The organism is Flavobacterium sp. LMO6, from assembly GCF_009495795.1.
In the GTDB taxonomy this organism is placed as follows: Bacteria; Bacteroidota; Bacteroidia; order Flavobacteriales; family Flavobacteriaceae; genus Flavobacterium.
Genome location: NZ_WIBH01000003.1, coordinates 205,308 through 262,978 on the forward strand (window position 1 = coordinate 205,308; position 57,671 = coordinate 262,978).

The following is a 57,671-nucleotide window of genomic DNA, read 5'->3' on the forward strand; positions in this document are numbered from 1 at the left end:
TAAATGATTCATTATATGCCTTTTGATATTCTTTATCTCTCGAGTCGCCTTCTTTACTTGTTAAAAGTAAATTATTCTGGCAATCTTTAATTTCAAAAGTAATTGTTGTAGTTAGCATATTACTTTTCTCTAAAACATTAGTATATAAAGCTGAGCAACGGTTTTCTGCTAAATCGTTTGGAAATTTATCGGTATCATAAATTACTTGAAATCCTTCCTTTTCAAAAAAAGACTTTGTTAATTCATTAAGTCCATACTTGTTAGCCTCTTTAAAAAAAGAAAATTGAGATGGAATAATAATGTATTTATAACTTTCTTGAGCAAAAGAAATACTACTTAAAAACAATGTAATTATTAAAATTATTTTCTTCATAACTATAATATATTTTTTAATTCTAATAAATGAGTTACTTGAAATACAGGTTGTTCTACTTGAATATTTTGTTCATTGAAAAATACAGCATCAATTCCTGCTTCAATTGCTCCTAAAACATCGGCTTCATAACTATCCCCAATCATTATACTATCATCTTTTGAAGCATTTGCCAAAGATAAAGCAAAATCAAATATATCTCGATGTGGTTTTTTTACACCAGCCATTTCTGAATTGGTGATGGTTTCGAAATAATGATCAATATTGGAATTTTTAAGCTTTTTGGTTTGAACAGAAGCAAATCCGTTTGTAATTATGTGCAATTGATATTTAGGTTTTAAATAATCTAACAGCTCGATAGCTCCATCAAACAAATGGTTGTATTCTGGCAAATATTTAATGTATTCGTCTGATAAATGATAAATTATTGCATCTGAAACTTCAAATTCTAACGCATCAAAAACATCTTTTAAACGATAATAGCGTAAATCCTCGTGGGAGATTTGATTTACTTGATATAATTTCCAATAATGCTGATTGCGGGGAATATATATATTAAGAAAATCAGATAAATTAATATCCAAACCTTGCTGTTTAAAAATGGTATCAAAGGCAAAAGCAGAATTTTTATCAAAATCCCAAAGGGTATGATCTAAATCGAAAAAGAGATGTTTTTTATGTTGAAATGTTTGCAATGCTAACGTATTGAATGATTAAAAAAAGCCCAAACGATGGGCTTCCAATTATTTGCTTTGAGAAACAATTACAGCGTCTTCAATATGGTAAATCCAATCTTCCACATCGGTTTCGTTGTATCTAAAAGTTCCTTTTAAAGTTACGTAGGTATCGGTTTTTAACTTTGGAAAAGCACCTCCTTTAAATTTGATACCCGCAATCGTTTCTGGCCCTGATTTTCCACAGAAGAAACAAGCTGCAAAAACATTTTTACTTAACGCATAGTTTTTGTTGTCAATAGGTACAATGAATCCGCTCATGAAAATCGTTTTCTTTTGCATCATTTTCAATTTCATGTTCACTTGTGGAAATTCTACTTCTCCATACGTTGCATGTTTTTTACGAATATATTTTATATCTCCTAACAACTTCCATGTAAGAGTATCGTTTGCAACAGTTGTGCTCTTGCTATTAGTATTCATTGGTAAAGTTGTACTATCAGTAAAACTCATCATTGAAATAAATACTAATAAGGCTAAAATTAATTTTATATAATTACGCATTGGCTAATGTTTTTGAAATGTTTAAATTATAAGCTTTTATAGCTGGAATTAGTGCCGCAATAAAACCTACTAATAGCGTTAGTAAAAATAGAGCTCCTTCTTTTTCCCAAATAAATTCGTACGGATTAAAACTCATTTTGAAATCTTCTTCAGCTGAGTTCGACAACATAGATATGGCTACTCTTCCCAAAACCGTACCAAAGATAAATCCAACAATGCATAAAAGCAAACTTTCTATCATAACAACTTTTAAAAGCTGTAGTCTTTTGGCTCCGTTGACACGCATTAAGGCAAATTCGTTTTCACGTTCTTTTAATGTGTTGTACAAAGCAATGAAAATTGAAATTCCTGAAATCAACATAATTCCGTAGGCTAAATATTGCAAGGCTGAAATTCCAATTCCGAATAACGAAAACAAACGATTTACCTCGATTGCTGGAGAAGCGACTTGCATTTTTGTGTTTTGCGCTATAATTCTTGGCCAAGTTACAATTCCCATTTTGTTGCGGAATTTTAGCAAAACAGCTGTAATTTCCATACCTGGCATATCTAAAGTCATGTCGGCTTCTTCGTGATGTTCTTCTCCTTCAACATGAACGTGACCTTCTTCGCCATGTGCTGGATTTTCAGCTTCATCATGTCCGCCATGCATTTGCCAAACACTTGGAATTGTACATAAAATCAAATTGTCTACTACTTTTCCTGTTGGTTTTGCAATTCCGACTACTTTATAACCATAATGTTCATGAACTTCACCTTCAACAGCATCGCCATGAGATCCAAAAAACTCATCTCCAACTTTTAAACTTAATTTTTGAGCAATATCATTTCCAATTACGACTTCAAAATTCTTTTCAAATAATTTCCCTTCAGCAATTTTTGCTCCGTATTTATCTAAATAATCAGGTGTTGTTCCTAAGATTTTATATCCTCTATAATTGTCTCCAAAAGCTAAAGGAATTGCTTTTTGAACAAATGGATGTTGCATCCAAACTTTTGCAGAATCATAACTAATATTTCCAGTTGGAGCATCTACTTGGTAAACCGAAGATAAAATTAATTGTAATGGACTTCCTTGAGCGCCCATTACTAAATCGACACCATCAATATTACTAGAAAACTTTTCTTCAAATTGTTTTTCAACCAAAACTAAAGTCGTAATAATTGCCACACTTGAGGTTAACAAAACAACACTCAAAATCGTATTTAATGGTTTAAACCATATATTTTTCCATGCTAATTTTGCTATCATATCAAAGTAATTTTATTGATAAACCTTTCTTTAATTCGGCTATCGTGTGTTACAATTAACAAAGCGGCTTTGTATTCTTTAGATAAAGATGTAAGTAAATCAATTACTTTTTCAGCATTTTTATCATCTAAACTTGATGTTGGTTCGTCTGCCAAAAGCACTTTTGGCTCGTTCATAAGCGCACGTGCGATAGAAACCCTTTGTTGTTGTCCAATACTCAATTGAGAAGGTAATTTTGAAGCTTGATTTTCGATTCCTAATTGCACTAATATTTTTTTAGCACGTTTTGTATGTTTTTTTCCAGTAGCTAACCAACTTGCCATTTCTAAATTTTCCAAAACAGTTAGAGCAGCAATAAAATATGATTTTTGAAAAACCACTCCAATGTGCTTCCCTCTAAATTTATCTGTAGCTTTTTCTGAAAGTGAAGCAATATCAGTTTTATCAATTTCAATTTCGCCTTTAGATGGTTTTAACAATCCCGCTAAAATATGCAAATAGGTAGTTTTTCCTTTACCAGAATCACCTGTAATTAATAATGTACTTCCAGCTTCGCAATATAAATCTGGGAATATAAATTCTTGTTCTTTATTGTAAGAAAATCGAATGTTTTTAGTGCTTATCATTATTTTTCAGCATTAATTTAGCATTGCAAGATAAGAAATTGAATAGAAAAATTTCTTAAATAAATTTTAATAATCAAATGTCAAAAAAGAAGCTGAAATCGAAGATTCAATGGAATTAAACGAGTTCAGCTTGATAATTTTTATTTGATTGTTTAACTATTCTTCATCATGTGTACACAATCCTACAATAGTATGAAAAGTGTCATGTAAACCATTTAGAGCTTTAGTGATTTTTGCATCAGATGCTTTAGATTTTACTAATTTATCTAACATTTTAGTGTCTTTAGCTAATTTATTAACCGAAGCTACAATTTCTTTTTTATTGAATTGAGCAGGAATTTTAGACATTTTTAAAGCATTTGCTTTTTCTGCCATTTCAGCGCTTCTTTCTTTGATAGGTTGTAAATTTCCTTCTTCACTTGGATGAAATGTTTGTGACATTACTTTGTGAAAAGCTTTAATTTCTGGCCAAGTTGCAAATGTATCTGGTTTTGGCATTGCTGCTTTATACCTTTTACTCACTTCTGTCCAGTTTACTACATTCCATAACGCTGATAAATAATCTGCTCTTTTGTTCTGATATTTTAAGTAATAAGCATGTTCCCAAACGTCGATTCCGAAAATTGGAGTTCCTTTTACTTCTGCGTTATCCATTAGTGGATTGTCTTGATTTGCAGTTGAAGAAATAACTAATTTCCCTTCTTTAGTAACCACTAACCATGCCCAACCTGAACCAAAACGAGTTGCTCCAGCAGCGTTTAGTTTTTCTTTTAAAACCTCAAAGCTTCCAAAAGTTTCAATTACTGCTTTTTCTAATTCAGCCGACATTTTTGTGTTTTTCTCAGGCGTTAATACCGACCAAAATAATTCGTGATTGTAATGTCCTCCAGCGTTATTTCTAACAGCGGTAGACAAAGTAGAAACTTTAGCTAAGATTTCATTTAAACTTAATTTTTCATCCGCAGTACCTTCTAAAGCTTTATTTAAATTTTTCACATAACCTGCATGATGTTTGCTGTAATGAATTTCCATTGTTTGTGCATCAACAAATGGCTCTAAATCACTGTATCCATAAGGCAAAGCTTTTTGAGAAAACTGAGCAGATGCTGAAATTGTAACTAAAAGTGTAGCTAAAAAGAATTTTATATTTTTCATTATTTTAAAATTTTTATAAAAATACGGCTTATCGATTAGATAAAAAATTAAGAATTCTTAAAATTTCCATAATTGTTGGTTTAAACGCAAAGAGCGCAAAGTTTTTTCGCAAAGTTCGCAAAGGAATCCGTTTAAGTATTTCTTCAATGTGTTTCAAAAGCAAAGCGTCTCTGTGAATCTCTCTCAAAATAAAGTTATTCAAAAAAACTCCATGAATCTCTGTGTAAATTCTTATCAATAAAAAACTATGTGACTATGGGTTTAAAAAATCAAAAAATCCCTTCATCCTGAAAACTCAAATAACCATTTTCGGTGATGATAAGATGGTCTAAAACCTGGATTTCAAGAGTTTGCCCTGCTTCTTTGATACGTTTTGTGATTTTTAAATCGGCTTCACTAGCGATTAATTTTCCTGATGGATGATTGTGGGAAAGAATTAAACCCGTTGCATTTTGTTCGAATGCCATTTTGAAAATTATACGAATATCAACAACGGTTCCTGTGATGCCACCTTTTGAGAGTTGGGCTTTGTAGATGACTTTATTGGAGTTATTGAGATACAATACCCAAAATTCTTCGTGAGGCAATTCGCCAATAATGGGTTGCATGATATCGAAAACAGCTTTACTAGAAGTAATTTTTTTGAGTTCGATAGCATCTTCAGCTCTGCGTCTTCTTCCTAATTCTAAAGCTGCGGCGATAGAAATGGCTTTGGCTTCTCCTATTCCTTTGAATTGCATGAGTTGGGAAACCGACATTTTTCCTAACGTATTCAGATTGTTTTCGGAAGAAGCTAAAATGCGTTGGCACAATTGTACCGCGCTCTCATTTCGAGAACCGGAACCAATTAAAATAGCAAGTAATTCGGAATCAGATAAGGTGGATTTACCTTTTAGAAGAAATTTTTCACGTGGGCGATCGTCTTCGGCCCATTGATTGATTGGCGTGTACATAAGAATTTATTTTGGCGTTTATGAGAACAAAAATAATTAAAAAAAATGGAATGTCAAAATTATTGATGGGTGAAGGAAGTTGGAAGTTGGAAGTTGAAGGATTTTTTTCAATTTTAGAAGGATTGATAATAAATTCAGTTGAAAATACGTTTTTATAAAAAATTAGCACATGAAATTTACTGGAATCATTTTATTGTCTTTTTTATTTCTGAATTGTAAAAAAGAAACCTTTAAAACGGAAATAGCGCAACAGATTGAATCAAAAACAGAAATCGAAGCAATTAAAAACCCAATCGATTTTTATGAAAAACTATCCAATGCAGCGATTTCTATAATTGATCCTGAAGTGGTTTACACGCCGGCTTATGTTGGGATAAAATATCCAAATGGTGATGTTCCTGCAAAAACGGGTGTTTGTACAGATGTGGTGATTCGTGCTTATCGAAAATTAGGAATTGATTTGCAGAAAGATGTTCATGAAGAAATGAAAGCGAATTTTTCTTTGTATCCGAATTTAAAAAAATGGGGTTTAAAGACTACCGATAAAAATATCGACCACAGAAGAGTTCCTAATTTAGAAGTTTTCTTTGCTCGAAAAGGAAAAACCTTACCGATTACTCAAAACCCAAAAGATTACAAAACGGGCGATTTAGTTACTTGGATGATTGGTGATAAATTGCCACACATTGGTATTGTAACACACATAAAATCAGAAAATGGCAACCCAATGATTGTGCATAACGTAGGAAGCGGACAAGTTTTAGAAGATTGTCTGTTCAGTTGGAAAATTGTTGGGCATTTTAGGTATGGAAATTAATATTTGTTGTAATTAATTACAGGGATTTTATTTGATTCTAACTTTCCACTAAAAATTTCAATGTTATTTCTTTTTAAATCTTCAATTTGATTTTTTGTCAATTCTTTAATGAGTAATTTTTCATCGATTTGATATTCGATTGAAAAAAAGTATTGCTTGTTTTTATTAAAATTAATAACTGTTGGCCATTCTATAATCTTTGTATCCAACTCTCTAATAAAAGGTAAACTCAAAAGAGAAACAAACTCTCTTTCTTCATTAGGGAATAAAACTACAGATTGACTAACATAAGAATTCATTAAATCAAAGTTTGATTTAGCTCCGATTTTTTTTAATTTTTTATTTTTTAGCTTTTCTAAGTTAAACTTATGCTCTAATGCATGAAAATAGTAATCTCTAATTGAATCATTTAAAACTGGATCAGTCAAAATATTTCCTGTTTTTATTAAACTGTCACCTTCATAAAAATTCAATTTTAAACCATAAATTTGATTTAAATCAATATCTCTTGATAAAAAAAGTAGCTTTTTATCTGTAAAATTTTTAATTCTAAAAACAACAACATTACAAGAACTATCTTGTTGTTGTTCTGAAAAAAAACGTCTACTATAGATAGAATCTAAATTAAAAGTATAATTCAAATTGGTGTTTTGAAGTTCTAACACTACTTCATCTTCTTTCTTTTTATCACATGAATAAAACAAAAAAGAAATAAAAAATAAAGTTAGAATCCTTAACATAAAATATAAATTAGTTGATCAACCCTTTCACCTCATCAAAATTCAAACCACCGTAATTTCCTGAACTCATTAATAGTAAAGCAGAATTTTCTAAATTTTGACTGAATAAAAAATCTTTGAATTCAGCTGGATTGGTATAAATAATTAAATCTTCTCTTTGGAACGATTGTGCAATTTGGTCATACGTTACTTCTTCCAAACGTTTAATTTTTACTGCATCGGGCGAATAGAAAACAACGGCAACATCGGCTGCATCTAAAGCGCCTTGGTATTCTTTTAAGAATTCGGCATTCAAACTACTATAGGTGTGCAATTCTAAACAAGCAATTAATTTTCTATCTGGATATTGAGCTTTTACGGCTTTTGTAGTAGCAGCAACTTTACTTGGCGAATGTGCAAAATCTTTATACGCAACTTTAGTAGCGCTCTCGGCAATTTTTTCTAATCGTTTTGAAGCACCTTTAAAACTGGCAATGGCTTCGTAAAATTCGGCTTCATCCACGCCCATACATTGGCAAATCCATTTGGCACCTGCTAAATTGCTTAGATTGTGTGCACCGAAAACCTCGATTGGCATTGGACCTTCTGGTGTATCTAATAAAGTAGTTCCGTTTTCAACGGTGTAACTTGGGGTTTGATAAGCAATTTTTCGGATTGGATTTTCAGTTTCTTCAGCTACTGCCTTTACGGCTTCATCTTCTTCGTTATAGACTAAAATTCCGCCACGCGTGATTTGGTTAGCGAAAATTCTGAATTGTTCTACATAATTATCAAACGTAGGAAACACATTGATATGATCCCAAGCAATTCCGGATAACAAGGCAATATTCGGTTGGTACAAATGGAATTTTGGTCGCAAATCAATCGGAGAAGTCAAATATTCATCGCCTTCTAATACGATAAAATCATTGTCTTCAGTTAAATGTACCATCGTGTCGAAACCTTCCAACTGTGCTCCCACCATATAATCCACTTCGATATTGTGATAATGCATCACGTGTAAAATCATCGAAGTAATCGTCGTTTTTCCGTGTGAACCACCAATAACTACTCGGGTTTTATTTTTCGATTGTTCGTATAAAAATTCAGGATACGAATATATTTTCAGACCTAATTCTTGTGCTTTCAATAATTCTGGATTATCCGCTTTTGCGTGCATTCCTAAAATAATCGCTTCAATATCAGTTGTGATTTTTTCGGGAAACCAACCTTCTTCTTTTGGTAACAATCCTTTTTTCTCCAATCGTGATTTTGAAGGTTCAAAAATAGCGTCATCGCTACCTGTTACGTGATATCCTTTGTTGTGTAAGGCTAATGCTAAATTGTGCATGGCTGCTCCGCCAATAGCTATGAAATGTGTTCTCATCTTTATCGTTTATGAGTTGAAAAGTTCATCAGTTTAAGAGTTTAGGCACATTGCCATTTAAACTATTAAACCCATAACCTTTTAATCTATTTTTCAAATTGTTCTTTTAACTTATTTGCTTTCGCTTTATCTTTAAGTTTGTTCAAATATAAGTCATATAATTTTTCGAAGGTAGTTTTTGAATTGCCAATTTCGTGTGCTTTTTTATAATGGTTTTCCGCTTTTGCATAACGTTTAAAATACACATCAATATATCCTTTAGCTAAATACCCATCGACTTTTGAAAGCAGTATTAACTCATCGGCATATTTTTGTGCTTTTTTTTCACTACCACCAATAATTGCTGGCAATTCGATGTATAACATTACTAATGCCCAACGTGTTTCAATATGTTTTGCATCTAATTTAGCTGCTGTAAGAAACGATTGTTCAACTTCATCTATCATTCCTAAAGCTTTGAATTTATTGGATTCTTTGGCTTTCATTCCTAATGCGCCACCATATTTGTACCAATAATTGGCAATTTTTGGATAAGTAACTTTTAGTTTTTTATAATTTGTAATCGCGGCATCCCAATCTTTTTGATGACCCGCAATATCACCAAGATATTCAATTGTTTTAGCATGATTAGGTTGCAGTTTTAAAAATTCAGAAAACAATATTTCTGCTTCGTTATATCTTTTTTGTGCATACAATTTTTCGGCCTTTTCAAACGTTGTTTGTGAAAAGACTGACAATGATAGTAATAGAAAAAAGATTTGGATAATTTTCATTTTTCAAAAATAGTGAAATGATTTTAGTTAATTTTACTTACAAATAATTTATTTTAATTACGTCCCAACCTTTTTATATTTTTTACACTCTTTATATAAAAACCAACTATTATGCGCAAAATATTATTATTAATCTTATTAGTTAATTCGTTCAATTTATTTAGTCAGTATGATGATAAGTGGAAAGAAGTTTATAAATATGAATTGGAAGGAAAAGTTAAATCTGCTCAAGAAAAAGTTCAAGAAATTTACAAAAAAGCAAAACGTAAAAATGATGAAGTGCAAATCATCAAATGTTTTTTCTATTTATCAAAATTCGAACAAGTCTTTGATGAAAAAGCTCAAAGTACAATTATAAAAAATCTGCAACAAGAAATTAATGAAGCCAAACCTGTTTCAAAAGCGGTTTTACAATATGTTTACATAAATATTTTAGAACAATATTACCTAAGAAATAATTACAACATTAACAAAAGAACCAATTTAGAAAATCAAAAAAACAAAGATTTTTTGACGTGGACAGAAGCTGATTTTAATGCTCAAATAGAAAAAAACTATGATAATCTCTTGTCAAATGAGAATGAATTAAGAAATACAAGTATTGAAAAAATTAAAGAAATTTTTGATATTTCATCAAGTGTAGATATAAAAAACTTTAGCGTTTATGATTTTCTAGCTCAAAAAAAAGGCGACCATCTTAAATCTACAATTAGTTCGTGGAAACAAAAAAAATCAATTGATTTTAAATCGGAGATTGAAATTTTTTATAAAAATCCTGAATCTTTTATAAAATACAATGCAAAAAAATTAGAGGATGATAACCTGGTAAAATTAATTACGCTTTTACAAAACAATGAAAAATATTATCTGAATCAGAAGAATTATGAAAAATTAGATTTTGCTTATTACGAAAGATTAAAATACATAAAAGAGACTTTTTGGGATGAAGAATTTTATCTAAATAAAGTTTCCTATTTAGAAAAAACAACAACTAATCTATTTTTAAAACAATTTTTAAGAGTGGATAGAGCTAGGCATTATTATAATAAAACGCATAAAAATGGCGAAATCAATTTGTATACTAATGCATTAAAACTTGTAGATACTATTTTAAATAATAAAGTTAACGTAAATGCATTAGCAGAGGCTGAAAAAATAAAAATTGAAATCAACAATAAACATTTAGAAATTACATTACCTAAAATAAGCTATCCTAAACAAAACAATAGAGCTTTTGTAAATTTTAAAAATATTGATTCGCTTACTATTTCTTATTATGAATTACCACAAAAACTAAATTATCTATTTAATAATAATTTCTATTATAACAATACTGAAAAACTTAATAAAGATTCAATAATCAATGCTTTTTTAACGAAAAATAAAGCGTTTAAAACACAAAAAGTAGTACTACCAAACAAACGTGATTATTTTGAATATTCTACCGAAGTTTTATTAGAAAAATTAGATGTTGGCAATTATTTAATTTACATCGAAACACCAAACGACACCATTTCTAACAAAAAAGTATTTGATTACACTATTCTTCAAGTTACCAATCTGTATGTAATTGAAGATAACGAAGAAAACAAAGATGCCTTTTACATTTATGATAGGAAGCTAGGAAAACCGTTAGAAGATGTAAAAATTGCTAGTGAGGAGGAAAACATAAAAACGAATGCAAATGGAAATGCCTATTTTAAACATAAATGGAGAATAAAAGATAAAAAATACAGCAATGCTATTTTAATCACTTCGAAAAATGATTCTTTATCTATAAATTACAATAGAAACTTTTTATCTACAAATGAATTTAATAATAAATCGGTAGATGATTATGAAAATTGGGAAGCAAAAGCAATGATATACTTTGATCGTGCTATATACAGACCCGGACAAAAAATGTTTTATAAAGGTGTTATCATCCAGAAAAAAGACGCTGTTAAAAATGTGGTGCCATTTGTTACTGTTCATGTTACAATTTCTGACGTTAACAATACCAAATTAAAAGAATATGATGTTCAAACAAATGAATTTGGAAGTTTTTCTGGCGAATTTGACATTCCAAAAAACACCTTAACTGGAGAATTCAGCATAGAAATTGAAGAACCTGACAACTATGAACAAGATTCAAAATACTATAATAAAAAAGAAGAGGAACATGAATTTTGGGACAACGTTGATTTTGAAAGTCACACCGAATTTAATTTCAAAGTAGAAGAATACAAGCGTCCAACATTTGAAGTTAACTTTGATGAAATTAAAGAAAATTACACTATTGGCGACAGCATTACTATCAAAGGAAATGCAAAAGCACTAGCTGGAAATAATCTTACTAATGCAAAAATCGCTTATACGGTTTCAAAAAACTGTTACAGCAAAACAAAAAGCATTCCTTATCAACAAAACTTTATTAATTCAGAAACTACTACTGATGAAAATGGAAATTTTACGATACAATTTATAGCCAATGAACCAACTATTTTAAATGAAGAAATTGAAACCTTAAATTTCTCAATCAATGTTACGGTTACAGATATTCAAGGAGAAACAAGAAGTGCATCCAAAAGTATTGTTGTGGGTAAAGAAATGTTAAAACTTAACTTAAAAGTCAATTGGGAATTAATTTCAGAAGACAATAACAAACTAAATATAAGTGCAACTACATTAAACAACTACCCTATTGATACAAAAGGGAAAATAAAGATTTATGAACTTAAAAAGAAAAGTTTCTTAAAAAAACGCCAAAATGAAATTCCTGAAATACAAACACTTACAAAAAATGAATTTCAGAATTTATTTCCACATGAACCATTTGATGAAACCGATGAAGAAGTTCAAGAAGTTCTTGTAAAAACTATTTCTTTTGACACAAAAATAACCAAAGAAATAACATTAGACTTTTTAAAAAACTATAGAAATTCTAAATTTAAAATCGTTGCTGAAGCTTATGATTTAAAAAACAATTTAATTACAAACCAAAGAGAAATTAGTGTTAAATCAAAACAATTTCCTTATTCTGAAAAAGAACTTTTTACGTTTAAAGATATTTCTGAATCAAAATCTAAAGATTACACTATTGAAATACAATCCATTATACCTGATTTATATATAACTTCTCGTTTTTATGTTGACGAAAACATGACGAATGATGTTAAAACGATTCAATTGATTAATGGTAAAGCTGTTTTTAAATTCAATAAAGACTTAAAATTTACAGATAATATAACTTTCCATTTTTCTACTATATGGGAAAATGAAGGCTATGAAAAATTGCATCAAATTAAAAATAACACAACCGAAAATAAATTACAAATTGAAATTGAGAGTTTACGAAACAAAATAGAACCTGGAAGCATAGAAAATTGGTCTTTTAAAATTACTAATCCAAAACTTCAGGCTGAAATTTTAGCCAGCATGTATGACAGTTCTTTAGATCAATTTGCCAAAAGCTATTGGGATGAATTTATTTTTCAAGTGAATAATTCGTATCCGAATACTCCACAAATAGTAAGCTATCAGCAAAACAACTATTTAAACTTAAACAAATTTAGCACACAAAGAAATTACTTTGCCATTTATAAAAGAAATCCCGAATTATATTGGTTTGGATTTGATTTTAATGACCCTAAAAACAATTATACTCTTAAAAATTATCAGAGAAGAATTAGCAACACGATTGAAATTCCTAAAAATTCTAAATTAATTTCTGGAATTGTTCATGATGAACTTGGTCCTATTGCAGGAGCAAATGTATACATCAAAGGAACCAACAGAGGCACTACAACCGATTTTGATGGCGAGTTCTCTATTGAGGCCGCTAAAGGAGAAATTATTGTTGTTACCTATTCAGGTAAAAAATCAGAGGAAATATCGGTAGAGCAAACAAAAAATTTAGAAATAAATTTAAATGATGATGTCGTAGAAGGAGTTGATGTTGTTGTTGTAGGATATGGCGGCACAACAAAAGTAGCATTCACTGGAACAGCTACTAGTATTTATATGGACAAGGAAGAATCTTATGATGGCTATTTATCAAAAGCTCTTAGAGGAGAAGTTGCTGGCGTCTATGTTAATAAAGGCTCAGGAGCACCTGGTAGTAATGATACTATTCGTATTCGCGGTTTTGGTTCTGTAAACGGAAATAAAAATCCACTTTATATTATTGATGGCGTTCCTGTTTCTGGAGATGCTTTGAATATAGACCCAAATAATATTGAATCATTAAATGTTTTAAAAGATGCGGCAGCTACTTCAATCTATGGTTCTAGAGGTGCAAATGGCGTTATTTTAATCACAACTAAAAATGGATTAAAAGAATTAGCGCAAGTTAAAACGAGAAGTAATTTTAACGAAACGGCTTTCTTTTATCCTCATATTAAAACGGATAATAACGGTAAATTTTCTTTCCAATTTACTACACCTGAATCTTTAACTAAATGGAAATTACGCTTATTTGGTCACAATAAAAATTTAGAATCGGGCTATTTTGAATCGAGTATAATTTCACAAAAAGATGTTATGATTCAAACCAATATGCCGCGTTTTGTTCGTGAAAAAGATGAAATTACGTTAACAGCAAAAGTGGTTAATTTAACTAATGAAATAAAATCAGGCAACGCCATGTTATTGCTTTTTGATGCTACCACTATGCAACCTATAGATGCAATTGCGAATAATAGTTCTAATGTAAAAGCTTTCAATTGTAAATCAAAAGAAAGTGTTCCTGTTTCTTGGACAGTTACAATTCCAGAAGGTGTTCAAGGATTACAATATAAAATAGTAGCTAAATCAGGTAATTTCTCAGACGGAGAGGAAAACATATTACCCGTAATGAGTAATAAAGTCTTACTTACCGAAAGTATCCCGATTTGGGTTAAAGGGAATTCAAAAAAAGAATATGTATTTGATAACCTTACAAACAATGATTCTAAAACTTTAAAAAACCATTTATTTACTTTAGAATATACTTCTAATCCAACATGGCTCGCACTTCAATCATTACCGTATTTAATGGAATATCAACATGAATGTGCAGAGCAGACTTTCTCAAGATATTATGGAAACTTTATCGCTACTGAAATTATTTCAAGTAATCCAAAAATAGCTACTTTGTTTGAATCTTGGAAAAACAATCCAAAAGCAGTTTCAAAACTTACACAAAACGAAGAATTGAAGTCTATTGTTTTAAATGAAACTCCATGGTTATTAGATGCCGAAAGCGAAGAACTTAAAAACAAACGTTTGGCGTTATTAATGGATTTGAACACCATGAAAGAATCGCAAGACAAAACCATCAAAAAAATAGAAGAAAAACAATTAGCTTCTGGTGGATTTGCATGGTTTGATGGCGGAGATGAGAATATTTTTATCACCCAACATATTATTTCTGGATTTGGGCATTTAAGTAAAATGTTCCCTGAAAAAAAATCGGAATTTAAAAATATAACTTCAAAAGCAATTCCTTATTTAGACAGTAAATACATAAATCAAAGTACGCTTAAAAATGAACGTATTAATTATTACGCTTATTCCAACTTACATTATTTATATGCTAGAAGTTTTTATTTAGAAGAATATCCAATTTCTAAAAAAATAGATTCAATTGTTAACATTCAAAAAGTGGAGTTTAAATCCAATTGGTTAAACTATTCTTTATACCAAAAAGGATTATTAGCTTTAACGATGAACCGATTAGGCGATAAAAAATTCGCGGAGAAAATTATTTCAAATTTAAAAGAAACAGTAGCTCGAAATGATGATTTTGGCATGTATTGGATTGAAAATAAAAATGGATATTATTGGTACCAATCGGCAATAGAAACTCAAGCTTTGCTAATAGAAGCCTTTTCCGAAATAGAAAAAGACAAAAAGTTTGTAGATGAGATGAAGGTTTGGTTGTTAAAACAAAAACAATTGAAACAGTGGCCAACCACAAAAGCCACAACAGAAGCCGTTTACGCCTTATTATTACAAGGAACTGACTGGACAAGTATTAAAGATAATACCAAGTTTAAAATTGGAAACGAAAAAGTACTAACCAAAAAACTATCTGAAAACGATAAGGATGCTGCCACAGGTTATATTAAAATGAATTGGAATTCTGATGAAATTTCAAAAGAAATGGGACAAATATCCGTTGAAAACAAATCGGATGTTGCTGGTTTTGGTGGATTGTATTGGCAATATTTTGAAGATTTAGATGCTGTAAAATCGGATAGCACCGCAACGCTTTCGATTACAAAAAACCTTTATAAAAAAATCAAAACTTCTGATGGAAATAAGCTTGTAGATATTAATTCTGAAAATGTAAAAGTTGGCGACTTAATTACCATTCGACTAATAATTAAAACGGATAATGATTTAGAATTTGTGCATCTAAAAGATTTAAGAGCATCTTGCTTTGAACCCGTAGATGTAATTTCGAAGTATGAATGGAAAGAAGGAATTAGTTATTACAGAAGTACAAAAGATGTGGCCACTCATTTCTTCTTTGACAAAGTTAAAACCGGAACTTATGTTTTTGAATATGATGTTAGAGTAAATAATTCTGGTGTTTTTAATGACGGAATTGCAACGTTGCAAAGCATGTATGCTCCTGAATTCTCAAGCCATTCCATAAATACGAAACTAAATATTCAAAAGTAAACCATAAAAAAACGTCCCGAATAATCGGGACGTTTCTATTTATATTGTAATTAAAAATTACTTCACAATAGTCATTTCGTCTACAATGTGTTTAGCTCCTGAGAAATTCTCAATTACCCACAATACGTAACGAATATCTACGTTGATTGTTCTTTGTAATTTTTTGTCAAAGATTACGTCACCTGCCATAGCTTCAATGTTTCCGTCGAATGCTAAACCAATTAATTCTCCTTTTCCATTTAAAACTGGAGAACCTGAATTTCCACCTGTAATATCATTATCAGTTAAAAAACAAACGTGTAATGAACCGTCTTTATCAGCAAATCTACCATATTCTTTTTTAGCATTTAAATCTAAAACTCTTGTTGGTAAATCAAATTCTAAATCACCTTTTTTGTATTTCTTAACCTGACCTTCTAAAGTAGTGTAGTTATTAATTGTAGCATCATTTCGTTTGTCAGCTGGTAAAGAACGAACTTTTCCATAAGTTAAACGTAAAGTTGAATTTGCATCTGGATATTTGATTTCACCAATTTTAGATTCTCTTAAACCTTCTACTAATAAACGGAAAGAAGCTCCAAAATCGTTTTGCGCTTGTGTTAACTCGTCGCTTTTTTCAAAATAATGAGCAAACAAATCAGTTGTTAATGCTTGTAATGGGTCATTTTTCAATAGTTCCTCAGAAGGTAATGCTAAAAATGCTTTTACTTTATCAACAGAAGTAAAAATACTTAAATCGAAAGCAGCGTTTACATATTTGGTAAAATCGCCATTATTTTCAGCAGCTAATTTCTCAACCATTGGAGCTAATTTATATCCTGCTTTTTTAGCATATAAACTTAATTGAGCCGCTAAAATATCTTTTTCAGCCGGAATGTATAGTTCTTTATGCATTTCCTCAGTCATTTCAATAATAGCTGGCGCCATTTGTTCTCTTTTAGCTGCGTCTGCTTTTACATAAGCGTCTAATTGTCTTCCTAAACCTCGACTTACTGTTCCAAAAGCTGATGTTCTGAATAATTGCATCATATAGTTATCATGACGCGATTTTTCGTTAGTTAAAGCATAATATTTATTAATAGTAGAAACTACATTTCCATATTTAGCTTTGTTTTCTGGTTTATTTGCCCATTTATTAAATTTAGCTTCTTGAGCTGCTTTTGTTTTTGCAGTACCAAATTTTGATAACGCATCAATCATTCCTTGACGGTTTTTCCAATAGTTAGCAACACCCGCAAATTTTGAAGCATAAACTAGATTTAAAGCATCACTTTGAACCATGTATTTTTTCATGTTGTCCATTCCGGCTTTAGAACCTTCAACCCAAGCAGGATAAGCAAATTTTACGTTTTGCTCAATTCCACCTGCAGGCATCCAACGGTTTGTTCTACCAGGATATCCTAAAATCATAGCGAAGTCGTTTTCTTGAACTCCACCTAAATTAACAGGTAAATGATGTTTTGGTTGTAATGGAACATTACTTGGAGAATAATCTGCTGGATTTCCATTTGCATCTGCATATACTCTAAACATAGAGAAATCTGCTGTATGACGAGGCCATTCCCAGTTATCTGTATCACCACCAAATTTTCCTAAGCTTTCTGGAGGCGTTCCTACTAAACGAACATCTTTGTAATCTTGATAAACGAAATAGTAATACTCATTTCCTTGAAAAAACGGACGAACAGAAACGGTATATTTTCCACCTTCGTTGTTTTCTTTTTCAATTTTAGCAATTTCAGCATTGATAGCTTTTTCTCTATCTGCTTCGCTCATACCTGAATTTACAACCGCTAAAATTCTTTTTGTACAATCGTCCATACGAACAAAGAAACGTACATATAAACTAGAAGGTTTTAACTCATCTGATTTTGTTTTTGCCCAATAACCATCTTTTAAATAGTTTTTATCTGCTGAAGATAATTCTGCAATAGCATCATATCCACAGTGGTGATTGGTTAAAACTAATCCGTCTTTTGAAATCATTTCAGCAGTACATCCACCGTTAAATTGCACGATAGCATCTTTTAAACTGTGATTGTTGATGCTGTAAATTTCCTCGGCTGTTAATTGCAAGCCCATTTTTTGCATGTCGCGGTGATTTAAACGCTCAATGAACATTAAAAACCACATTCCTTCGTCTGCTTTTACCGAAGCCGGCACTAGCATAATTGCAGAAACGACAAATAATAATAATTTTTTCATAATAAATCTGTGTTCTTTTGATTTGTGTTGCGAATATACTTAAAAATACGATTTCGATAAAATTATAGCTTCAAAATCAAGTTAATTTGAATCAAATTTAACTTTTAATTACAATATCTGCATTAAAAACAAAAAGCATCTTCTAAATTGAAGATGCTTTTATGATATGTAATATTAAATTTTTTTATTTTGTTTCAACATTTAACATTTGCCACAATTTGTCTTTCAACTCTTGTAACCCTTGTTGTGCCACTGAAGAAATAAATAAATACGGTATTCCTTTAAATTCTACGTCCAATTGTTTTTTCAATTCGGCTTTCAATTCATCATCTAACATATCGCATTTTGAAATCACAATCAAACGATCTTTATCTAACATTTCAGGATTGTAACGACGTAATTCATCTAGCAGAATTTCGTATTCTTTTTTAATATCATCTGCATCTGCAGGAACTAAAAACAACAAAGTTGAGTTACGTTCAATATGACGCAAGAAATAATGTCCTAATCCTTTACCTTCAGCTGCTCCTTCAATAATTCCAGGAATATCAGCCATTACAAACGATTGAAAATCGCGATACGCTACTATTCCTAAATTGGGTTTTAATGTGGTAAACGCATAATCTGCAATTTTTGGTTTAGCCGAAGTTAATACCGACAATAATGTTGACTTTCCTGCATTTGGAAAACCAACTAATCCAACATCTGCTAATACCTTTAATTCTAAAGTAACATCTACTTCTTTAACCGGCATTCCAGGTTGTGCATAACGAGGTGTTTGATTTGTTGAACTTCTAAAATTCCAGTTACCTAAACCTCCTTTTCCTCCTTCTGCAATTATTTTTACTTCATCATGTTCTGTTATTTCAAACAAAACATCACCAGTTTCTTGGTCTTTTACAACTGTACCTAATGGCACTTCAATGTATTTATCTTCTCCATCATGCCCAGTACTTCTAGAGCTACCACCATCTCCTCCATGACCAGCACGAAGGTGTTTTAAAAACTTTAAGTGAAATAATGTCCAAAGATTTTTATTCCCTTTAATAAATACATGTCCACCTCGACCTCCATCTCCTCCATCTGGCCCTCCTTTTTCAATAAATTTCTCTCTGTGTAGATGCGATGAACCTTTTCCTCCCTTTCCGGAAGAAACATATATTTTTACGTAATCTACAAAGTTACCTTCAGTCATTCTTTCTTTACTTTAAATTATTTTTGACAAAGACAACTATTAAACCGAATGTCCAATGTACATTCTCCTCTTAATATCAAATCCTCTGTCATTTTTTTCTTAATGTTCTGTCATTAGTAGTAAGTGTTCCTTGATTTTTTAATCTAAAAAACTTCTCTAATGACAATTTATTATGCTCAGTGTGCATTATTCATAACTAATTAGTAAATACTGAACACTGATTACTTAATTATTATTCTTTTAAATTCGTAACAAGTGCTTTATTAATTTTAACACCTTTCATTTCAATCACTTCAAACTTTAATTTATTCCAAATTAACTTTTGACCTTGTTTTGGGATAACACCTAATTCTGTTATAATTAATCCACTAACTGTTGTAACATCATAATCCCCTATTAACTCATCCATATCAAAATAAGTTAAAAAATCATGCAAAGAATAATGTCCGTCAACTAACCATGAACCATCTTCTTTTGCTACAATTTTAAATTCGTCTTCGTAGAAATCAGCCGCATCTCCAACTAACGCTTCTAAAATATCATTCAAAGTAATAATTCCTTGAAAAACCCCATGCTCATCTGTTACTAAAGCATGATGTATTTTAGATATTTTAAAACTCTCTAAAGCCTTATATGCAGAAGTATGTTCAATAAAATAAACGGGGTCTTTTGTTATTGATTTTAAATCAAATTTACCTGTTTCAAGTTGGGCAAATAAATCTTTAAGCGAAACAACACCAACTACATCATCCAAATTATCGTTACAAACCGGATAAATCGAATGAAATTCATTTAAAACTTTTGCTTTAATTTCTTCAATAGAGTTTTTATATGATAAGTACACCATTGAATTTCGGTGCGTCATTAACGAATTTACTTTTCTATCACCAATATGAAATACTCTTTCTACTATATTTTGTTCAATTTCTTGAACTTCCCCTACTTCTGTTCCTTCTTTTATGATGGCTTTAATTTCTTCTTCTGTTACTTTGCCATCTGCAGTTGGTTTAATTTGCAGTATTTTTAATAAAAATTCTGTAGAAGTGGTTAATAACCAAATAAATGGCATTGTTACTAACGAAACAAATTTCATAGGAACCGCCACCGCTTTTGCAATACCTTCTGGATGATTCAATCCAATTCGTTTTGGCAATAACTCACCTAAAACCAATGAAAAAAAGGTTAAAATTACCACGACAATTCCAACAGCAATTGAATTAGCATAAGGACTTAAAACTTCAAAACTGGCTATAAAATTTTGAACATCTGTTGTGATTTTATCTCCTGAGTAAATACCCGTTAAAATCCCAATTAAAGTAATTCCTATTTGAACAGTTGATAAAAATTCATTAGGAGAATTAGCTAAATCTAGGGCTGCTTTTGCATTCTTGTTTCCTTTTCTTGCCGCTGTATCTAAACGATTTTTTCGCGCCGAAATCAATGCGATTTCAGACATTGAAAAAACACCGTTTAAAATTATTAGAAAAAGAATGATTAAAATTTCCATAGTTAAAATTATAAAAAAAGAGCTAAAATCCCAAATTGCGGAAATAGCTCCTTTTCTGTGTGCAAATATCGAAAAAAAAATCGAAAGCCCGAAATTTATCTCAAAGCCTTATTTTCTATTAAAATGTATCTAAAACCAAACTCAATCTTTCTGTTACTTCGTCAATAGATCCAATACCATCAACAGCATAAAACTTATTTTGCGCTTTATAAAAATCCATTAAAGGCGCTGTTTTTTCATTGTATTCTTGGTAACGGTTTCTTATTTTTTCTTCGTCTTGATCATCAACTCTACCTGAAGTTTTACCTCTTTCTAATAAACGTTTTACTAAAATTTCATCATCAGCTTCTAAGGCAACTGTACCTGTAATTTCTTCATTTTTAGTTGATAAAAAAGCATCTAAAGCTTCTGCCTGAGCAATTGTTCTTGGAAAACCATCAAATAAAAAACCTGCTGCTTGTGTATTTTTATCTACTTCGCTTTGTAGCATTTTAATTGTTACTTCATCCGGAACTAAATCTCCTTTATCCATAAAAGTTTTAGCTAATCTTCCAAGTTCAGTGTCATTTTTGATGTTAAATCTAAAAATATCACCTGTAGATAAATGTACTAAATTGTATTTGTCTTTTAAAAATTCGGCTTGAGTTCCTTTTCCTGCTCCTGGTTTACCAAATAATACGATATTAATCATTGCTTATGTTGTGTTTATGTGTAATAGTTAGTTATTCTGATAATTGATAGATATCTTTTAAATTTCTTCCTAAACCATCGTAATCTAAACCGTAGCCTACAATAAATTTATTGGGAATTCTAATTCCTACATAATCTAATTTGATATCTTTTTTATACGCTTCAGGTTTTAAAAACAAAGTAGCTATTTTAAAATGTTTCACTTTATGTTGCTTTAAAATTGCTTTTAATTCTTCAATTGTATTTCCGGTATCCACAATATCTTCTACAATAATTACAGAACGACCTTCTAAATTTTGATTTAATCCAATAAGTTGTTTTACATCATTAGTAGATTCTGTTCCTTCATACGAAGCCATTTTCACAAATGAAACTTCACAATTGTGACTGTATTTTTTCAACAAATCAGCAACAACCATAAAAGAGCCATTCAAAACTCCAATAAAAACTGGAACATCATCGCAAAAATCGTCTTCAATTTGTTTTGCCATATTTTCAATAGCGAAGTTAATTTCTTCTCCTGAAATAAAAACTTCAAATTTTTTATCGTGTAGTTGTATCACTTTGGTTCGTTTTAGAAATAAACAACAAATTTACTAAACTCATAAGGATTTCAAATAAAGTATTTTAACTTTTTTTGCAAATTTGATATATTTACCAAATGAAAACCATTTTAGTATCCAAAATTGACCAAAGCACCGCTCATAGAAAAAGCAGGGTTTCTTTAAGCAATTACATTATTCGAAACGAAAACTTGCTAAACGATTTCATAGAAATTGCTTTCGACATACAAAATGAAAATCACGTAAAAGCGTTTTGGAGTTTAGAATTAGTTTGCGAGAAAAAATTAAAGCTTTTTGTTCCTTACATTGATGATTTCTGCGAAACATTTCCAACATTAAAAGACGATTCCGCAATAAGACCCGCTACTAAAATTTGCATGTTTTTAGCAAAAAGCAATCACAGAAAAAACGGAATTTCTCTCACACAAGAACAAGAACACAATTTAATAGAAGCCTTAATTGACCGATTGATTCAAGATGAAAAAGTGGCTGCAAAAGTGTACTCAATGAAAGCTCTTTTTGTTTTGGGAAAAAAATACGATTGGGTTCACGAAGAATTAAAAACCATTATCGAGCAAGATTATTCAAATCATACCGCAGCTTACCAAGCGGCCACACGAAATCTTTTAAAAAAAATAAACAAATAACAAATTGTTAATTATCAATTGTCTGAGTATCTTTGCGCAAACAACAACTACGACGAAATGAATTATTTTTCTTCTGATTTTAAATTAGGAATTTTAGGAGGAGGTCAATTAGGAAAAATGCTTTTGACCGAAACCCGAAAATTCGATATTCAAACTTTAGTTTTAGAACCAAGCGAAGAAGCTCCAGCACGATTCAGTTGCAACGGATTTTACAAAGGCAGTTTGATGGATTTTGACACGGTGTACCAATTTGGTAAAATGGTCAATTTACTTACTATCGAAATTGAAAATGTAAATCTAGACGCTTTAGACAAATTGGAAGAAGAAGGATTACCGATTTACCCTTCACCAAAAACCTTACGTTTAATTCAAAACAAAGGAAAACAAAAAGATTATTACGTTTCAAACGATATTCCCACTTCGCCCCATCAAAGATTTGTTGATTTAAACGATTTAAGAAACGCTTTAGCGAAAGACGAATTAGAATTTCCATTCGTTTGGAAATGTGCGCAATTTGGTTACGATGGAAATGGCGTTAAAATTTGTCGCTCAGCATTAGACTTGGTAAAATTACCCGATGTAGAATGCATCGCAGAGGAAATGGTTCCTTTTAAAAATGAATTAGCAGTAATTGTAGCGCGTTCCGTTTCTGGAGAAGTTAAAACCTATCCAGTAGTAGAAATGGAATTTCATCCTGAAGCGAATCAAGTAGAATATGTAATTTGTCCGGCTCGTATTAACTCAACAGTAGCTCAAAAAGCAAACGAAATCGCCTTAAAAGTTTCGGAAGCGTTTCATCATGTTGGATTATTAGCAGTAGAAATGTTTCAAACAGCAGATGATGAAATTTTGGTAAACGAAGTTGCTCCAAGACCACATAATTCTGGACATTATTCGATTGAAGCGAGTTATACTTCGCAATTCGAAAACCATTTACGTGCGATTTTAAACTTCCCTTTAGGAAATACTGATAGCAAAGTTGCTGGAATTATGGTAAATTTGGTAGGCGAAGAAGGCTATTCTGGACAAGTAGTTTACGAAAACATAGAAAAAATCATGGCAATCGATGGCGTAACACCACACATTTACGGAAAAAGAGAAACGCGACCTTTCCGAAAAATGGGACACGTTACGATTGTAAATGAAAACATGACGGAAGCAAGAAGAATTGCGGAAGAAGTAAAGAATTCTATAAGAGTAATCAGTAGCCCCCTAACCCCCAAAGGGGGAATTTAGAACCGAATTGAAAATGATAAAAAAGATTTTAAAGATTATTTTTTATACCACAATATTGTTTTGTGTATTATCATTTTCCATGATTTATTCAAGATTTAACAATATATCTCCCAATTTAACAATTGGATTTCCTTTTGAAATGTATTATCAATTCGAAGTTAGAGGAGAATGCGATGAAAGAACTTTATTACACGGAACTCATTTTATAAACATTTTATACAATATGATTATCTGTTTAATTTTTTCAGTATTAATAAACAAAAAAACAACATTAAACCCTACTCACCCCTAGTAGGAATTCCCCCTTTGGGGGTTAGGGGGCTAATCATGAGCAAAGTAGCCATCATCATGGGAAGCATTTCGGATATGCCGGTAATGCAAGAAGCCATAGACATATTAAAAGGATTTGATATTGAAACTGAAGTAGATATTGTTTCGGCACACAGAACACCTGAAAAATTATTTGATTTCAGTAAAAACGCACACGAAAGAGGTATTTCAGTAATTATTGCGGGTGCTGGTGGCGCAGCTCATTTACCTGGAATGGTTGCTTCTATGTCGCCACTTCCTGTAATTGGAGTTCCTGTAAAATCGAGCAATTCTATTGATGGATGGGATTCGGTTTTATCGATTTTACAAATGCCTGGTGGAGTTCCTGTGGCAACTGTAGCGTTAAACGGAGCTAAAAACGCTGGAATCTTAGCCGCACAAATTATCGGAAGTTCTGATAAATGCGTTTTAGATAAAATTATCGCTTATAAAGAAGGATTGAAACAAGCCGTTTTAAAAGCATCAGAAGGATTGAAATAAAAATAGAAAATCCCGAGTTATTGCTAACTCGGGATTTCTACTCACAATTAAGTGACAACTATAAAAAAATTCTACTCTCTCTCTGTTTGGGACAAAAAGGATGTTGTGACATCATTTCATCGACAAAATTATACACTTTATCGATAAAAACAAATTTTTATGGAACTTTTTTTAAAAAAATTTAAAACAAAATACGATTCAGCACCTTTTAGTAAGATAAATCTTTCGAATTATAAGGAAGCTTTCGAAAAAACTATCGAATTAGCCAGAGCTGAAATTGACGCTATTGTAAAAAATACTGAAAAGCCAACTTTTCAAAATACAATTGAAGCTTTAGATTATTCTGGCGAACCATTAGATCGCTTATCTTCATTATTTTTTAATTTGAATTCGGCTGAAACGTCAGATGATATGCAAAAAATAGCGCAAGAAGTTTCTCCTTTACTTACGGCTTTTAGTAACGATATTGCTTTAAATGAAGACTTATTCAAAAGAGTAAAAGCGGTTTATGATCAAAAAGATTCATTAACTCTAACTACTGAACAGGTCACCTTATTAGATAAAAAATTCAAAGGTTTTTCTAGAAATGGAGCGTTACTTAATGAAGAAGACAAATCAAAATTACGCGAAATTGATACCGAATTAGCCAAAGTAAAACTGACATTCGGTGAAAATGTTTTGGCGGAAACCAATAACTATCAATTGCACATTACTAACGAAGCCGATTTAAAAGGTTTACCTGATGGCGCTAAAGAAATGGCAGCAAGTTTGGCTAAATCGAAAAATTTAGAAGGTTGGGTTTTCACTTTAGATTTTCCAAGTTATTTGCCTTTTGTAACTTATGTTGAAAATCGTGAATTACGAAAAGAAATCGCAATCGCTGCAGGAAAAAAATCGTTTCAAGACAACAAATTCGATAATAAAGAAAACGTAAAACGAATTGTGGAATTACGTCACAAACGTGCTAATTTATTGGGATACCAATCGCATTCGCATTTTGTTTTGGAAGAACGAATGGCGCAAAATCCAGAAAAGGTACAATCGTTTTTGAATGATTTATTGGAAAAAGCTAAACCTGCGGCTCATAAAGAATTTGCTGAATTAACTGCTTTCGCGAAAGAAATAGACGGAATTGACCAATTAGAAAAATGGGATGGCGCTTATTATTCAGAAAAATTAAAACAAAAATTATTCAGTTTGGATGATGAGTTGTTGAAACCGTATTTCCAATTGGAAAATGTATTAAATGGCGCTTTCACAATTGCAGAAAAGTTATTCGGAATCACATTCAAAGAAGTTTTTGATATTGACAAATACCACGAAGATGTTCAAACTTTTGAAGTTTTAGATTTCGAAGGAAAATTAGTAGCTGTTTTCTATTCGGATTTCTTCCCAAGAAAAGGAAAACGAAATGGCGCTTGGATGACATCCTACAAACCACAATATATTAAGGACGGAATCAACGAACGACCACATGTTTCTATTGTGTGTAATTTCACTCCTCCTACCGAAACGAAACCATCGTTATTGACTTTCAACGAAGTAACGACTTTGTTTCACGAATTTGGGCACGCGTTACACGGCATGTTAGCCAATACAACGTATCCTAGTTTATCAGGAACTTCGGTGTATTGGGATTTTGTGGAATTACCAAGTCAAGTGATGGAAAACTGGTGTTACGAACCCGAAGCATTAGCTTTATTTGCCAAACATTACGAAACCGGTGAAATTATTCCGCAACAATATGTAGAAAAAATTAAAGAAAGTGCGAGTTTTCTAGAAGGAATGGCAACTTTGCGACAATTGAGTTTCGGAATTTTAGACATGACATATCATGGAAAATCGCAAACTATTGACGATGTAAAAGCTTTTGAAAAACAAGCAATGGAAGGCACAAGTTTATATCCAGATGTAGCCGAAAATTGTATGAGCACTTCGTTTTCGCATATTTTCCAAGGCGGATATTCTTCGGGATATTACAGCTACAAATGGGCGGAAGTTTTAGATGCCGATGCATTTGCTTATTTCCAAGAAAAAGGCATTTTTAACAAAGAAGTGGCAACTAAATTCAAAGACAACGTTCTTTCAAAAGGCGGCACCGAATTACCAATGGAATTGTATAAAAAATTCAGAGGTCAGGAACCGAAAGTAGAGGCTTTATTGAAGAGAGCTGGGTTGATTTAGATTATTGAAATTTTAGATATTTAGAAACCGAAACTAATCACTTCGGTTTCTTTTTGAAATAAACTTTCATTTTTTTTTGAAACTTTAAAAACTTTGTTGTACATTTGTCTCATGGAATTCAAAGAAGCAAAAAATAAATTCGTACAAACATGGGGAGCCTTAGGTTCTCAATGGGGCATTAACAAAACCATGGCGCAGATTCATGCGTTGTTGATGGTTTCTCACGAACCTGTTTCTATGGAAGACATTATGGAAGAATTACAAATTTCACGCGGTAATGCTTCGATGAATTTAAGAGCTTTAATGGATTGGGGAATTGTTTACAAGGAATATAAAGCGGGCGAAAGACGTGAATTTTTTACTGCTGAAAAAGATTTGGATGAATTAGCCGTAAAAATTTCAAGAGAGAGAAGCAAACGCGAAATCAAACCTGCATTGAAAGTTTTAAAAGAAGTTTCTTCTATAAAATCAGACAACACAGAAGCCGAAAAACATTTCGTAGATCAAACTACAAAATTATACGACTTCGTATTAAAAGCAGATAACGTTTTGGATAAAATCACCGAATACAAAGACAATTGGTTGGCAAAATTGGTTGTTAAAATAATGAAGTAAGAATAAAAAAAATTTAATCTAAACTTTCAATTATTTCTGAAAGTTTAAAATAATAGATAATATGAAATATTTAAGCTTTCAACTCAACATAATTCTAACTTCAGTTGCTTTAATTAGTACTATAGTAGCAAACATTATTGATTTTAAATTGAATAGTAGTATAGGATTATTAATTATTCTTGGATTTTATCAAGTTATCCTATCTTTTGTTTTAACTATTTATGCAATTGCATACAACAGGCTCTTGCTTATTTTCTAAATTTTTTATTGGTTTATTGTAACCTTGTTCTTTAAGTTTTTTATAGGTGATTTCTTCTATATGTGCCTTCTTATAGCTCTTTATAATTTATATCTAAACTATAGTAGTTTCTCAAATTCTAAATTTAATATCATAAAATCATGAGCTTCTTAACCGCAAAATGGAAAAACTTAGCATTATTCAATTATGAAATTGATGCTAAAATCTTAGAACAATACATTCCAAAAGGAACAGAGATAGATATTTGGAATGGCAAATGCTACATAAGTTTAGTTGGATTTATGTTCGAAGATGTAAAATTATTGGGATTAAAAATTCCGTTTCATATCAATTTTGAAGAAGTTAATTTGCGATTTTATGTCAAAAGGTTTGAAAATAATGAATGGAAACGCGGTGTTGTATTTATTAAAGAAATTGTCCCAAAACCAGCCCTAACAATTGTAGCAAACACAATCTACAAGGAACATTATCAAACATTACAAATGAATCACTCAATTTCAGAAAACAAACTAAAAAAGGTAGATTACGTTTATCAATGGAAAACAAAAAACAAATGTAATACCATTTTAGTTGAAACAGAAAAAAATCCTATTGAAATTGAAGTGAACTCAGAGGCTGAATTTATAACCGAGCATTATTTTGGTTACACGAAAGTAAACCAAGAAAAAACGTTTGAATATGAAGTTAAACATCCAAGATGGCAGCAATATAAAGTAACTAATCACTATTTAGATGTTGATTTCCAAAAAACTTATGGTAAAACGTTTGAATTTCTAAACAATCAAAAACCAATTTCGGTTATGCTTGCAGTTGGCTCTGAAATAAGTGTTGAAAATAAAAAACAAATAAAATCATGAACTATAACATCCCAAATTGGCTAATTATCACAAGTGGAATTGGTCAAATATTTACAGCATTAATTTACCCTTACATTCGTCATAAAGTTTTTGATTGGTATAACGATGTGAAACAACTAAAACCATTAAATCAAGAAATTGCAAAAACTTACGGAAGATATATACAAGGTTTAAATTTCTCTTTCGGATTAATTGCAATTGTATTTACTAATGATTTAAAAGAGCAATCTGCTTTGGCTGTAGCATTAACAGGATTAATTGCAGCATATTGGGTAGGAAAAGTAGCCACACAAATTGCTTATTATCCAATGTATGATATTCCCAAAAGAAAACTATTCAAAGTTGGAAGCTATTTTATGAATACGCTATTTGTGCTTTTTGCAGTGGTTAATACTTTGTTAGTAATCTACAATGTAATTGGGTTTTATAAAATTTAAAGACATGAAAACAAATTTCATACTAAAACATTGTTTAACCACAATATTGCTATCTCCATTTATTCATGATTTAAAGGAGTATTGGTTAAATGAATCAAACCCAATGTTTTCATACGGCCCAATTTACATTATCACTATTTTTTTTAGTTTTATATTTTCATCACCAACCCATATAATGTATGGAGTATTATCTATCTATTTAAAAGACAAGAATTTCAAAACTATTTATTTAAAATCTACTTTCATTATTTATTATTCTTTTGCAATACTAATTACTTTTTATTTTGTATTTGGACTTGAAGAGTTATCATTAACAATATCTTATGTAAGTGTTTCAATCATATCTGGTTTAATATTCAAATTAAAATAATGACACAAATAAAAGTAACAACAACAATCAACGCACCAATTGAAATCGTTTTCAATAATTCAAGAAATATAGACATCCATCAATATTCAGCAAGTAAAACAAATGAAAAAGCAATTGCTGGTATAACTTCAGGATTAATTAACAAAGGAGAAATGGTGACATGGAAAGGCAAACATTTTGGAATTTACATGCAACATCAAAGTATTATTTCTGAAATGGAATTTCCAAACTATTTCATTGACGAACAGTTAAAAGGAAATTTCAAAAGTTTCAAACACGAACATATTTTCAAACAAAAAGAAAACGAAACTATAATGACTGATATTTTAGAGTATGAAACTCCTTTTGTTTTTATTGGGAAACTCATGGATAAAATTATCTTGAAAAATCATTTAACAAATTTTATAATTTATCGAAATTCTATTTTAAAAGAAATATCAGAAAACCACCAACACCAACCACCACAAAATTGGAACACTTTCTACCCAAAATGAAGCGTAATATCTGGAACGGTTTTCATTGGCAAAATAGAGAAAAACAGCAATCGTTCCACAAACCAAGAGTTTGAAAAAAAGCGGTAAAAAATGATGATTATTGGTGTAAAAAAACTCTAAAATCAGTAGTAAAAGAAGTAATATATAACCCAATTTTTTTGTCAACTTCACGCCTATTTTCTGCGGAACAGTTTGTAAATGTGGATCGTCTAATTTAACATCTACAATTTCAAAAACCAAAACAAGAGAAAAGACCAACAAAAATCGTTGAATAGCCATTAACAGAACATCGTAAGAAAAAGAAATTTGTGCTTCTTGTAACGGCAACAATACAGTAACTCCTACCCAAGTAATGGCAACAATATAAATCTTAATTCCTTTCCAATTTCTTGCGTTTTGTTTGTTTGGAAAAAAAGGTAAGGTATACAACAAGGTTAATCCTAAAAAAACAAAAGCGCTCGTTTGGGTAACCCAACTCAATTGTAGAAAAAAATAAAAACAAGCAATTGAAGATAAAAAACTAATCAACACAATTCCTTTTAGTTCTTTTTTGATTTTATTTTTGTTTAACCTTGCTAGTGCATCATACTTCACAAAATTATACCCTACGACCGTACCAAAAAAAGCAAAGAAAGCAACCGATAAACCGCCGTCAATATTAGAAAAAAAATGCGTCATCGACACCAATGCAAAAGCCGATAATGCTACATGCAAACTACTATTGATATAAAAATCGATAATTTTCTTTAAAACAACCATTCAACAAAAATAAGCAATCTATTAATAAGACTCGATTTTAGTTGATAAAATCACAAAAAATCACATTTTAAAAACAAATTATTACAAGATTAATAATTACTTTTGTTGTCCAAAACAACACATTATAACACACATACACATTTTTAATAAATGAGAACAGATGCATTCGCTTTGAGACATTTAGGGCCACGTGAAAGTGACTTAAATCACATGTTTAAAACGGTTGGTGTAGAAACTTTAGACCAATTAATTTTCGAAACTATTCCAGATGATATTCGTTTAAAAAACGACTTAAATTTAGATGAACCAATGACGGAGTATGAGTATTTAGCTCACATTCAGGAATTAGGAAAGAAAAATAAAGTATTCAAATCTTACATTGGTTTAGGATATCACCCAGCGATAGTTCCGGCGGTTATTCAAAGAAATATTTTTGAAAACCCAGGATGGTACACCGCTTACACGCCTTATCAAGCAGAAATTGCACAAGGTCGTTTAGAAGCGATTTTAAATTTCCAAACTACGGTTATCGAATTAACAGGTATGGAAATTGCAAATGCTTCTTTATTAGATGAAGGAACAGCTGCCGCGGAAGCAATGGCGTTACTTTTTGATGTAAGAACTCGCGATCAAAAGAAAAATAACGTGAAGAAATTCTTCGTTTCGGAAGAAATTTTACCACAAACGTTATCGGTATTACAAACACGTTCTACTCCACTATATATTGAATTAGTAGTTGGAAATCATGAAACTTTCGATTTCTCAACGGATTTCTTCGGTGCCATTTTACAATATCCAGGAAAATATGGTCAAGTTTATGACTATGCAGGTTTTATTGCAAAAGCAGCAGAAAGCGAAATTAAAGTAGCAGTTGCTGCTGATATTTTATCGTTAGCAAAATTAACTTCTCCAGGTGAAATGGGAGCTGCAGTTGTTGTTGGAACTACACAACGTTTTGGAATTCCAATGGGTTATGGTGGTCCACACGCTGGATATTTTGCAACAAAAGAAGAATACAAACGTTCTATGCCAGGTCGTATCATTGGTGTTTCTATCGACACAAACGGAAACCGTGCATTACGTATGGCGTTAGGAACTCGAGAACAACATATTAAACGTGAAAAAGCAACTTCAAATATTTGTACTGCTCAAGTTCTATTGGCTGTTATGGCAGGAATGTACGCAGTTTTTCACGGACCAAAAGGTTTACAATATATTGCTGATAAAGTGCATGCTTCTGCGGTTACCACTGCTGACGCTTTAAATAAATTAGGGGTTTACCAAACCAATTCCGCTTTCTTCGATACGATTTTAGTAAAAGCTGATGCTGCTAAAGTTAAAGCAATTGCTGAAAAACACGAAGTAAACTTTTTCTATCCAGATGCTGAAACGATTTCGATTTCTTTTAACGAAACGACTTCTATAAATGATATCAACCAAATCATTGTGATTTTTGCTGAAGCTACTGGAAAAGACGCTTTTACAATAAGTCAATTAGGGAATGATACAATGGTTCCTGAGAACTTGGTAAGAAAATCAACTTTCTTGCAATATGATGTTTTCAACAACCATCATTCAGAGTCGCAATTGATGCGTTACATTAAAAAATTAGAACGTAAAGATTTATCGTTGAATCATTCTATGATTTCGTTAGGTTCTTGTACAATGAAATTAAATGCTGCTGCCGAAATGTTGCCTTTATCTATGGCAAATTGGAACAGTATTCACCCTTTTGCTCCAATTGAACAAGCGGAAGGTTATCAAATCATGTTGAAAAAATTAGAGCAACAATTGAATGTAGTAACTGGTTTTCAAGGAACTACGTTACAACCTAACTCTGGTGCTCAAGGTGAATATGCCGGTTTAATGGCCATTCGTGCTTACCATTTATCAAGAGGTGACAACCACAGAAATGTGTGTTTGATTCCAGCTTCAGCTCACGGAACCAATCCAGCTTCTGCTGCTATGGCGGGAATGGAAATCATCGTAACAAAAACCATGGAAAATGGAAATATCGATGTAGAAGATTTAAGAGCAAAAGCAATCTTACACAAAGATAAATTATCGGCTTTGATGGTTACTTATCCATCAACTCACGGAGTTTTTGAAAGTGCTATTATCGAAATCACGAATATCATCCATGAAAATGGAGGTTTAGTATATATGGATGGCGCTAATATGAATGCACAAGTAGGATTAACAAACCCGGCTACAATTGGCGCAGATGTATGTCACTTAAACTTACACAAAACATTTGCTATTCCTCATGGTGGTGGTGGACCTGGAGTTGGACCAATTTGCGTGAACGAAAAATTAGTTCCGTTTTTACCAACTAATCCTATTATTCCAACAGGAGGAAATCAAGCCATTACAGCTATTTCTTCTGCTCCTTATGGTTCGGCTTTAGTTTGCTTGATTTCTTATGGCTACATCACCATGTTAGGTGCTGAAGGTTTAACCAATGCTACTAAATATGCTATCTTAAATGCAAATTACATGAAAGCGCGTTTAGACGAACATTACCCAGTTTTATACTCTGGAGAAATGGGAAGAGCAGCTCACGAAATGATTTTAGATTGTAGAGCTTTTGAAGAAAAAGGAATCAAGGTAACGGATATTGCAAAACGTTTAATGGATTATGGTTTCCATGCGCCAACGGTTTCTTTCCCAGTAGCTGGAACATTAATGATTGAACCAACTGAATCGGAAGATTTAGCCGAATTAGATCGTTTTTGTGACGCGATGATTTCTATTCGTAAAGAAATTGAAGCTTCAAGTAAAGAAGATGCCAATAATATTTTAAGAAACGCTCCTCATACTTTAGCAATGGTTACAGCTAACGATTGGGTTTTCCCATACACAAGAGAACAAGCTGCTTATGCATTAGATTATATAGCGGAGAATAAATTTTGGCCAACAGTTCGTCGTATTGATGAAGCGTATGGAGATAGAAATTTAGTATGTTCTTGTGCACCAATTGAAGCGTATATGTAATTCAAAGTACAAAGTACAAAGTTGAAAATACAAAGTAATAAATCAAAAGGGCTCAAATTAAAAAATTTGAGCCTTTTTTAATAAATTATAAAATGAAAGACATTGAAAACAGAGAAGACATCCTTCTCATCATGCGAAAATTTTATGATAAACTTTTAGCGGATGATTCAATTAATTTTTTCTTTACGAAAGTCACTACAGTTGACCAACATCTGGAAGCGCATTTTGAAATTTTAGCAACTTTTTGGGAGCAATCGTTGTTTTTAAAAGGCGGTTACTTTAATAATATGTTTTCTATTCATAAAGAGGTTCATGAAAAACAGGCTTTTACAAAAGAACATTTTAAAACTTGGTTAACTCATTTCAATTCAACAATTGATGAACATTTCGAAGGAAAATATGCTGAACAAATGAAAACACAAGCTTTGAGTATGGCGACAATTATGCAGATTAAATTTTAATAAAAAAAGTGACTGACGCAAATCAATCACTTTGAAAAAATTATATGTAATTGACTTATTCCTTAATGATTTTTTGAGAACTAACTTTTCCTTCAGAAGTAATAAAAACAATATAAAAGCCAGGATTTAAATTGGATAAATTAACACTTCTCTCATTTCCTTTTTGCTCTAAAACTACTTTACCCGTAACATCAATAACTCGAATTATTTCTATATTTCTGTTTAAAGAATTTTCGATATAAAGAATTTCTTTAACAGGGTTTGGATAAATCATAAATGAATTATCATCTCCAAAACTAAAATTTGATAATGTTGCTTGCGATAATTTAACAATAAAAACATCATTCCCTGTTGTACTATTATTAGGGACAGTATTGTTTGCAAATGGGTTTAAAGCTATATTACCACTAGCAGAATAGCCTGTCATATAAACGTTATAATTATCATCTATAGAAAGACCCCAAGCATCTTCATTATCCATACTTCTTACACTTCCACCCCATTGGTAAAGACCGGTATCATCTAAACTTACAACAAAAGCATCTTTTCCTCCAAAAGCGCCAACATAAGCAGTTGAAGAAGCAGGATTTAAATAGACTTGACTTGTAAAAGTTCCACTAGCATAAACTTTTTCTGGCGTTCCTTTTACTGCAATACTAGTTCCTCTAACATCAGAACCAGTTGTTCCTCTAATCTGTTTTACCCAAACAAATGTTGAATTTGATGTATATTTCGCAATGAAACTATCTATAGAACCAATTCTATTAATCACATCTCCACCTCCGCTACCAGTTGTATTGAAGTCTCCTTGAGAACCTGAAAAATACCCTGTAACATAGATGTTATTATTCGCTGAAGCGACACCAAAAACAGCATCATTAGCAGAAGAACCTAATGACCGTGCCCAAGAAAAAGCACCATCAGAAGCGTTTAATACTTGAATAAAACCAGTTGTAGTTGAATTACTATTACTATATAGTAAATTACTTGCAGCTCCAGGATTAAAATCTACAGATGTCCCTACAAAAGTTCCTACTGTAACCACTTTATTATCATCAGTCAAAGCTAAGTTATAAGGTATTTCATCATAACCAGCACCAGTCGAATTAGACCAAATGATTTCTCCATTAGTATTATATTTTGCTACAAAGAAATCATAGTTTGTTCCAGCACCAGCTCGATTTAGGGTTGTAAAAGTGGAATTTAAACCACCTAGAGTTGCTGATGTAGTACTAAAAAAACCAGTTGTAAAAATATTACCCGAACTATCTGTAGTAAGCCCTAAAAAACCTTCTGTTCCACCTCCTGAAAGATCTAAAACCCATTCAAGTGTTCCAGTAGTATCAATTTTTAAAAGAAAACCATCATAACCACCATTACTAGCAAAACCACCATATCCAGTAAAGTTGACACTGTTCTGAAAACGTCCTCCAACATATATATTTCCTGTATTGTCAACAGCAATTCTTTGACCGAAATCTATTCCTGTACCTCCATAGGTTTTTACCCAACCAAAAGCACCTGTTGCATCTAATTTTAATATAAAAATATCTCTTCCACCTGTTGCAGTTGCTGTTTGATTTTGAGAGCCCGTTCCTGGATCAAAATCTACAGTACCTGAATATTCACCTGTTAAATATATGTTTCCTAACGCATCTGTAGCGTTATCATAAACATATAAATTTTGATTATTTCCAATCATTTTCCCCCACTCGTAGTTTGGTGTTTGAGAATGCATTTTTACACAAATAAAAATCGTGATAAATAGTACAATTTTTTTCATAAATTAAGTTATTTAAGATTGTTGTCAAAAATAATTTAACTTTATTGACTGCATAAATACCAACTTCTAAGTAGGCTTTTTAAACTTCTAAAGAGATTACATAAAAACGATTTCGAATCAATATTCTTTTAATTCAATTCACTAATAATTTTATTAAGCTCATCCTTTTTATCTTTAGAAACTGGAACAAGAAATTTATTTTCTAACTCAATGTATGTACCTTCCTTTTTAACTAATTTTTGCAAATATTGAAGATTTACTAAAAAAGAACGATGCGGTTTATAAAACATATCTTTATTTTCTAACAAATCTGTAAAATATTTCAAGGGCTTACTAATTAGTAATTTTTTATTATTTTTTAGATGAAAATGCGTATACATAGCATCTGCTTCTAACAGGAAAATATCTTCTAATTTTATGAAAAGCACACCGTCTTCAACGGGTAAAGCTAATTTATTAAACTTATCAGAGGTTAATGATTTTTTAAGTTCTAATAATCTTTGCTGAACTTGATTTTGTTCTAAAGCTTTTTTAGCTTTATCTATAGAATTAATTACTTTATTTGGACGAAGCGGTTTTAATAAATAATCAATAGCTGAAAATTCAAAAGCTTGAATTGCATATTCACTATAGGCTGTTGTAAAAATAATTTCGAAATGAACTTCTTCAATATTTATAAAATCAAACAATTGTAAACCAGAATGATTTGGCATTTCAATATCTAAAAAGACAATTTGAATATTTTCATTTTTTAAAACGTTAATTCCATCTAATAAATTTCCTGCTTCAAATATATTTGTAATACTAGATGCATATTCTTTTATGATTGTAGTAAGTAACGATCTTGCTTTCGATTCATCATCGATTATTAATATATTCATTTTGTCTCTATTTTAATATTGGAATTGTTACTGTTACTTTAGTTCCTAATGACTTATCATTATCATCATATAAATCTTCAATAATTAAACTAATCTTTGCTTGTATGTTTTGATTTAGTAGGTTTAACCTGTTTTGATTTGCCTGCGTAGCAAAAGATTTATGCCTTCTGTTTTTATTAATTAGTCCACTTTCTTTTCGACCTATTCCATTATCTAGAATTATACATTCTAAAACTTCGTTACTAATTTGAACAAATTCAATAAAAATATTTTTCTCTCCAGTTTTATGCAAAAGCCCGTGCTTAATTGCATTTTCAACAAACGGTTGCAATAAAAAAGAAGGTATTTCTATAGAATCTATAGGCAATTCTTTTTTGTGTTTAATTTTAAACTTAAAATCATCTTCAAACCTAATTTGTTCAAGCTTTAAATACAACTCTAACGTTTCAATTTCATCTCGAAGACTAATTGTATCTTCTTGACTATGTTGTAAATAACTACGCATTAAATCAGCAAAATCACCTAAATAATTTGATGCTAATTCTTTTTTATTTTGTAAAATAAATTCTTGTATACTATTTAACGCATTAAACATGAAATGAGGATTCATTTGAGATTTCAATGCTGTAAGCTTTGATTTATTAAGCTCTTGAATATATTTTTGCTTTTCAATCTCTTCGTTCTTTTTTTGCAATAAAAGTTGCAACCTTTTTTTATAAACATAAACAACAAGAAAAAAAATTGCAAGAAAAGTAAACACAATAAACTGCCATTTTTTCCAGAAAATAGTTGCAACCTCAAACTTAAAAGTTAATAACTCATCAGAAATCGTGTTACCTTCTTTCAGTCTAACTTTAAAAATATATTTTCCCGCCGGAAGCTTAGAATATTTAATAGAATTATTTATAAACGCAACCGTATTCCATTTTTCATCAAACCCTTCTAATTGATATTCATATTTTAAATTTTTTTTAGCTTTATATGTAACTGAAACAACTGAAAACTCTATATTATTTTCGTCAGAAGATAAAAATTGATTATTTGATATTTGTTTAAAGCCATTAACTAATACATTTTGAATTTTAATTTTTGGTAATTTTTTTGTGAATAATAACTCATCAAAATTGAATTTCTGAATGCCTTTTGAGGTAATTAAATAAATATCGTTATTCAAAACTTCAAAATCCGATATTGCATTCGAAAGCAAACCGTCAGACTTTGTAAAATTTTTAAATTTATTTGTCTTTAAATTATATTGTTGTAAGCCTTCATTTGTAGAAATATAAACATATTGTTTATCCTTTACTATTTTTAAGACCATATTAGAAAGTAAATTATTTGCTGTGGAAATTTTACTAACTAATTTTTCATTTTCGAAAATTAAAATGCCCACAGAAGTTGCAATCCAAATTTGATTATTAACTTCAATGATTGTTGAACTAAAAACTGGCTTATTATCTATTAAAATTTTTTGAAATTTATTGTCTTTTTTTATTTCCAATCCCGTTGAAGACCCCAACCATAAAGTATTACGTTTTTCATCATTAAAAAGACAATAGGTTCTAGTTTCATGACCTATTTTTTGTTCTTTTAAATTTTTATCTAAAAAAAACAATCCAGATCTAGTTACATAAAAAATGGAGTCAGAGTATTTATTTTGAAAAATATCATATTTATTAAAAGTATTACTACTTTTTTCATTTGTTAGATTTCCATCATATATTTTTTCATTAATAAAAAATAAATCTTTATTTGCCATATATTTTAAAGATTCAATTTTTTTTGACTTATCAATTTGAATAGAAATATTGTCATTTAAAAGTTTATAAACTTTTCCTTTAACACCCCCAAAAAAAAGTGTATTATCTTTTTTTGTTATTTTATTTAAATCATCTTTCGCTATTAAATCATCATTTGAATAATCTATAACATTTAAATTTGGTATTAAAACAATTCCTTTACCAAAAGTACAAAGCCAATAATTACCTTCATTATCTTCCAAATAAGACGAAACAAAATAATCCTTAAACAGTAATTTATTATTGAAAAAAGGTTTTCCTTTAAGATTAAAACAATACAATCCATTTTTTGAATTTGCCAACCAAATTAAATCATGATTTTTGGAAAGCAACGGCCTATAAGCCGCAGTTTTGTCATTTTCTACTTTATAAATCACATCCAATAAATTTCCAGATTTTTCTTCTAAAATGGCTTTTGGATATAAATTTGAAAAGTAAACTATTTCATTATTATATGTTATAAAAACATGATTTTGGGTTCCATTAATTTTATTTATTATTTGATTAGAAACCAACAAAGAATTATTAAAATAAGTATACTTCCTATTATCGTTCCAAAAATGGATTTTATTGTTTTTGTCTTTAGCTAATTTTTCAGAATTATTTGATTTAAAAGCGAAAATAACATCAAATTTATTTAGGTTTTTCGAATACTTTAAAAGACTTTTCGAAGATATTATTAGGCTATTATTATTATCAAATGCAAAATAAATAACACCTGAAATGAACTCTTCTGGTATTTGACAATATTGTTTTAATTCATTATTTTCTATATATAAAATTTGACCACTTAAATTATAACAATAAATTTTACCATTATTATCTTTGTCTAAACCAAAAAGAGATTGATCGTTTACAATACTTGATTTAACAGAAGTAAATGACAAACCATCATAATGAAACAAACCATTATTAGTGGAAAGCCAAACAGTATTATCAACATCTTGAATAATACTATAAATATTGACTCCTGCTAACTCTTCTTCTCCTATAATCGAATGAGAAGGTTGTTGAGCAAAAAGAAAACATGAGTATAATAAAATAAATATAAATTTCATTGTAACAAATATATGTTTATTTATAAAATCATAACTGTTATAACTTCTAAAAACTAATTTCTAACTGCTGAATAGAAACTTAAAAAAAAAATTAACAACAAACTAAAATTAATTATTAAAAATGAAGTATTATTTAATAAAATTAACATTATAACAATTTAAATAGCCTTTTTCATTTGTTTTCATATTTTTAAAAAAATAATTTATTATTTTAAGCATATTGAATAATTTATTAATAATTTCGTTAGACATATACAAATATCATGAATATTAAAATAACAGGGTCTGGAAGCTACATCCCTTCAATAAAAGTAACCAATTCTGATTTCTCTGAACATGTTTTTTTAAACGAGGATGGGTCTGCATTTAATTACCCAAATGATGTAATTGCGCAAAAATTTGTTGAAATTACAGGTATAGTTGAACGAAGATATGCTCAAGATAATCAAACCACATCACAAATTGCAACTATTGCGGCTCAAAAAGCTATAGAAGACGCTAATTTAGACCCAGAAACGCTAGATTATATAATATTTGCACATAATTTTGGCGATGTAAAAAAAGGAGCAATTCAAGGAGATATGCTTCCAAGCTTAGCTTCTAAAGTAAAATATAATTTAAGAATAAAAAATCCAAAATGTGTCGCTTATGATATGCTTTTTGGTTGCCCAGGCTGGGTTGAAAGCGTTATTCAAGCGCAAGCGTTTATAAAAGCTGGAATGGCTAAAAAATGTTTAGTCATTGGTGCCGAAACATTATCTAGAGTAGTGGACCCTCATGATAGAGATTCTATGATTTATTCTGACGGAGCTGGCGCAACCATTATTGAAGCTACTAATACCGAAGGTGGTATACTTTCTCATGCATCTGCATCTTATACTTATGATGAAGCAAACTTTTTATTTTTTGGAAAATCTTACAATCTAGATCATAACCCAGATGTTCGATATATAAAAATGCTTGGCAGAAAAATTTATGAATTTGCTTTATCAAATGTTCCAAAAGCAATGAAGGAATGTTTGGAAGCTGCAAATATCGATTTAAGCCAGGTTAAAAAAATATTAATCCATCAAGCTAATGAAAAAATGGATGAAGCTATTGTGAATAGATTCTATAAATTGTACAAAACTGCAACTCCTGAAGGAATAATGCCAATGAGTATTCATAAATTAGGAAATAGTAGTGTTGCTACAGTTCCTACTTTATATGATTTATTAATGAAAGGAGAAATCGAAGATCAATCACTAAATAAAGGCGATATAATTCTTTTTGCTTCTGTTGGAGCCGGAATGAATATTAACGCTATAGCCTATCAAATGTAAAAAAGTTGGAAGTTGGAAGTTGGAAGTTCAAAGAAAAAAGTAAATTTGTACACCAATTATTATTTTAATGTACGAAAAAACATATCCGAGTAAACGATTTAATATAACATTAGATTTTCTAAAAAAACATATTTCAACTAACGAAACTATTTTTGATTTAGGAGTTCCAAATCCTTTTTCAAAAATCATGGTAGATAATGGTTATACTGTTTTAAATACAAAAGGAGAAGATATTGACAACAATCCATCAGCACTTCAAAACGAAAACTATGATGTGTTTACTGCATTTGAAATTTTTGAACATTTACTAAATCCGTATACTGTTTTACAAAACGTAAAAGCTGACAAAATTCTTATTTCTATCCCTTTACGTTTATGGTTTTCTCCGGCGTATAGAAGCAAAACCGATATGTGGGACAGACATTATCATGAGTTTGAAGACTGGCAATTGGATTGGCTTTTAGAGAAAACAGGATTTAAAATTGTTGACCGAGTAAAATTCACACATCCTGTTAAAAAAATCGGTTTCAGACCTTTATTAAGATGGTTTACTCCTAGATATTATTTGGTTTATGCCGAAAGAGTGAAAAGTGATAAGTAAAAAGTGATAAGTCAAATGAAATACTACATTATCATTCCTGCTTATAATGAAGAAGCTTTTATGGCTTTGACTTTACAATCTTTAGTAGAACAAACCGTTTTACCAACAAAAATTGTAGTGGTGAATGATAATTCTACCGATACAACTCCGGAAATTGTTTCAGATTTTGCTTCTAAATATCGTTTCATTACTTTAGTTAATAAAAAATCCGATAACATTCATCTTCCTGGAAGTAAAGTTGTTCAGGCATTTCATGAAGGCGAAAAGCATATTGATGACAATTACGAAATAATTGTAAAAGTGGATGCTGATTTAATTTTTCCAAACAACTATTTCGAAACCATTATTAATCATTTTCAGACAGATGAACAAATTGGAATGGTTGGTGGTTTTTGCTACATCAAAAAAAATGAGGATTGGGTTTTAGAAAATCTAACCGATAAAGATCATGTTCGTGGAGCCTTAAAAGCCTATCGAAAAGCAACCTTTAAACAAATTGGTGGATTAAAACCGGCTATGGGTTGGGACACTGTAGATGAATTACTTTGTAAATTCTATAATTGGAAAGTTGTTACCGATGAAAGTTTACACGTAAAACACCTAAAACCAACTGGCGCAAGCTACAACAAAGCAGCTCGCTACAAACAAGGCGAAGCTTTTTACGCTTTAGGCTACGGATTTTTCATCACAGCTGTTGCCTCACTAAAATTAGCGATGCGAAAAGGAAAACCTTATTTATTTGTTGATTACATAAAAGGTTTTTGGAAAGCAAAAAGCCAAAACAAAACCATGTTGGTTACTCCTGAACAAGCAAAATTTGTAAGAAACTATCGCTGGAATAAGATTAAAGAAAAGTTATTTTAATAATCCCTAAATGAAAAATATCATCCTTTTTTCAATCCTTTTTTCAATAAATATTTTTTCTCAAAAAAAAATTACTATAGCATCAAAGATGAAAACTCCAATTACTGATGCTTTACTTATAATCGACAATACTCCTAGATACATATCGGATAGTTTAGGAAATGTGGAAATAAAATTTGAAGATTTAAAATCTAGTATTTCAATTAGACATTTAAATTTTGAACCAAAGACATTTGAAAACTGGATTAATCAAGATACTTTATTTTTAGAAGAAAAACTTGAAGAACTAGAGAATATTGAAATTATAGCTTCAAATAAAACTAAAAAGAAAACAGAAAAGCTATTTCCTAAAAGTTCAGCTAGAAATATTTTACCCGAAAATTTTGGAAAAAGCGGTTCTTTAAATAACAATATAGAGTTAGTGCTGTTTTTTCCAAATGAAAACTACAAAGGTAAAGTTATAAAAAAAGTATACGTACATACGAATGATTATAAGGTAATTGAAGATTTAAAAAACAAAAAATCAACCAAAAGAAAAGGCGCTAAAAACAGTCCAATAAAAGTAAATTTCTATTCCGTTGATTCTATATATTTTGTCCCAAAAGAAAAGATTTTTAAAGAAGACTTTATAATAGCAAGTCAAAATAATGAAAAATTTGCAATATTAGAACTGACATTTGATGAGGAATTTGAGTTCCCTTTAAATGGTGTATTTATATCGATAAAAAATCTATCTAAAGAAGAATATAACAATTTAGGTATCGATTTTCCACCTGGAATTAAGTTAATTGGAGTTTCAAAAGAAAACAAAATAATTCCTTACTTCCGATATTTACATCAAGGAGATGATGCATTATGGCAAAAATACCATTATTTAATTGAAAGAAACAACACTTATAAAGTTGGTATCGAATTTAAAAATTAATCCAATTTAAAAATTCATATTCATATTCAAACAAAATATAGTATTTTTACTGCATACAAGAATCTGAACAAAGAACACGATATAAAATGATGCTCATTCGCTACTTATCACAAATAGGAAAATATTTTATCATGTTGAAAGAAATCTTCAACAAGCCTACTAAATGGTCGGTAATGAAGCAATTAATACTTAAGGAAGTTGATGATTTAATCATTGGTTCATTAGGAATTGTTTCTTTTATTTCCTTTTTTGTTGGAGGTGTTGTTGCCATTCAAACTGCATTAAACTTAACAAATCCGTTAATACCTAAATTTTTAATTGGTTTTGCCACAAGACAATCGGTAATACTAGAGTTTGCCCCTACATTTATTTCTATTATTATGGCAGGGAAAATGGGATCATTTATTACATCAAGTATTGGAACCATGCGCGTTACAGAACAAATTGATGCTTTGGAAGTAATGGGTGTTAACTCGTTAAACTATTTGGTTTTTCCTAAAATAATTGCTTTACTTTTATATCCGTTTGTGATTGGATTAAGCATGTTTTTAGGTGTTTTTGGAGGCTGGATGGCAGCAGTTTATGGTGGTTTTACAACAAGTTTTGAATTTACTACCGGACTTCAAACCGAATTTATTCCGTTTCATATTGCATATGCTTTTATAAAAACAATTGTTTTTGCTTTACTACTAGCAACTATTCCTTCGTTTCACGGGTATTATATGAAAGGTGGAGCGTTAGAAGTTGGACAAGCAAGTACAGTTTCTTTTGTTTGGACCTCGGTTGTAATCATTTTAATGAATTTTATATTAACCCAACTCCTATTGAGCTAATGATTGAAGTAAAAAACATTATAAAAAAGTTTGGAGAACAAACCGTTTTAAAAGGAGTTTCTACTCGTTTTGAAGCCGGAATGACTAATCTTATCATTGGACAAAGTGGGTCTGGAAAAACCGTATTTTTAAAATCACTTTTAGGGCTTCATACTCCTGATAGTGGTACAATTTCATTTGATGGAAGAATTTATTCTGAACTTTCTAACGACGAAAAAAGAGCGCTAAGAACAGAAATTGGAATGGTTTTTCAAGGCAGTGCTTTATTTGATGGAATGACAGTTGAAGAAAATATAGGATTTCCATTAAAAATGTTTTCTAATAAGTCGCCTAAAGAAATTAAAGAACGTGTTGATTTTGTAATTGATAGAGTTCACTTAGTAAACGCACATCATAAACGTCCTTCTGAAATATCTGGTGGAATGCAAAAACGTGTTGCAATTGCTAGAGCTATTGTAAATAATCCGAAATATCTTTTTTGTGATGAGCCCAACTCAGGATTAGATCCAAAAACTGCTATTGTAATAGATAATTTAATTCAGGAAATTACAGCAGAATACAACATTACCACTGTTATTAATACACACGATATGAATTCGGTAATGGAAATTGGAGAGAAAATTGTTTTCTTAAAAAACGGCCTTTTAGAATGGGAAGGCAGCAATAAAGAAATCTTTAAAACCGATAACGAAGCTGTTACAGATTTTGTCTATTCATCTGAATTATTTAAACGAGTTAGAAAAATGTATTTAGAAGACGATATTAGTTAACTACAATTATTCTTTCATCTTTAAACTTTTTACGCAACCAATTTTGAAGTTTTTTATTTTCTTCCGTTTTCACTTTTGAATTAATATTATTTTTCCAAAAAATTCCGAAAGTTGGAATTGTATCTGTTTTTGAAAAATCTGTTGTAATTTTCTCAGAATAAGCAACACTTTCAACATCATCATGTAATGCTTTTATTTCTTCTGCTATTTCATTAAACTGAAATTGTTTTTCACTTTTTTGTTGTAGCTGATTTTTTAATTCAAAAATTTCTTTATCCTTGTCTAACAATTCTTGACTTTTTTTAACGATAAGTTGCTGATTCGATAAAAAGGAATTTTCAATTTCATTAATTTTAGAAATAGTTTCTAAATTTCCGGCATCCTGAAGTACTTTAAAATTGCAACTTTCATAACCAAAAGTTTTCATTTGAGATTTAAATTGTTGAATATCTGATTGTGAAATACTCTTACCTACAACTGCAAAGCTAATTTCTTTTTTATCAAAATCTTTATGAACATCTAAAATTAAAATTCCTTTTTCTGTTCTTAATTTACTGATTAAACCATCTGCTTTCTGATTGAAATCCGATTTTTTATATAGTTGATAAAACATATAAACACTTGGAACTAAAATAGCCAAAGCTAAAATAGATATAACTTGAGAAATTCTTTTTCTGCGTTGCGAATTTGCATATTCTTCATAAGGAAATTTAAGAAAACGAACTACAAGAAAAGTTGCCGATGCAATAAAAATGGTATTAATAGAAAACAGAAATAATGCGCCTCTAAAAAAATCCCACTTTGCCGTTGCTAAACCATAACCTGCCGTACAAAGAGGTGGCATTAAAGCTGTTGCAATTGCAACTCCAGCAATAGTGTTAATTGATTTATTTCTTCTACTTAAAGCAACTATTAAGGCCAATCCACCAGACAAGGCAATAATAACATCTCTAACGTCTGGAAATGTTCTTGCAAGCAATTCAGGTGTTTCATTTTGAAACATGGGAATACTAAAAAACAAAAAAGAAGTTAATAAACTTAGCACCACCATTACCCCAAAATTTTTAATTGATTTTTTCAGAAAATCAATATCATTAATTCCGAGTGAAAGTCCCATTCCAAGAATTGGCCCCATTAATGGTGAAATTAGCATAGCTCCAATAACAACTGCTGTAGAGCTCGTATTTAAACCTGTTGACGCCACAAGAATTGAAAAAATTAAAACCCAGGCGTTTTGCCCTTTCATGTCAACTCCGGCTTTAATATCTTCTATCGTTGCAGAACGATTCGTATCATGGGAAATATCAAAAGTCTCTTTAAGAAATAACTTAATATCACTTATTATTTTCCCAAATGAACTTTGATTAGAATTTTCCATTATTTATTTATTTTAGATACAATTTTCTTTATATCCTGTTCTTTATCTTTTGGATAAATTAACAAAACATTATCTCTATCTACTACAATATAATCATTTAACCCATCAATAACAACCAACTTTTTCCCATCTGTTCTAATGATGTTATTTGTTGCATTTTCTAAAAAAACAGAAGCGTTAATTACTGCGTTTTCTTGCGAATCTTTAGGCAATTTATCATACAGAGAACCCCAAGTTCCTAAATCATTCCAGTCGAAAGTTGCCGGTAAAACGTAAACATTTTGTGCTTTTTCTAAAATGGCATAATCCACTGAAATATTTTCTGCTAAAGGATAATTATCATGAATAAATGCGGCTTCGTTCTCAGTATTAAAAAAATTATACCCATTCATAAAATGAGCAAACATTTCAGGTTGAAATTCTTCATATGCTTCTAAAACCGATTTAGCACTCCAAACAAATATCCCTGCATTCCATAGAAAATTTCTACTCTGAATAAATTTTCTAGCAGTAGCATAATCAGGTTTTTCCTGGAATTGTTTCACTTTTTTTATTGGACGTGAATCTAATTTATCAAATTCAATATAACCGTAACCAGTGTTGGCAAATGTTGGTAAAATTCCTAATGTCATTAAATTATCTTCACGCTCACAAAAATCAAACGCATGTTGTAAGTTGGCACAAAACTGCACCTCATCTTCAATCCAATGATCAGATGGTGCTACAACCATTACAGCATTAGGGTTTTGTTTTTTAATTTTCAAAGAAGCATATAAAATACAAGGTGCTGTATTACGCATTGCAGGTTCTAAAATAATTTGTTCCTGTTTTACCATTGGCAATTGCTCCAAAACAATAGTATTATAAACTTCGTTTGTAAGAATTAAAATATTTTCTTTTGGAATTATTTGCGATAAACGAGTAAAGGTTTTTTGGATCAAAGTTTCACCCGTTCCTAACATATCATGAAATTGTTTAGGAAAATCGGTTGTGCTTACAGGCCAAAAACGAGATCCTACTCCACCAGCCATTAATATTGCGTAATAATTTTTGTTCATTTTATTGATTTATTGTAATAACTAATTTGGCAACAATTCTACTTCTGCATTAGGTTGAAACAAATACATACGTCCAGAACTGATTTCCATACATTCATAACGTTTCACACGTAATGCTATTTTCTTAAAAATTTTCCCATTGTGAATTCTAAAATGACTTCCCATCGGAATCTCAAAGATATAATTTTTATCGGTTTCTTTCTGATCAAATTGTTTTAAAGCAATAGCTAATTTAGCATCTGTATCGCTACTTGCCTTTGGATTTCTAAAATGCTTCGCCAATAATGGCAATAATTGATTTGGGAAAATTTCAGGGCGAATAAACGGCACCATTAGTCTCTGAAATGTATGTTTCCACTCTTCACCGTGCGGTTTTATATTTCGTCCAAATTTTTCAAAAGCTACCAAATGAGAAATTTCATGAATTAAAGTAATTAAGAATCGGTATTTATTTAAACTCGCATTTACCGTTATCAAATGAAATCCTTGGGCGTCTCTTCTATAATCACCATGACGCGTAATACGTTCATTAACAATTTTAAGATGCACATGATTTGCCTTGATTAATTCAAAACAATGATGAACCGCATGTTCAGGAAGATATTTTGATAAAACTTCACTCATTCTTTTCTGCTTTTTGAGCTTTTAGAATTTAATAATAACTTAGCATTTGTGCCTGAAACCACTTTTTTACCCGTTTTGGCTTCTAATTCTTTTCGAGCAACACTTGCAACATTTCCGCCTTGTTTTGCAACATTAATATTATCTTCGAATGAATCTGGTTTTACTGCTTTTGAAATATCTTTAGTTGAAGCTTCGGCCAACATATTTAAAATTAATTCCGTGTTGGTCATATTATCACGAAGATTTTCCTTTTTCAAACCTTTTAATACTTTATATTCTTTAGTGGTTTTTCCAGACCATGATTGTGTAATTATATCTGTTAAAAGTGCAAATTGTTGTCCTTCTTTAACACCTCTACTCTTCCATTCATCGGTTAATTCTTTCCGAATTTCAATACTTTTCAATCTTTGATTAATCCAGCTTTCAGAATATCCTAATTGCATGTATTGATTTAATGCTCTATCTATAGAAATTTCAGGATCTTGTAATTCATCTAAACGTTCGGCTGCAATTTGGGCCAACCATAGTTTAAATGGTTCTGCTTTTGGTGAAGGAATAGATTGAATTAAACGGAAAAGTTGTTCAGTATCAGCAACATCGGTTAATCGCATTTTACCGTCTGGAGCCTGCATTTTCAACTGTCCGATTTTATCGGACAGTTCACTTCCTTCTTTAATCAACTTCGATTTTAAATCACTCCAATACTTTCTTGGTCGATCACTATCTGTTAAAATTTCTATCACGTCAATAATAGAAACATACCACTTTTCTTGCTCTGCATCCCAAGCGGTTCTTACCTTTTTGTCTTCAAATAATTGAATGGCGCTTACTTTTGTCATGGTTTTATAATTTAAATGAAATACAATTTACGAAAAATTTATGGCGTTGACGATGAAACTTGCAATACTTTTCCGTTGTAATATTTATTCCCGGTTAAAGCAAAATTAAAAATATAATCTGCCATTTCTATGGCCGAGAGTGGCGCTTGATAGCCTGGAAAAGCTTCTTGTAACATTTCTGTATTTACTGCTCCAAGTGCTAAAACATTAAACGCAATTCCTTGTGCTGCATATTCTTCGGCTAATAATTCAGAAAGAGTAATTACTGCTCCTTTGCTAGAAGAATAAGCCGCTAATCCCGGAAACTTCATACTTCCTTGAATACCACCCATTGAACTTATGGTTACTACATGACTTCCTTTCTCCATGAAAGGAATACAAATTTTTGTTAACTCGGCAACAGCAAAAACATTTACTTTATAAACTTGTTCAAAATCAGAAAATGTAAGTTGTTCAAATGGCTTACTGATTAATAAACCGGCATTATTAATTAAAACATCTACTTTGTTTTGCCAAGAATTTTTAACAAATTGAGTTATTTTATCTAATTCATCAGAATTTGAAAGATCAATTGACAAACACGTAATCTTTGAATTTTCAATTAACTCTTTAGGTGTTTTTCGGGAAATGGCTAACACATGGTGACCGGCATTGGCAAACTGCAACGCTAATTCAAATCCTATACCGCGTGAAGTTCCTGTGATGATGATGTTTTTATTTTTCATTTAATTTAATTTCTTTTGAAGGCGCATTAATCATTTTTTCTAAAACGGGAATTGTTTTTGAAATTACTGTTGTCATATGTTTTGTATCCATTAGTTCAAATTCATCATCAGGTTGGTGATAAAATTCAAAATTTTCAAAATCAAAAGTAGATACTGTTTGTGCAGGCACTTCAAATTCAGTAAAAAACGGATAATTATCAGACGCTCTAAATAACATATATTTAGTTTCAATTGGCAAATAACCAACTAATTTTTCACCTGCATATTCGTTTATTTTTGACGCCATATTGGTTTTTCCAAAACCTGTTAAATAGAAATCCATGTCTCTATTTTTCATTGGAACACCAATCATTTCAATGTTAAACATAAAATACAAATCCATGTTTTGTTCTTTCAATTTTGCTGCCAAATGTTTTGAACCTAAAAGTCCTTTTTCCTCTGCAGAAAAGAAAACAAAAAGCACACTTCGTTTATTTGACTTAGCTTTTGCAAAGTATTTTGCCACTTCAGTTACAGCTGTTGTTCCAGATGCATTGTCATTTGCACCATTTCCTATATCATCTCCATTAACTGCCGCAATTTTACCAATATGATCATAATGAGCTCCTATGATTACAAACTCGTTTTTTAATTTTAAATCTGTTCCTTCAATATAACCTACAACATTGTATGAGGTTTTATCATAGTTTGACAATGTGTCGCGATAGGTTTTAAAATAAGGCTTGATCCTACTCTCTTTCAATAGATTTTCAAGAAAAATAGATGCTTTTTCAATCCCTTCACTGCCCGTATCTCTTCCTTCAAGCTCATCGGAAGTTAAATAAGAAAGAGTTTTGATAACATTTTCTTCAGCAACTTTATAATTTGCATTTGAAATATGCTTTGAAGCAACATTGGTTTGTGCTTGTAATGAAAATCCAACAAAAGAAATTATGATAAAGATTTTTTTCATACCATTTAGTTTTAAGTAAAAATAAAAAAATCCCGATTAATAATCAGGATTTTAATATATTCTTATCATTTTTTCTTAGCATCTTTAATAATCCAATCTAATTCTGGATCATTATTTTCTATTATTTGATCAATTGAAGGAATTATAGGTATATCCGGAAAAATTCCTCTCCCAAATTCCGATGTTTTGTTTACAGGTTTTATATCTTGAAGACCAATCCTAAACAACAACTTCGAATTAGGAAGTTGCAATAACGGCATGGTACCCGCAACAGTTCCATTATATGCGCCACCCGTTTCTTCCCCTACAAACAAAGCTCGATTAGCGTTCTTTAAATTTGAAGACAATATGCATGACGCTGAAAAACTCCCTCCATTAGTAATTACATATAACCTACCGTCAAAACGATTTGATTTAGGTTCTGTAACTTTTTCTTCTTTGCTTTTTAAATAAAAATTTCCTTGTTGGTCTTTTTTTACAGCTAAAATATTTTTAACTAAAAAAGGAAGAACAACTGGCGAAAAAACCACAAGAGCTAATTTTGGAAATGATCTTAACTTATTTGTAGCGACTGCAGTTCTAGTTGTAACTCTAACCGTATCTATAAACACAAAAGGCTCTGAACTTAAGTAACTATATAAATTGTGAATTTCAGCTAAACTTCCACCGCCATTATATCGTAAATCTAAAACTAATGTTTTTACACCTTTGCTTTTTATTTCGTTAAAAATACTATCATATGCTTTTTTGTGACGCGTATGTTTAAACCCTTTTATTTTTAAAACAGCTATTGTAGAATCAGATGGAACATAGGTTAAATTTCGGGTAAACTCATTTGTAGTTTTATCGTATAAAAAAAGTTTGTTTCTTAATGCAATTTTCTTTCTTTCAATAGTCTTTGCTTTTTTTTCTTCTTTTGTTAAATTAACAACAATTGGTTTTGCAGTTTCTTTTTCAATGGAATCTTTATTTTTTAATCCTGCTCTCGTTATGGTTCTCTTATAAATACTGTCTTTATAACTAAACACTACTTGAACACTATCTTTTATTGGCTTTTCTAACAAAAGATATGTTGGAAGCCTACTAGAAAAAGCATATGGAAAAAATGTTTTATTTAATCCGTCAGAAGTATATGTTTTACTATATTTTTCGTACAGTTGTTTAGGTTCTATTTCTTCTATACTAATAATTTTAGAACCTTTTTTTACTAATGTATCTTTTGTATAATTCTTTAACAAATAAAGATTATCATCTTGATATCTAAAAACCATTAATGATAAAGGATGAGCACCTCTTTTGCTTAAGGCTTTTAGCTCCTTTTTTTCCATTTTTTTATTTAATGGAAAAATACCCATATGACCTTGACGCACTGAAGCAATTACTGGACTTAAAGCAAAAAAGAATTCATTTGGAGTTAATGGTGAAACAATTGAAGCTCTTAAACTATCAAATTTTTTACTCAAATTTTCTTTTGAAATATATAAGTCCAATGATGGATGTAATTTATTCAGTTTATATTCAACATAATCGATGTCTTTTTGCAAATCGCTTACTGCAATTTTAGAATCGACATGGGAATTATACTTTTGTACAGAAGTACAATTTAAATTTAAAAAAAATAGACAACAAACACTAAAACAGATAATAAATTTTAGCTTCATAAATAGTGATTTAGATTTGGTTATAAAAAAATCCCGACGTTAATCGGGATTCTAAAAGTATCTATTTTTTTTGGAATTATGCTAACATTGTAACCGGATTTTCCATAAACGATTTAAACGTTTGTAAGAATTGAGCTCCTGTAGCACCATCTACTGTTCTGTGATCGCAAGCTAAAGTTACAACCATTGTATTCCCTACAACAATTTGTCCTTTTTTAACTACTGGCTTTTCTATAATAGCACCAACAGATAAAATAGCTGAATTAGGCTGATTAATAATTGATGTAAACGATTGTATTCCGAACATTCCTAAGTTAGAAATAGTAAAAGTACTTCCTTCCATTTCCGAAGGTTGAATTTTTTTAGATTTTGCTTTTCCAGCTAAATCTTTTACGCTAGCGCCAATTTGAGTTAAACTCATTTGGTCTGTAAATTTCAACACTGGAACCATTAATCCGTCTTCAACAGCTACTGCTACTCCAATATTCACATGGTGATTGATAACCATTGCATCTTCTCTCCATTGTGAATTTACTTGTGGATGTTTTTTCAATGCCATCGCACTCGCTTTGATTACCATATCATTGAAAGAAACTTTCGTGTCTGGTAATCCGTTGATCATATTTCTTGATGCAATTGCATTATCCATATCTAACTCAATCGTTAAATAATAATGCGGTGCTGTAAATTTAGATTCTGATAAACGTCTCGCAATGGTTTTACGCATTTGCGAATTTTTAATTTCTTCCTGGAAAATTTCTCCTGCCGGAACAAAAGGCTTAACAGCAGCAACTGTATTTGTTGCTTGCTCAATAGCTTGAGCAGGAGTTGCAACTGAAGATGGAGAAAAATTCTCAACATCACTCTTTACAATTCTTCCATTTTCACCTGAACCTTTAACTTGAGACAAATTGATTCCTTTATCTTGAGCAATTTTTTTAGCTAGAGGCGATGCGAAAATTCTACCAGTATTGTTTGTGTTTTCTATTTGATTATTTGTTGTTTCTGTTTGAGAAACTACTTTTTCTTCTGCTTTTGACTCCGAAGTTTCGGAATCAACAACTGCACCCACTTTGTAATTAGCCGCAATCCCCGAAACGTCAGTTCCTGCAGGTCCTAATATTGCTAAAATGGTATCAACTGGAGCCGAATCACCTTCTTGAACGCCGATATATAATAAAGTACCTGCATTAAAAGATTCGAATTCCATTGTAGCTTTATCTGTTTCAATTTCAGCTAAAATATCACCTTCATTTACAGCATCTCCTACTTTTTTCAACCAAGTAGCTACAGTTCCTGTTGTCATGGTATCACTCAAACGAGGCATTGTAACAACTTTTACACCAGCTGGCATTTCAACTGCGCTCGATGTGACAGATTTAGTTTCTTGAACTACTTTTTCTTCTTTAGTTTCAGTGGCATTTCCTCCACTTAACAAAGCTGAAATATCTTCACCAGCAGCACCAATGATCGCTAATAAAGAATCAACCGGAGCCGACTGTCCTTCTTGAATTCCGATATGAAGTAAAACACCATCATAAAAAGCTTCAAATTCCATTGTTGCTTTATCCGTTTCAATTTCGGCAAGAATATCTCCTGTTTTAATTGTATCACCCACTTTTTTTAACCAAGAAGCTACAACACCTTCTGTCATAGTATCACTCAAACGGGGCATAGTTATAATTTGTGCCATAGTTTTTATAATTTATGAGGTATAAATGGATAATTTTCTTGTTCGTATACTACATCGTATAGTTGATTTACTTCTGGGAATGGAGATTCTTCAGCGAATTTTTCACATTCAGCAACTAAATCAGCTACTCTTTTATCGATTACTTCGATTTCAGTTTCAGTAGCATAATTATTTTCTTTAATAATATCTAAAACCTGAGTAATTGGATCAATTTTTCTATATTCTTCCACTTCATCTTTAGTTCTATACAACTGAGCATCAGACATTGAGTGACCTCTATATCTATATGTTTTCATTTCTAAGAATGTTGGTCCGTCTCCACGGCGTGCTCTTTCTATAGCTTCATGCATAGCCTCAGCAACTTTAATTGGATTCATTCCGTCAACTGGTCCACAAGGCATTTCGTACCCTAAACCAAGTTTCCAAATATCTGTATGATTTGCCGTTCTTTCTACAGAAGTTCCCATTGCATATCCATTATTTTCAACAATAAATACAACTGGTAATTTCCATAACATAGCCATATTAAATGCTTCATGTAAAGAACCTTGACGCGCAGCACCATCTCCAAAATAAGTCAAGGTAACTCCACCAGTTTCAAAATACTTATCAGCAAAAGCAATACCAGCACCTACTGGAATTTGAGCTCCAACGATACCATGACCACCGTAAAATCCGTGTTCTTTAGAAAAAATATGCATTGATCCACCCATTCCTTTTGAAGTACCTGTAACTTTTCCGTACAATTCTGCCATAACTTTCTTTGGGTCTACACCCATTCCAATTGGCTGAACGTGGTTACGATATGCGGTAATCATTTTATCTTTAGACAAGTCCATAGCATGTAAAGCTCCAGCTAAAACAGCTTCTTGACCATTATAAAGGTGCAAAAATCCTCTAACTTTTTGTTGGATATAAACAGCTGCAAGTTTATCTTCAAACTTTCTCCAAAATAGCATATCTTCATACCACTTTAGGTAAACTTCTCTTGTAATTGGTTTCATTTTAGTTTGTTTTTTTAATACAATTGGATTGTAAAAGACAAAATTAGTGTTTTACAAATTTTACGAACAGCAAAAATACTACATAGAACCTGATTGAAAAAATTATATTCTACGATTTTTGTATTTTTTATAACAAATTTAATAAAAAAAGTTACGAAATCGTTATAGATGATTCTTATCAAAAACAAAAGGCAACAAATTCTTTAACGAATCTGATTTGTAAATTTCACCTACTGCACCCATAAAGAAAATTTCAATAGGGATATCTTGTTTAAATTCGTATTCTGCAATTACCTGACGACAGCTTCCACATGGAGGAATTGGCTCAGTTAATTCTCTATCTTGAGGAGAAGCAGTAATAAACATTTTTACAATTTTTGCATCAGGATAAGTTGAACCAGCATAAAAAATAGCAACTCTTTCTGCACACAATCCAGATGGATAAGCAGCATTTTCTTGATTTGAACCTTGCACTATAATGCCATTATCTAAAAGAATAGCAGCACCAACTGTAAACTTTGAATAAGGAGCATAGGCTTTGCTTCGGGCTTCGAAGGCTTGATTTTTTAAATCTAATTCTACTTGCGAAAGTTCATCTACAGTAAGAATAGAAATAACAGAATTTATGTTAATTTGCTTCATATATTGAGGAAAAAAAATCCAAATTCTAAAAGAAGAATTTGGATATTAATATAGTTTATTTATTTAAATTAAAGTTCATCGTAATTATCACCGAAATTAAATGTTAAAGAAAAACGCAACGTATTTTCTAATGGATTTCTCACTTTTGAAGCCGAGAACAAATAAGACACATCAATCTTAACCACATTGTATTTAAAACCTGCACCTAGCGTAAAAAACTTTCTTGCTCCTTTAACTTCACTTTCATGAAAATATCCCAAACGAAGCGCAAATGAATCTTGGTACCAATATTCTGCTCCTAAAGCCCAAGTAAATTCTTTTAGTTCTTCTGAAATTCCATCCGGAGCATCGTTAAACGATTTAAAAATACCGCTTGTCCAACTTGTTTTTCTGTAATCTGCTAAAGCCTGAGAATAAGCATCATCTGCAACTTGTTGTTCAGCAGGATCTATTGACCCACTATTATCTGAATCTACCGCCTCTACTACTGCTGGAGGAGTAGGGACTAGTAACTTAGTGATCTCTGCAGTAACACCTATTTTATTGTATTCATCAAAAATAAAATCAAACCCAGCTCCTAAACGCATATTTGCTGGTAAAAAGTTATTATTTAAATCATCGTTATCATAACTGATTTTTGGACCTAAATTCTGAAAATTAAATCCAGCTCTCCATCTACCGTTAAAATCGTCATACGCCATTTCTTCAGATTGATAATATCCTGCAACATCAACAGCGAATGTAGTTGCCGCAGAAACATCATTATTTACATCTGGCACTCTTAATGCAGAACGTATAAATCTACCTCCAACAGCCATAGAAAAACGCTCACTTAATTTTAGCGAATACGAACCATCTAATGCTAATTCATTTGGATTAACTGTTCTAACAGCTTCATTTGGATCAGCCGTTTGTCTTAATTCAATATCTCCTAAACCAAAAAAACGTAAAGAACCTGCAAAAGCACTTCTTTCGTTTATTCTATTATAATACGTTAGTTGACCTAACGAAATATCATTTGCAATACTTGATAAATAAGGTGTATAACTCACCGAAAAACCTTGCTTTTGAAGTGAAAAAGCAAATTTAGCAGGGTTATATTGTTGCGAAAAAGCATCTGCAGAAGTAGCTACTCCCATATCTCCCATACCAGCAGAACGTGCATCGGCAGCAATTAATAAGAAAGGAACTCCAGTTGTTATTACTCTATTTTCTTGCGATCTAACATTTTGACTTACAGTAAACAAGATTAATAATATAGCAATTTTTTTCATTTTATTCATAGAAATTAATTTGACAAATATAGTATTTTATTATAGTATTACAAGTTTCTCGTATTTTTCAACCGACTTTCCTGTTGTGGTTGACCGGACTTTTATTTTATAAACATAAACCCCTTTTCCAATCTTATCTCCAAAATCATCTCTTCCATCCCAAGTTATTTCTCTGCAAAGAAATCCTTCAGTTGTTACTTGCTGGTTTATTGTTTTTACTAACTTACCAGATACAGTTAAAATTTGAACTTGAACATCTAAAGGCTCAAAAGGCATGTTGTGATTGAACCAAAATTCAGTATAACTCACAAACGGATTAGGATAATTTAATATTTTTTCAATTCGCAAACCTTCATCAGAGCAAATTGCATTAAATTGAATTTCGGCTGTAACTAAATTATTATAAACATCCCAAGCTTTAAACAAAATAGTATGAAGTCCTGCCGTTAAATCTCGAAACGGAAATCTTACAAACCCTTTTGTATAATCATCATTCTCGGTTTCATAATACTCGTTTAGCACATAAGGATTAGATTCGTCTCCGTCTAAAATAGCAACAATATCGTGACCAATTCCACTCGCTGTATTAATACCATTTTCATCCTCTAAAAAAGCTAACAATATGGGTGAACAATTTGTAATTCCTCCCGAAACAAAACCTTCATCGTTCATATGCAATCTGACCGTTGGAGGATTTGTATCACTTACTGCATTTACGTTAACTCCTCCAATTTGGATTGATCTATCATACCCTGTTTGAT

The 57,671-nt window shown here is 30.9% G+C and carries 49 protein-coding genes and 1 pseudogene (2 of these 50 cut by a window edge); 19 read left to right on the forward strand and 31 right to left on the reverse strand.

What is annotated here, in order from left to right:
* The 7 genes and pseudogenes from GFJ99_RS04790 to radC form a co-directional block, all read right to left on the reverse strand.
* A protein-coding gene (locus GFJ99_RS04790) for a hypothetical protein (protein ID WP_153207752.1) crosses the window boundary here: on the reverse strand, window positions 1-373 show its 5' portion. 344 nt of this gene lie to the left of the window's left edge; only the first 373 of its 717 coding nucleotides appear in the window; its start codon is at window positions 371-373; its stop codon lies beyond the left edge, outside the window.
* A gap of 2 nt (window positions 374-375) precedes the next feature.
* The gene (locus tag GFJ99_RS04795) at window positions 376-1,068 is read right to left on the reverse strand and encodes a YjjG family noncanonical pyrimidine nucleotidase (protein ID WP_153207753.1); all 693 of its coding nucleotides are present in this window, start codon (window positions 1,066-1,068) and stop codon (window positions 376-378) included.
* 48 nt (window positions 1,069-1,116) lie between these two features.
* Window positions 1,117-1,611: a hypothetical protein gene (locus GFJ99_RS04800; protein WP_153207754.1), complete on the reverse strand. Its 495-nt coding sequence runs from the start codon at window positions 1,609-1,611 to the stop codon at window positions 1,117-1,119.
* Window positions 1,604-2,863, reverse strand: coding sequence for an FtsX-like permease family protein (locus tag GFJ99_RS04805; RefSeq protein ID WP_153207755.1), 1,260 nt, complete (start codon window positions 2,861-2,863; stop codon window positions 1,604-1,606). The genes GFJ99_RS04800 and GFJ99_RS04805 overlap by 8 nt, the downstream gene beginning before the upstream one ends.
* The gene (locus GFJ99_RS04810) at window positions 2,860-3,489 is read right to left on the reverse strand and encodes an ABC transporter ATP-binding protein (protein WP_153207756.1); all 630 of its coding nucleotides are present in this window, start codon (window positions 3,487-3,489) and stop codon (window positions 2,860-2,862) included. Before GFJ99_RS04810 ends, GFJ99_RS04805 begins: the two co-directional genes overlap by 4 nt.
* Window positions 3,490-3,984: 495 nt before the next feature.
* Window positions 3,985-4,644, reverse strand: a pseudogene (locus GFJ99_RS04815) (superoxide dismutase); the annotation flags it as partial.
* Between the two features lie 269 nt (window positions 4,645-4,913).
* A complete protein-coding gene (gene radC, locus GFJ99_RS04820) occupies window positions 4,914-5,597 on the reverse strand; it encodes a DNA repair protein RadC (RefSeq protein ID WP_153207758.1) in 684 nt (227 codons plus the stop codon).
* A 169-nt stretch (window positions 5,598-5,766) separates the two neighbouring features.
* Between radC and GFJ99_RS04825 the strand changes: the two genes are divergently transcribed.
* Entirely contained in the window at window positions 5,767-6,414 is a 648-nt protein-coding gene (locus tag GFJ99_RS04825) for a DUF1287 domain-containing protein (protein WP_153207759.1), read from the forward strand.
* On the opposite strand, the gene GFJ99_RS04830 is transcribed toward GFJ99_RS04825, so the two are convergent.
* From GFJ99_RS04830 to GFJ99_RS04840, 3 genes are all read right to left on the reverse strand, one after another.
* A complete protein-coding gene (locus GFJ99_RS04830; RefSeq protein WP_153207760.1) occupies window positions 6,411-7,154 on the reverse strand; it encodes a hypothetical protein in 744 nt (247 codons plus the stop codon). The genes GFJ99_RS04825 and GFJ99_RS04830 overlap by 4 nt on opposite strands.
* Before the next feature lie 10 nt (window positions 7,155-7,164).
* Complete coding sequence (gene murC, locus GFJ99_RS04835) at window positions 7,165-8,520, reverse strand: UDP-N-acetylmuramate--L-alanine ligase (protein WP_153207761.1); 1,356 nt, start codon at window positions 8,518-8,520, stop codon at window positions 7,165-7,167.
* 86 nt (window positions 8,521-8,606) lie between these two features.
* Window positions 8,607-9,293, reverse strand: a complete 687-nt coding sequence (locus GFJ99_RS04840) for a lipopolysaccharide assembly protein LapB (RefSeq protein WP_203228773.1) — start codon at window positions 9,291-9,293, stop codon at window positions 8,607-8,609.
* A gap of 111 nt (window positions 9,294-9,404) precedes the next feature.
* On the opposite strand from GFJ99_RS04840, the gene GFJ99_RS04845 reads away from it, so the two are divergent.
* Window positions 9,405-15,941, forward strand: coding sequence for an alpha-2-macroglobulin family protein (locus tag GFJ99_RS04845; protein WP_153207762.1), 6,537 nt, complete (start codon window positions 9,405-9,407; stop codon window positions 15,939-15,941).
* Window positions 15,942-15,998: 57 nt separating this feature from the next.
* On the opposite strand, the gene GFJ99_RS04850 is transcribed toward GFJ99_RS04845, so the two are convergent.
* The 5 genes from GFJ99_RS04850 to hpt all read right to left on the reverse strand — a co-directional run bounded on the left by GFJ99_RS04850 (window position 15,999) and on the right by hpt (window position 22,101).
* Window positions 15,999-18,146 (reverse strand): S46 family peptidase, encoded by a 2,148-nt coding sequence (locus GFJ99_RS04850; RefSeq protein WP_153207763.1) that lies wholly within the window; start codon window positions 18,144-18,146, stop codon window positions 15,999-16,001.
* Between the two features lie 184 nt (window positions 18,147-18,330).
* A complete protein-coding gene (obgE, locus tag GFJ99_RS04855; RefSeq protein WP_153207764.1) occupies window positions 18,331-19,341 on the reverse strand; it encodes a GTPase ObgE in 1,011 nt (336 codons plus the stop codon).
* 232 nt (window positions 19,342-19,573) lie between these two features.
* Window positions 19,574-20,797, reverse strand: coding sequence for a hemolysin family protein (locus GFJ99_RS04860; protein WP_040470415.1), 1,224 nt, complete (start codon window positions 20,795-20,797; stop codon window positions 19,574-19,576).
* 169 nt (window positions 20,798-20,966) lie between these two features.
* On the reverse strand, window positions 20,967-21,539 hold the full coding sequence (locus tag GFJ99_RS04865) for an adenylate kinase (protein WP_153207765.1): 573 nt from the start codon (window positions 21,537-21,539) through the stop codon (window positions 20,967-20,969).
* A gap of 31 nt (window positions 21,540-21,570) precedes the next feature.
* Window positions 21,571-22,101 (reverse strand): hypoxanthine phosphoribosyltransferase, encoded by a 531-nt coding sequence (gene hpt / locus GFJ99_RS04870; protein WP_008254537.1) that lies wholly within the window; start codon window positions 22,099-22,101, stop codon window positions 21,571-21,573.
* 98 nt (window positions 22,102-22,199) lie between these two features.
* Between hpt and GFJ99_RS04875 the strand changes: the two genes are divergently transcribed.
* From GFJ99_RS04875 to GFJ99_RS04915, 9 genes are all read left to right on the forward strand, one after another.
* Window positions 22,200-22,748, forward strand: coding sequence for a hypothetical protein (locus GFJ99_RS04875; RefSeq protein ID WP_153207766.1), 549 nt, complete (start codon window positions 22,200-22,202; stop codon window positions 22,746-22,748).
* A gap of 57 nt (window positions 22,749-22,805) precedes the next feature.
* Window positions 22,806-23,984 carry a 5-(carboxyamino)imidazole ribonucleotide synthase gene (locus GFJ99_RS04880; RefSeq protein ID WP_153207767.1) on the forward strand — a complete coding sequence of 393 codons (1,179 nt, stop codon included), beginning with the start codon at window positions 22,806-22,808 and terminating at the stop codon, window positions 23,982-23,984.
* 327 nt (window positions 23,985-24,311) lie between these two features.
* Window positions 24,312-24,794 (forward strand): 5-(carboxyamino)imidazole ribonucleotide mutase, encoded by a 483-nt coding sequence (purE, locus tag GFJ99_RS04885; RefSeq protein ID WP_008254544.1) that lies wholly within the window; start codon window positions 24,312-24,314, stop codon window positions 24,792-24,794.
* 159 nt (window positions 24,795-24,953) lie between these two features.
* On the forward strand, window positions 24,954-26,978 hold the full coding sequence (locus tag GFJ99_RS04890; RefSeq protein WP_153207768.1) for a M3 family metallopeptidase: 2,025 nt from the start codon (window positions 24,954-24,956) through the stop codon (window positions 26,976-26,978).
* Window positions 26,979-27,089: 111 nt separating this feature from the next.
* A complete protein-coding gene (locus GFJ99_RS04895; protein WP_153207769.1) occupies window positions 27,090-27,593 on the forward strand; it encodes a GbsR/MarR family transcriptional regulator in 504 nt (167 codons plus the stop codon).
* Window positions 27,594-27,992: 399 nt separating this feature from the next.
* Complete coding sequence (locus GFJ99_RS04900) at window positions 27,993-28,709, forward strand: YqjF family protein (protein WP_153207770.1); 717 nt, start codon at window positions 27,993-27,995, stop codon at window positions 28,707-28,709.
* Entirely contained in the window at window positions 28,706-29,146 is a 441-nt protein-coding gene (locus GFJ99_RS04905) for a hypothetical protein (RefSeq protein ID WP_153207771.1), read from the forward strand. Before GFJ99_RS04900 ends, GFJ99_RS04905 begins: the two co-directional genes overlap by 4 nt.
* A gap of 4 nt (window positions 29,147-29,150) precedes the next feature.
* Window positions 29,151-29,516: a hypothetical protein gene (locus GFJ99_RS04910; protein WP_153207772.1), complete on the forward strand. Its 366-nt coding sequence runs from the start codon at window positions 29,151-29,153 to the stop codon at window positions 29,514-29,516.
* On the forward strand, window positions 29,516-30,010 hold the full coding sequence (locus GFJ99_RS04915; protein WP_153207773.1) for an SRPBCC family protein: 495 nt from the start codon (window positions 29,516-29,518) through the stop codon (window positions 30,008-30,010). The genes GFJ99_RS04910 and GFJ99_RS04915 overlap by 1 nt, the downstream gene beginning before the upstream one ends.
* Here GFJ99_RS04915 and GFJ99_RS04920 read toward each other — a convergent pair.
* Window positions 29,954-30,769: a hypothetical protein gene (locus GFJ99_RS04920; protein WP_162523923.1), complete on the reverse strand. Its 816-nt coding sequence runs from the start codon at window positions 30,767-30,769 to the stop codon at window positions 29,954-29,956. The two genes, GFJ99_RS04915 and GFJ99_RS04920, sit on opposite strands and share 57 nt — an antisense overlap.
* Window positions 30,770-30,919: 150 nt before the next feature.
* Between GFJ99_RS04920 and gcvP the strand changes: the two genes are divergently transcribed.
* Together gcvP and GFJ99_RS04930 are read left to right on the forward strand one after the other, a co-directional pair.
* Window positions 30,920-33,763, forward strand: coding sequence for an aminomethyl-transferring glycine dehydrogenase (gene gcvP / locus GFJ99_RS04925; RefSeq protein WP_153207774.1), 2,844 nt, complete (start codon window positions 30,920-30,922; stop codon window positions 33,761-33,763).
* Window positions 33,764-33,855: 92 nt separating this feature from the next.
* On the forward strand, window positions 33,856-34,224 hold the full coding sequence (locus GFJ99_RS04930) for a group III truncated hemoglobin (RefSeq protein WP_153207775.1): 369 nt from the start codon (window positions 33,856-33,858) through the stop codon (window positions 34,222-34,224).
* Window positions 34,225-34,279: 55 nt separating this feature from the next.
* Here the strand turns inward: GFJ99_RS04930 and GFJ99_RS04935 are convergent, their stop codons facing one another.
* The 3 genes from GFJ99_RS04935 to GFJ99_RS04945 all read right to left on the reverse strand — a co-directional run bounded on the left by GFJ99_RS04935 (window position 34,280) and on the right by GFJ99_RS04945 (window position 39,745).
* Window positions 34,280-36,007 (reverse strand): T9SS type A sorting domain-containing protein, encoded by a 1,728-nt coding sequence (locus GFJ99_RS04935; RefSeq protein ID WP_153207776.1) that lies wholly within the window; start codon window positions 36,005-36,007, stop codon window positions 34,280-34,282.
* 128 nt (window positions 36,008-36,135) lie between these two features.
* The gene (locus GFJ99_RS04940; protein WP_153207777.1) at window positions 36,136-36,888 is read right to left on the reverse strand and encodes a LytTR family DNA-binding domain-containing protein; all 753 of its coding nucleotides are present in this window, start codon (window positions 36,886-36,888) and stop codon (window positions 36,136-36,138) included.
* A 7-nt stretch (window positions 36,889-36,895) separates the two neighbouring features.
* Window positions 36,896-39,745, reverse strand: coding sequence for a histidine kinase (locus GFJ99_RS04945; RefSeq protein WP_153207778.1), 2,850 nt, complete (start codon window positions 39,743-39,745; stop codon window positions 36,896-36,898).
* A 263-nt stretch (window positions 39,746-40,008) separates the two neighbouring features.
* Between GFJ99_RS04945 and GFJ99_RS04950 the strand changes: the two genes are divergently transcribed.
* From GFJ99_RS04950 to GFJ99_RS04975, 6 genes are all read left to right on the forward strand, one after another.
* On the forward strand, window positions 40,009-41,067 hold the full coding sequence (locus GFJ99_RS04950; RefSeq protein ID WP_153207779.1) for a 3-oxoacyl-ACP synthase III family protein: 1,059 nt from the start codon (window positions 40,009-40,011) through the stop codon (window positions 41,065-41,067).
* Window positions 41,068-41,134: 67 nt separating this feature from the next.
* Window positions 41,135-41,668 carry a methyltransferase gene (locus tag GFJ99_RS04955; protein ID WP_153207780.1) on the forward strand — a complete coding sequence of 178 codons (534 nt, stop codon included), beginning with the start codon at window positions 41,135-41,137 and terminating at the stop codon, window positions 41,666-41,668.
* A gap of 15 nt (window positions 41,669-41,683) precedes the next feature.
* Window positions 41,684-42,532 (forward strand): glycosyltransferase family 2 protein, encoded by an 849-nt coding sequence (locus GFJ99_RS04960; RefSeq protein ID WP_153207781.1) that lies wholly within the window; start codon window positions 41,684-41,686, stop codon window positions 42,530-42,532.
* Window positions 42,533-42,542: 10 nt separating this feature from the next.
* Entirely contained in the window at window positions 42,543-43,457 is a 915-nt protein-coding gene (locus tag GFJ99_RS04965; RefSeq protein ID WP_153213613.1) for a hypothetical protein, read from the forward strand.
* A gap of 86 nt (window positions 43,458-43,543) precedes the next feature.
* Entirely contained in the window at window positions 43,544-44,290 is a 747-nt protein-coding gene (locus GFJ99_RS04970) for an ABC transporter permease (protein WP_040470255.1), read from the forward strand.
* Complete coding sequence (locus GFJ99_RS04975) at window positions 44,290-45,060, forward strand: ABC transporter ATP-binding protein (protein WP_008254576.1); 771 nt, start codon at window positions 44,290-44,292, stop codon at window positions 45,058-45,060. The genes GFJ99_RS04970 and GFJ99_RS04975 overlap by 1 nt, the downstream gene beginning before the upstream one ends.
* Here the strand turns inward: GFJ99_RS04975 and GFJ99_RS04980 are convergent.
* The 12 genes from GFJ99_RS04980 to porU form a co-directional block, all read right to left on the reverse strand.
* Window positions 45,053-46,438 (reverse strand): DUF389 domain-containing protein, encoded by a 1,386-nt coding sequence (locus tag GFJ99_RS04980; protein WP_008254578.1) that lies wholly within the window; start codon window positions 46,436-46,438, stop codon window positions 45,053-45,055. The genes GFJ99_RS04975 and GFJ99_RS04980 overlap by 8 nt on opposite strands.
* A complete protein-coding gene (locus GFJ99_RS04985; protein WP_008254579.1) occupies window positions 46,438-47,496 on the reverse strand; it encodes a mannose-1-phosphate guanylyltransferase in 1,059 nt (352 codons plus the stop codon). Before GFJ99_RS04985 ends, GFJ99_RS04980 begins: the two co-directional genes overlap by 1 nt.
* A gap of 21 nt (window positions 47,497-47,517) precedes the next feature.
* Complete coding sequence (locus GFJ99_RS04990) at window positions 47,518-48,120, reverse strand: SprT-like domain-containing protein (RefSeq protein WP_008254581.1); 603 nt, start codon at window positions 48,118-48,120, stop codon at window positions 47,518-47,520.
* Complete coding sequence (locus tag GFJ99_RS04995; protein ID WP_008254582.1) at window positions 48,117-48,959, reverse strand: Bro-N domain-containing protein; 843 nt, start codon at window positions 48,957-48,959, stop codon at window positions 48,117-48,119. Before GFJ99_RS04995 ends, GFJ99_RS04990 begins: the two co-directional genes overlap by 4 nt.
* 38 nt (window positions 48,960-48,997) lie before the next feature.
* A complete protein-coding gene (locus GFJ99_RS05000; protein ID WP_008254585.1) occupies window positions 48,998-49,684 on the reverse strand; it encodes an SDR family oxidoreductase in 687 nt (228 codons plus the stop codon).
* On the reverse strand, window positions 49,674-50,636 hold the full coding sequence (locus GFJ99_RS05005; RefSeq protein ID WP_153207783.1) for a M20/M25/M40 family metallo-hydrolase: 963 nt from the start codon (window positions 50,634-50,636) through the stop codon (window positions 49,674-49,676). The genes GFJ99_RS05000 and GFJ99_RS05005 overlap by 11 nt, the downstream gene beginning before the upstream one ends.
* 65 nt (window positions 50,637-50,701) lie before the next feature.
* Window positions 50,702-52,180, reverse strand: coding sequence for a S41 family peptidase (locus GFJ99_RS05010; protein WP_162524026.1), 1,479 nt, complete (start codon window positions 52,178-52,180; stop codon window positions 50,702-50,704).
* 193 nt (window positions 52,181-52,373) lie between these two features.
* The gene (locus GFJ99_RS05015) at window positions 52,374-53,990 is read right to left on the reverse strand and encodes a pyruvate dehydrogenase complex dihydrolipoamide acetyltransferase (RefSeq protein ID WP_153207785.1); all 1,617 of its coding nucleotides are present in this window, start codon (window positions 53,988-53,990) and stop codon (window positions 52,374-52,376) included.
* 5 nt (window positions 53,991-53,995) lie between these two features.
* Window positions 53,996-54,994 (reverse strand): pyruvate dehydrogenase (acetyl-transferring) E1 component subunit alpha, encoded by a 999-nt coding sequence (pdhA, locus tag GFJ99_RS05020; RefSeq protein ID WP_008254592.1) that lies wholly within the window; start codon window positions 54,992-54,994, stop codon window positions 53,996-53,998.
* 162 nt (window positions 54,995-55,156) lie between these two features.
* The gene (gene cdd, locus GFJ99_RS05025; protein ID WP_008254593.1) at window positions 55,157-55,636 is read right to left on the reverse strand and encodes a cytidine deaminase; all 480 of its coding nucleotides are present in this window, start codon (window positions 55,634-55,636) and stop codon (window positions 55,157-55,159) included.
* A 68-nt stretch (window positions 55,637-55,704) separates the two neighbouring features.
* Window positions 55,705-56,910: a type IX secretion system outer membrane channel protein PorV gene (porV, locus tag GFJ99_RS05030; RefSeq protein WP_153207811.1), complete on the reverse strand. Its 1,206-nt coding sequence runs from the start codon at window positions 56,908-56,910 to the stop codon at window positions 55,705-55,707.
* A 39-nt stretch (window positions 56,911-56,949) separates the two neighbouring features.
* A protein-coding gene (gene porU, locus GFJ99_RS05035; protein WP_153207786.1) for a type IX secretion system sortase PorU crosses the window boundary here: on the reverse strand, window positions 56,950-57,671 show its 3' portion. It continues 3,151 nt past the right edge of the window; only the last 722 of its 3,873 coding nucleotides appear in the window; the start codon falls outside the window, past its right edge — the gene reads right to left on this strand; the stop codon is at window positions 56,950-56,952.

Coding starts and splice junctions, on each gene's coding strand:
- GFJ99_RS04800 (WP_153207754.1), bottom strand. CDS start 1,611: ATGCGTAATTATATAAAATTAATTTTAGCCTTATTAGTATTTATTTCA.
- GFJ99_RS04805 (WP_153207755.1), bottom strand. CDS start 2,863: ATGATAGCAAAATTAGCATGGAAAAATATATGGTTTAAACCATTAAAT.
- GFJ99_RS04810 (WP_153207756.1), bottom strand. CDS start 3,489: ATGATAAGCACTAAAAACATTCGATTTTCTTACAATAAAGAACAAGAA.
- radC (WP_153207758.1), bottom strand. CDS start 5,597: ATGTACACGCCAATCAATCAATGGGCCGAAGACGATCGCCCACGTGAA.
- GFJ99_RS04825 (WP_153207759.1), top strand. CDS start 5,767: ATGAAATTTACTGGAATCATTTTATTGTCTTTTTTATTTCTGAATTGT.
- GFJ99_RS04830 (WP_153207760.1), bottom strand. CDS start 7,154: ATGTTAAGGATTCTAACTTTATTTTTTATTTCTTTTTTGTTTTATTCA.
- murC (WP_153207761.1), bottom strand. CDS start 8,520: ATGAGAACACATTTCATAGCTATTGGCGGAGCAGCCATGCACAATTTA.
- GFJ99_RS04840 (WP_203228773.1), bottom strand. CDS start 9,293: ATGAAAATTATCCAAATCTTTTTTCTATTACTATCATTGTCAGTCTTT.
- GFJ99_RS04845 (WP_153207762.1), top strand. CDS start 9,405: ATGCGCAAAATATTATTATTAATCTTATTAGTTAATTCGTTCAATTTA.
- GFJ99_RS04850 (WP_153207763.1), bottom strand. CDS start 18,146: ATGAAAAAATTATTATTATTTGTCGTTTCTGCAATTATGCTAGTGCCG.
- obgE (WP_153207764.1), bottom strand. CDS start 19,341: ATGACTGAAGGTAACTTTGTAGATTACGTAAAAATATATGTTTCTTCC.
- GFJ99_RS04860 (WP_040470415.1), bottom strand. CDS start 20,797: ATGTCTGAAATCGCATTGATTTCGGCGCGAAAAAATCGTTTAGATACA.
- GFJ99_RS04865 (WP_153207765.1), bottom strand. CDS start 21,539: ATGATTAATATCGTATTATTTGGTAAACCAGGAGCAGGAAAAGGAACT.
- GFJ99_RS04875 (WP_153207766.1), top strand. CDS start 22,200: ATGAAAACCATTTTAGTATCCAAAATTGACCAAAGCACCGCTCATAGA.
- GFJ99_RS04880 (WP_153207767.1), top strand. CDS start 22,806: ATGAATTATTTTTCTTCTGATTTTAAATTAGGAATTTTAGGAGGAGGT.
- purE (WP_008254544.1), top strand. CDS start 24,312: ATGAGCAAAGTAGCCATCATCATGGGAAGCATTTCGGATATGCCGGTA.
- GFJ99_RS04890 (WP_153207768.1), top strand. CDS start 24,954: ATGGAACTTTTTTTAAAAAAATTTAAAACAAAATACGATTCAGCACCT.
- GFJ99_RS04895 (WP_153207769.1), top strand. CDS start 27,090: ATGGAATTCAAAGAAGCAAAAAATAAATTCGTACAAACATGGGGAGCC.
- GFJ99_RS04900 (WP_153207770.1), top strand. CDS start 27,993: ATGAGCTTCTTAACCGCAAAATGGAAAAACTTAGCATTATTCAATTAT.
- GFJ99_RS04905 (WP_153207771.1), top strand. CDS start 28,706: ATGAACTATAACATCCCAAATTGGCTAATTATCACAAGTGGAATTGGT.
- GFJ99_RS04910 (WP_153207772.1), top strand. CDS start 29,151: ATGAAAACAAATTTCATACTAAAACATTGTTTAACCACAATATTGCTA.
- GFJ99_RS04915 (WP_153207773.1), top strand. CDS start 29,516: ATGACACAAATAAAAGTAACAACAACAATCAACGCACCAATTGAAATC.
- GFJ99_RS04920 (WP_162523923.1), bottom strand. CDS start 30,769: ATGGTTGTTTTAAAGAAAATTATCGATTTTTATATCAATAGTAGTTTG.
- gcvP (WP_153207774.1), top strand. CDS start 30,920: ATGAGAACAGATGCATTCGCTTTGAGACATTTAGGGCCACGTGAAAGT.
- GFJ99_RS04930 (WP_153207775.1), top strand. CDS start 33,856: ATGAAAGACATTGAAAACAGAGAAGACATCCTTCTCATCATGCGAAAA.
- GFJ99_RS04935 (WP_153207776.1), bottom strand. CDS start 36,007: ATGAAAAAAATTGTACTATTTATCACGATTTTTATTTGTGTAAAAATG.
- GFJ99_RS04940 (WP_153207777.1), bottom strand. CDS start 36,888: ATGAATATATTAATAATCGATGATGAATCGAAAGCAAGATCGTTACTT.
- GFJ99_RS04945 (WP_153207778.1), bottom strand. CDS start 39,745: ATGAAATTTATATTTATTTTATTATACTCATGTTTTCTTTTTGCTCAA.
- GFJ99_RS04950 (WP_153207779.1), top strand. CDS start 40,009: ATGAATATTAAAATAACAGGGTCTGGAAGCTACATCCCTTCAATAAAA.
- GFJ99_RS04955 (WP_153207780.1), top strand. CDS start 41,135: ATGTACGAAAAAACATATCCGAGTAAACGATTTAATATAACATTAGAT.
- GFJ99_RS04960 (WP_153207781.1), top strand. CDS start 41,684: ATGAAATACTACATTATCATTCCTGCTTATAATGAAGAAGCTTTTATG.
- GFJ99_RS04965 (WP_153213613.1), top strand. CDS start 42,543: ATGAAAAATATCATCCTTTTTTCAATCCTTTTTTCAATAAATATTTTT.
- GFJ99_RS04970 (WP_040470255.1), top strand. CDS start 43,544: ATGATGCTCATTCGCTACTTATCACAAATAGGAAAATATTTTATCATG.
- GFJ99_RS04975 (WP_008254576.1), top strand. CDS start 44,290: ATGATTGAAGTAAAAAACATTATAAAAAAGTTTGGAGAACAAACCGTT.
- GFJ99_RS04980 (WP_008254578.1), bottom strand. CDS start 46,438: ATGGAAAATTCTAATCAAAGTTCATTTGGGAAAATAATAAGTGATATT.
- GFJ99_RS04985 (WP_008254579.1), bottom strand. CDS start 47,496: ATGAACAAAAATTATTACGCAATATTAATGGCTGGTGGAGTAGGATCT.
- GFJ99_RS04990 (WP_008254581.1), bottom strand. CDS start 48,120: ATGAGTGAAGTTTTATCAAAATATCTTCCTGAACATGCGGTTCATCAT.
- GFJ99_RS04995 (WP_008254582.1), bottom strand. CDS start 48,959: ATGACAAAAGTAAGCGCCATTCAATTATTTGAAGACAAAAAGGTAAGA.
- GFJ99_RS05000 (WP_008254585.1), bottom strand. CDS start 49,684: ATGAAAAATAAAAACATCATCATCACAGGAACTTCACGCGGTATAGGA.
- GFJ99_RS05005 (WP_153207783.1), bottom strand. CDS start 50,636: ATGAAAAAAATCTTTATCATAATTTCTTTTGTTGGATTTTCATTACAA.
- GFJ99_RS05015 (WP_153207785.1), bottom strand. CDS start 53,990: ATGGCACAAATTATAACTATGCCCCGTTTGAGTGATACTATGACAGAA.
- pdhA (WP_008254592.1), bottom strand. CDS start 54,994: ATGAAACCAATTACAAGAGAAGTTTACCTAAAGTGGTATGAAGATATG.
- cdd (WP_008254593.1), bottom strand. CDS start 55,636: ATGAAGCAAATTAACATAAATTCTGTTATTTCTATTCTTACTGTAGAT.
- porV (WP_153207811.1), bottom strand. CDS start 56,910: ATGAAAAAAATTGCTATATTATTAATCTTGTTTACTGTAAGTCAAAAT.